Raw genomic sequence first — 57,671 nt, 5'->3', positions numbered from 1 at the left:
TCCTGCGCGGCTCGTCGAGGAGGGCGCCCGCGAGGGTCTCCTGGGCATGCAGGGAGACCAGGGCCCGGCGGGTCCAGCGGAGCTCCGCGGCCAGGGTGGGGGCGGAGAGCCCGGCGGGCGACGGGATCTCGGCGAGGTGGCGGTCGACGTCGGCGGCGAGGTCGGCGGCCAGCCCGGACAGGGCGGAGGCGAGGCGGCCCATCCGCCAGGCCGCGCTGAGCCGACGCGCTCCGGGCGCCGGGTTGAGCAGGGCGAGCCACCGGTGCCGGGGCCGGACGGTGCCGAGAAGGCGCAGGTCGGCGGCCGCACGCCCGCCCACCGTGGTGACCACCGGCACCGACTTCAGCAGCCGGCGCGGCGCCGTGCCTCCGATGTCGAGCGCGGCGGCGAGCCCGCGGGCCATCGGCGCCACCCACAGGTCTTCCTCCAGCGGCGCCAACTGCTCCGGCAGCGTCTCCGCCACCGGACCGGGCCCGAGCAGCCGTGCCCCGCGCGTCGGCCGCGCCGCCATCGCGGTGATCGGCCGGCTCTGGAACAGCCACAGCCGCCCGTCCTCGTCGAACCCGAACTCGACGTCCTGCGGCCCGCCGAAGACCCGCCGGACCCGCCGCGCGAGCCTGGCCAGCCGGAACAGCTCGTGGCGGGTCAGCGGCGAGTCGCCCTGAGTGGACCCGGTCCATGGATTCCGCGAGGACTCACTCCACGAAGTCTGCGCAGACTCGGTCCGCAGGAGACGTCCGCGCCCGCTCAGCCAGTAGTCGGTGCCGGCCTGCGCGCCGCTGACCAGGCTGTCCGGGCCGCCGCGTACCGCGCTGACCAGGACCCGGTCGGTCCGCCCCGCCATCGGGTCGGCACCGAACATCACGCCGCCGACCCGAGCCGCGACCATGGGCTGCACCAGCACCGCCATCGGCGCCGTGGCCCCGTCGGGCAGGTGCGCCGAGTCGAGGACGGTCTCCACGGCCGTACGGAAGTCCCGCCAGCTGCGTACGTCGAGCACCGAGGCGAACCGGCCGGCCAGGGACGACTCCGCCGTGTCCTCCTGCGGCGAGGACGACCGTACGACGAGCGGGCGGGCGCCGCCCTCGGAGAGCTCGTCCCAGGCGCGCCGCAGGGCGACCGTGTCGCCGCCGCCACGGTGCGGGATCACGAAACCGGGCAGTACGGGCAGCCCGGCGCGGGCCGCGCGGGCGAGGTTCGCGGCCTTGGAACCCATCGTCGGGGGGAGTGCGGTGCCGGGCTGGTCCAGCGGGACGACGGTCGGGCCGGATGCCTCGACCTCGCCGAGGGGGACGTCGTCCCGGTGCCCTTCCCCGTCGCGCGCACCTTCTCCGTGACGTTCATCGAGCGTCGTCATCGAACACCCTCCAGGACCGACCGCCAACAGGGGGGACGCGCTGGGGTGGCCCTGCGCCTGACGACGGAACGAAGGATGGGGGCGAGCCGCTACCGGCCCGAATCCGGGTGCGACGACAGCACGCCTCCTGCTCCGATGGTCCCACTCCTGTTCGCATCCATGTAGCCCAGAAGCCACTTTTCGGACATGTAGGGAACAAATCGGAATGCTGCTGTATGCCGGGACGGGACGACTCGTCCAAGGGTGGCCGGGCGCCCCGTCACTCACCCGGCGGCGGCAGCACCCCGCACAGCGCCTCCAGCGCCGCCCCGTACGCATGTTCCGAGGGCGTGGCGTAGCCGACGACGATGCCGTCGCGGACCGGCATGTCCGGCTCCGTCGCCGCCGGGTGCCGGAACTCGGCGAGGCCGTCCAGGGCGATGCCCTGCCAGGTGGCCGCCTTGACCGTGGACCGCTCGGTGCCGGGCGGCAGCCGCAGCACCGCGTGGAGTCCGGCGGCCACGCCGGTGACCTCGATGTGCGGCGCGTGCGTGGCGAGCGCGGCCACCAGGCGGTCGCGGCGGCTCCGGTACCGCTGCCGCATCCGCCGTACGTGACGGTCGTACGCCCCGGAGGCGATGAAGTCGGCGAGGCACAGCTGATCGAGGACGCTCGCCCACGCCTCGCGCTCGCCCTTGGCCGCGAGTGCGTCGTCGACGTACCGCTCCGGAAGCACCATCCACCCGAGCCGCACCGCCGGCGACAGGCTCTTGCTGACCGAGCCGATGAAGATCACCCGCTCGGGGTCGAGGCCCTGGACGGCGCCGACGGGCTTGCGGTCGTAGCGGAACTCCCCGTCGTAGTCGTCCTCCAGGATCACGCCCCCACGCGCGCGTGCCCAGTCGAGCACGGCGGCGCGGCGCTCGGGGTGCAGCGGGCCGCCGGTCGGGAACTGGTGCGCCGGCGTGAGCAGCGCGGCCCGCTCGCGTCCCAGCCGGTCGACGCGGGCGCCGTCCTCGTCGAGGGGGAGCGGTACGGTCCGCACGCCCGCGGCGGCGAGCAGTTCCCGGTGGAAGCCCAGCCCGTACGCCTCCACGGCCAGCGGACCGCGCAGCACGGCGCAGCCTCCGCCCTTGTCCTGGCTCCTGTCCTGGCCGAACAGCAGCCGCAGGGCGTGCCCGAAGCCGGAACAGATCACGATCCGGCCCGGCTCGGTGCGCACCCCACGCGCGCGTGCCAGGTACTCGGTGAGCGCCTCCCGCAGTTCCACGCGCCCGGCGGGATCACCGGGCCCGAAGACCTCGTTCGGCGCCTGCTGGAGGGCTCGCCGATAGGAGGCCAGCCAGGCCGCACGCGGGAACGCCGACGCGTCCGGCGTGCCCTGCCGCAGGTCGTGGCGAGGTCCACGCGTGCGTGGCGGCACCTGGGCTGTCCTGCGAGGCACCCGCTCGGCGCGTCGCAGGGGCTCGGCGCGCTCGGCCACCCTCGTCCCCGAGCCCTGGCGGGCGGTGAGCCAGCCCTCGGCGACCAGCTCCGCGTACGCGTCGGCCACGGTGTTGCGGGCGACCCCGAGGTCGGCGGCGAGCGAGCGGTACGGCGGCAGCCGGGTGCCGGGCGCGAGCCGCCCCTCGCGCACCGCGTCCCGCAGTGCGCGGGTCAACGCGGCCCGCCGCCCGCCCGACCCGGACGCCCCCGACGGCTCGGAGAGGTCCAGATGCAGGTCGGCGCCGATCCGTTCCGCTGAGTCGGTCCAGGAATTGACCCACGATTTCGCCATGGAAATGCACCCTACAGTCGGTCTTTTCGGTCCGTAAGTTGATGCACATGACGACGAACACGATCGACACCAAGCGCGCCGGATCCATCACCGAGTCCATCAACGAGGCCGAGGCCGCCCGCACCCGCCTGGACTTCGCGAAGTCCGCCCCGAAGGTCTTCCGGGCCATCGTCGGCTTCGACGCCGCCGCCCGCGAGGGCCTGGACCCCGCGCTCGTCGAGCTGATCCAGATCCGCGCCTCGCACCTCAACCACTGCGCCTACTGCCTTCACATGCACACCAACGACGCCCGCAAGGCCGGCGAGAACGAGGACCGGCTCCACATGGTCGCCGTCTGGCGCGAGGCCCGGCACTTCTTCACCGACAAGGAACAGGCGGCCCTGGCCCTGACGGAGGCGGTGACCCTGGTGTCCGACGGCGGGGTCCCCGACGAGGTCTACGCCCAGGCCGCGGCCCACTTCGACGACCAGGAGCTGGCCCACGTACTGGCCCTGATCCTCACGATCAACACCTGGAACAGGGTGGCGCTGGCGACCGGCAAGGTGGCGGGCACGGACGAGCGGCGATAATCGACGCGGCCCTGCGGCGCCGCTCCCGCCGCGTCCACCGCCACCGTCAAACGGTCATTGGCCGGTCGAACGGCGATATCGGTGCCGGCAACCGCGAACTCCCCGTCAGGTAACCGTCGACGGCGGCCGCCACCGCCCGCCCCTCGGCGATCGCCCACACGATGAGTGACTGCCCCCGGGCGGCATCCCCGGCTGCGAACACGCCCGGGACGTTGGTGGCGAAGCCGGCGTCGCGCGTGATCGTGCCGCGAGGCTCCATCGCCAGCCCCAGTTGGTCTATCAGCCCGTCTCCACGGTCGGGCCCGGAGAACCCGAGGGCGAGCAGCACCAGGTCGGCGGGCAGCTCCCTCCCGGTGCCCGGCAGCGGGCGGCGCCCCGCGTCCACCTCGGTCAGGTGCAGCGACCGTACGTGCCCGTCGGCGTCGCCCGTGAAGCGGAGCGTGGACGCCGCGAACAACCGCGCGTCCGCGTCCGCCGCGGGCGCCGTCTCCAGCTCGCGCGCCTCCTCGTGCGCGGCTGACAGCCGGTAGATCTTCGGGTACGTCGGCCAGGGCTCGGCGTCCTCGTCCCGCGCGGCGCCCGGCTGGGCGTAGATGTCCAGTTGGGTCACGGACGCCGCACCCTCCCGGACGGCGGTGCCCAGACAGTCCGCCCCCGTGTCCCCGCCGCCGACGATCACGACATGCTTCCCGGCGGCGGACATGGGGGACGTCTCCAGGTCCCCCTCGCACACCCGGTTGGCCAGCGGAAGGTACTCCATCGCCTGCTGGATTCCGGTCAACTCACGTCCGGCAACCGGTAGTTCACGCCAGGCCGTCGCCCCGGTGGCGATCACGATCGCGTCGTGGCGCGAGCGCAGCTCGGCTGCCCCGATGTCCCGCCCGACCGCCGTCGACGTACGGAACTTGGTCCCCTCGGCCCGCATCTGCTCGATCCGGCGCTCCAGATGGTGCTTCTCCATCTTGAACTCGGGGATGCCGTACCGCATCAGCCCGCCGATCCGGTCGTCCTTCTCGTACACGGCCACCGTGTGCCCCGCCCGGGTCAACTGCTGCGCCGCGGCGAGCCCCGTGGGCCCCGACCCGATCACCGCGACCGTCCGCCCGGAGAGCCGGTCCGGCGGCCGCGGCGGTGTGAAGCCGTCCTCCCAGGCGCGGTCGGCGATGGCGCACTCGACGTTCTTGATGGTGACGGCGGGCTGATTGATCGCCAGCACGCACCCCGCCTCGCACGGCGCCGGGCACAACCGCCCCGTGAACTCGGGGAAGTTGTTCGTCGCGTGCAACCGGTCCGCGGCCGCCCGCCAGTCCTCCCGCGACACGAGGTCGTTCCACTCGGGGATCAGATTGCCCAGTGGACAGGCGTCGTGGCAGAACGGTATGCCGCAGTCCATACAGCGGTCCGCCTGCTTGCTGATGATGGGCAGCAGCGCCCCGGGGACGTACACCTCGTCCCAGTCCCCGACCCGCTCCTCGACGGGCCGGCGCGGCCAGTCCTGGCGGGGGGTGGTCATGAAACCCTTGGGATCGGCCATGGCCGTCTTCCTCGCGTGCGCGTGTGACGTGCTGGAGCCGTGCGTCAGCGGGCGGCACTCTTGCGGCCACGATACGTCCCGACGGCCGCCTGCGCAGAGTGGCGGACGACGCTTTGGGACAGCGCTTTCCCCGCGGCTCGCCCCATGACGGACGGGTCAGCACAGGGCCAGCACATACGACACCGTCGCGGCGGCCGAGGCGACCGTGCGGACGTGGTTCCACGCCGTCCACTCGCGCACGTACGTCGGCCAGTAGGCGGCTGCCTCCCGCGTGCCCGGTTCCAGCTTGGCCAGCGCCTCGTTGCGGGGCACGTTCGCCACCATGGTCACCCCGAACGAGCCGAACAGATACAGCGCGCTGCCCAGCAGAAGCTCCACCGTGCCCTCGTCCGGCCAGAGCACGAACGTCACCACGGCGATCACCGCGCACAGCACCGCCGACCCGATGAACACCAGCATGAACGCCGGCATCAGAGCGGTCACATTGATCGCCTTCATCGCGGCGACGCCCTGCGCGGGCGGCAGCGCGGCGAGCCCGCGCATCACGAAGGTCGAGAAGGCGCAGAAGACCCCGGCCACCAGACCGGTCCCGACCACACCGATCACGACCAGTACGAAGTACGGCCCATCGATCATGTCAACGTCAACTCCCGCATCCCGCCGAGCCCCTGCCCGGCCCCCAACCGTCACCACAAGTCAAACCCTGTACGAGAACCGCGACCATGGCCGAGCGACGCGAGCCCATACGTGAGCGTCCACCGGGGCGCAGGAGGCCTGCGCCGGGCCCAGGCCGACCGACCTGGGTCGGACCTACGTCTCACGTCGGACCCCAGCCGCACTGCCGACGGCCGCGGTCCCTTGACCACCGCCAAGGCCACCGCCGGCCGTCGTTCGTCAGCCGACCGCCGATACCTCCGCCTGCCACGCCCGCAACGTCGCCTCCACGGCCGCCGCGATCCGCCGCCGCGCCTCGTGTCGCGGCACGCCGCTCATCAGTAACTGGTCGTACGGCGTGTCCACGTGCCGTACGGACGCCACCACCGCCGAGGTCACCGCCCCCTCGGACAGGGCCCGCCCCGCCGCACTGCGCCCCACCCGCCCGCTGCCCCGCACCGACGCATGCGCGGCGATGTTCCGCGCCCGGTCCACCGGACACCCCGGGAACAGCCGTCGTATCTCCGCCGCGAACGCCTCCGCGAACCGCACGTCCTCCCGGGCCCGCCGCCGGGCGTCCCGCACTCTGCGCCGCCGCCGGGCCTCCGCGTCCGCCAGGCACCGCTGCTCCGCCCGGGTCAGCCCCGGCTCCTCCACCAGGACGCCCTGCCGCTCGTAACGGCCCCGGCGCCGGTTGAACCGCACGACCACCGCCGACAGCGCACTCTCCTCCCGCGACCGCCGCGTCAACGCCGTGTCCCCGCGCGGCAGGAACACCAGATGCCCGAGGTCGGCACAGTCGAGACACCGCGGCGCGCCCTCCTCCAGCACAAGCATCCGCAACGGTCCCGCATGGCACCCCGCGCAGTGCCGCCGCCGGAGCGGCTGGACCACCAGAAGGCCGGTACGGGGCGGGGGAGTTGCGAGAGGTGCCATAGGGGATTCATTCCCCTCTGGACGGGTCCGAGGAACTACCCGGCAGGGGCGGGGACGCCGTCTGACCAGGCTCGGTGCAGGGAGTTCCGCGGCGCGCGGGCGCCCGCATACCCTGCGCCTGACGTCCGTGGCAGATCCTCCTGCCCTCGGCGGGCGACGCTCCCGATCGTGTCCTGTCGCATCATGGGCCGTGTGCGACTCGAAGCGATCACCTGGGAACGGCTCGCCGACCAGCTGGCGGAGCGACTGCTCGACCTGAAGCCGGCCGAGGGCGGCCCCTGGCCCCGCATCGCCTTCGACGGTGCCCCGGCGGCCCGCCCGGGAGACCTCGCGGAGCGGGTCGGGGAGGCGCTGCGCATACGCGGCCGCCCCTCGCTCACCGTCGGCACCCAGGGCTTCCTGCGCCCGGCCTCGGTCCGCCTGGAGTACGGCCACCGGGACGTGGAGGCCTACTACGACGGCTGGTTCGACACCGGCGCCCTGTGGCGCGAGGTCTTCGGTCCCCTCGAACCCGACGGCGACGGCCGCGTCCTGCCGGACCTGTGGGACCCGGTCACCGACCGAGCCACCCGCACCCCCTACGTACAACTCCCGCCCGGTGGCGTCCTGTTGCTGCACGGCCCTCTCCTTCTGCGTCACTGGTTCCCCTTCGACCTCACCGTCCACGTCCTCCTCTCACCCGGCGCACTGCGCCGCCGTACCCCCGAGGCCGAGCACTGGACCCTCCCCGCCTTCGAGCGCTACGACCACGAGACCGACCCGGCCGCCACGGCGGACGTACTGGTGCGCGCCGACGACCCACGGCACCCGGCGTGGAGCGGATGACCCTGGTCCGGCAAACCACTTTTATATGCGCATGCATTTAATTACTCTGGTGCCATGACGACCTCCACGAGTGATCCGATCTCCTTCGACGACTCCGTCCGCTCGCTGCTCGACGGCAGGAACTTCGCCAGCGTCGCCACCCTCGGCCCCGACGGCGCCCCACAGAACTCGGTCGTCTGGATCAAACGCGAGGGGGACACCGTGCTCTTCTCCTCCGTCGACACCCGCCAGAAGGTGCGCAACCTCCGCCGCGACCCCCGCATCAGCGTCTCTGTCTACGACCTCGCCAACCCCTACACCTCCGTCGAGATCCGCGGCACCGCCGAGATCGTCCCGGACGAGGCCAAACGGTTGCCGTTCGAGCTCGCCCACAAGTACCTCGGCATCGACCCGCCCGCCGAGAAGGAGGACGAGACCCGAGTGATCATCCGTGTCGTCCCACAGAAGATCGTGGGCTTCTCGGCCTGATCGCCGCCCGCCGCGGGTGGGTGGCCGGGTGCGGTTACGCCCACAACCTGTGGCCGTCGCGCCCGCAGCCGGTGGCCGTCCCACCCGCAGCTGTGGCCGCCACCGCTCGGTTCCGGGTGCGTCGGCCTGGTGGCGCGGCGAGAATGAAGGGCGCCGGGACTAGCGGTGCTTCCCGCGCCGCGCCGGCCGTCCGGCACCGGGAGGTACTTCATGACCACTGCCGGAGACATCATGCACCGTGGTGCCCAGTGGATCCCCGCCCACGAGACCCTGGACCGAGCCGCTCAGCTGATGCGTGAACTGGGCGTCGGAGCCCTGCCCATCAGCGACGAGAACGAGCGGCTCTGCGGCATCCTCACCGATCGCGACATCGTCATCGGCTGCGTGGCCGTGGGCCGCGACCCGAGCAAGGTCACCGCCGGCGAGATGGCCCAGGGCACCCCGCGCTGGATCGACGCGAACGCCGACATCAGTGACGTGCTCCGGGAGATGAAGGAGCACCAGATCCGCCGGCTCCCCGTGATCGAGAACAAGCGCCTGGTCGGCATGATCAGTGAGGCCGACCTGGCCCTGAACCTGAGGGAGAACGAGATCGGCCAGTGGGCCGAGAGCGTCTACGCCAGGACCGGGGCGCCGACGACGCACTGACCCCGGCGACCGGCCCCACCGCTCGGCCCCACCACTCCTTCCACTCCTCTCGGACGTCCTCGTCCGGCTCGTCATGCCGGGCGGGGACGCACCGACGTCGGCAGGCCAGGCCGCGTCAGAGCCATCCGCTGCGCCGGAAGCCGCGGTACAGCACCACACACGCGACGGATATCACGCCCAGGACCAACGGATACCCGAAGGTCCAACGCAGCTCCGGCATGTGCTCGAAGTTCATCCCGTACACCCCGCACACCATCGTCGGCACCGCGATGATCGCGGCCCAGGCGGTGATCTTCCGCATGTCCTCGTTCTGCGAGACGGTCACCTGTGCCAGGTGCGCCTGAAGGATCGAGTTCAGCAGTTCGTCGAAGGCCGATATCTGCTCCTTGGCTCGCAGCAGATGGTCGGAGACGTCGCGGAAGTAGGCCTGTATCTCCGGCTCGACGACCCGGATGGGCAGCGAGGCCAGCTCCTCGAGCGGACGGCTCAGCGGAACCACGGCCCGCTTCAGCTCCAGCAGTTCCCGCTTGAGCTGATAGATCCGGCCGGGGTCGGCCCGCGCGCCATTCTCCGCGAACACGTCCGTCTCGACCTCGTCGATGTCCTCCTGCACCGAGTCGATGACGTTCAGATAGTCGTCGACGACGTGGTCCGCGATCGCGTGCAGCACCGCCGCGGGCCCCTTGCAGAGCTGCTCGGGGCTCGACTCCAGCTCCTCGCGCAACGGGCCCAGCGAGCCATGCCGACCGTGCCGGACCGTGATCACGAAGTCCTGGCCGACGAACACCATGATCTCGCCGGTGTTCACGACCTCGCTCGTCGCCGTGAGCTCCTCGTGCTCGACGTAGCAGACGGTCTTGAACACCGCGAACAGGGTCTCGTCGTAGCGCTCCAGCTTCGGCCGCTGATGCGCTTCGACCGCGTCCTCGACCGCCAGCGGATGCAGGGCGAACAGATCGGCGATGCCCGCGAACTCCTGGTCCGTCGGTTCATGGAGGCCGAGCCAGACGAATCCGCCACCGCGTTTGCGTACCCGCTGCACCACGTCGACCAGATCGCCGGCCTCCGGGACCCGCACGCCGTCGCGGTAGGTCACGCAGTTCACCACCGAGGAGCCCAGCGGGGACCGGGCGGGATGGCTGAGGTCGACGCGGGGGCGCCGTCGAGCCAGCCGTGCCACCTTGCGCAGGCCGCCGACCCTGCCGAGGCCCGTGACCTTCCGCAGATTCCCTGCCATGGACATCTGGATCTCCTTGCGTGGATCACCCCTGGACGCGCGGCTCACCTCCGGGTGTTCAGCCCCTTCGGCTCGCTCACGGTGCGTCGCTTTCTGTGCCGTGGCCGCCAGTTTGCCAGGTGGGCGTGAGAGCCGGGTAAGCCTGTGGGAGCAGGAGGTTCCGCTTGGTTCCCGCCTGTGGATGAAGGGCTGCGGTTACGTCGCCGCGCCGAGTAGGGCGGCTGTAGGAGCGCGTCGCGGTGCGGAGGGGGATGGTTGTGCGAGGGCGTCGCGGCGCGGAGGGGAGGACGGTGGTGCGAGGGCGTCGCGCGGCGCGGAGGCCCGTTTGCACGAGGGCGTCACGGTGCCCAGCAGGTCGGCCGTACAAGGTGCGGACCGAGCTGGACCGCCGTACGAGTTTCAGGGCCGCCCCGCCGAGCGTCGCCCCGTCCGGACACGGCGGGCAACTGGGAGGATCGCCTCATGACGCGAACCCACGGCTATCTCCTCGACAACCGGCAGGCCGAGGCGGGCGAGCGCTTCGACGCCTTCGCCGCACTCTTCGACCCCACGACGTTCCGGCACTTCGAACGGTTCGGCATCGGACCCGGCTGGCGCTGCTGGGAGGTGGGCGCCGGCGGCACCTCGGTGGTGTCCTGGCTGGCCAAGAAGGTCGGCCCGACGGGACGGGTCGTCGCGACCGACATCGACACCTCACTGCTTTCCCCGGCCGCCCGCCCGCCGGTCGAGGTACGCGTCCACGACGTGGGTGCGGACGAGCCGCCGGGGGAGGGGTTCGACCTGGTGCACGCCCGGCTCGTGCTCGTACATGTGCCGGACCGCGAACGGGCGTTGCGGTCGATGATCGAGGCCCTGCGCCCCGGCGGCCGACTGCTGATCGAGGACGCCGACCCCGCTCTGCAACCCCTGCTCTGCCCCGACGAGCACGGTCCCGAACAGCAGCTCGCGAACCGCCTTCGCCACGGCTTCCGCAAACTGCTCGCCGACCGCGGCGCCGACCTCTCCTACGGCCGCAAACTGCCACGTCTGCTCCGGGAGGCGGGGCTGTGCCGGGTGGAGGCCGACGCGTACTTCCCGCTCGCCTCGCCCGCCTGCGACGCCCTGGAGTCCGCCACCGTGCGCCAGATCCGCGATCAGCTCGTCGCCGAGGGCATCGCCACCGACCAGGAGATCGACCGCCACCTGGCCGACGTCGCCGCCGGTGGCATGGATCTGGCCACCGCCCCGATGATCTCCGCGTGGGGCCGCAAGGCGCCGGAAGTGCCGGAAGTGCCGGAAGTGCCGGAAGTGCGGGAAGTACCGGAAGTGCGGGATGCGCCGGAGGCGACTGAGGAGCTGGAGGAGAACGGGAGCTGACGTTGAATCAGCCGACGTCGGATCAGCTGGCGTTCGCGCCGCCTTGCCGTGCTGTCCGGAGTCCCGCGCTGCCACGTCACTCCAGTGCGGGCGGCCTTCCACCCACCCGCTCCACCGCCAGCGCACCTGCCCGGCACCCCTCCCGCGCCGCGTCCTCGGGCCGGGCGCCCGCGAGCAGGGCCGCGAGAAAGGCGCCACTGAAGGCGTCACCGGCTCCGGTCGTGTCCCTCGGTGTGGTCGGCACGGCGGGGACATGGGCGCTCACCGTGCCCGACCGGGCCACCAGCGCACCGTCCGCGCCCTGCTTGGCGACCACCAGCGGAACATGGCGGCTCAACTTGGCTGCGGCGTCCGCCGCATCGGGCAACCCCGTCAGCAGGCACGCCTCGGCGCGGCTCGGCAGCAGGACGTCCAAGCCCTCCACCAGCGCCAGGAAACGGTCCACGCCCAGCTCCACCAGGAAGCCCGCTGACGCCGGATCCAGGCTCACCGGCACTCCACGCGCGCGTGCGGACGCGAGAGCTCTCGCCACCAGCGCCCGGCTCGGCTCGGAGAACAGCAGGTAGCCCGACAGGTGCAGCCACACGACGCCGTCGAGCAGCGCGTCCGACCAGTCGCCAGGGTCGAGCCGCAGGGACGCCCCGCTGTCGGTGAGGAACGTCCGCTCGGCGTTGGCGCCCGTGTCGACCAGGCAGATCACCGTCCCGGTCGCCGCCTGCGGATCGACGACGAGCAGAGGCTGTACTCCGCTCGCGGTCAGCTCAAGCTCGTGCCACGTGGCCGCGTCCGCACCCACGCGCCCCAGCAGCCGCACCTCCGCGGCACCCCAACGTGCCGCCCAGCACGCCACATTGGCGCCCGCGCCACCCGGCACCGTCCGGATGGCCGCGGCCGTGTCCGTACCCGAGGCGAGCGGCCCCCGGTGGCGGGCGATGACGTCCGTGACCACGTCCCCGACGACCAGCAGCGCTCCGGGGCGCGCGGCGGCCGGGGCGGGCCCCTTCCCGTCCTTGTCGCGCCCCGTCCCGTTCCCGGGCTCGCTCACGCTCCGGCCCATGCCGCCGCGATCTGCCCCGCCAGCCGTACGTTGCCGCGCACCGCCGCGAGATTGGCGCTCAGTGAGGCACCGTCCGTGTGCCGTACCAGATAGTCCAGCAGGAAGGGTGTGACGGCCTGACCGGTGATGCCCTGTTCCTCGCATGCGTGCAGTGCGTCGGCGAGCACACGCGCGTGCAGCTCGGGATCCAGCTGCTCCGCCTCCGGCACCGGATTGGCGACGATCAGCGCGGACTCGGGCCCGTCCAGCGCGTCCTGGGCGCGCATCACTTCGGCCGCCTCCTGCGGCGACCGAAGCGTCCAGTCCACCGGGTGCCCGGAGTCGGACAGGTAGAAGCCGGGGAAGCGTTCCGTCCGATAGCCGGCGACGGCGACGCCGAGCGTCTCCAGCCGTTGCAGGGTGGCCGGGACGTCCAGGATCGACTTCACACCGGCGCACACCACCGTGATCCGTGTGCGGGCCAGCAGCCCCAGGTCGGCCGACTCGTCCTGCGTGACCGTCCACTCCCGGTGCACACCCCCGAGCCCACCCGTCGCGAACACCCGTACGCCACCGAGGCTCGCCAGCAGAGCCGTCGCCGACACCGTGGTCGCTCCGCTCGCCCCGGAGGCCACGGCGAGCGGCAGATCCCGGTGCCCCAGCTTGCGGATCCCGTCCTCGTTCGCGATCCGCTCCAGCTGCTCCTTGTCCAGCCCGACATGGGGCCGCCCGTCGAGCACGGCGATCGTCGCCGGAACGGCGCCCTCCTGCCGTACGACATCCTCCAGCTCCAGTGCCACCTGCAGATTGCGCGGGCGCGGCAACCCGTGCGCGATGATCGTGGACTCCAGGGCCACCACGGGTTGACGCGCGTTGATCGCCTCCCGCACCTCTTCCGACACCACCAGCACCACGCGCCTGCCTCCTGTCGCTCGGTCTTCCCTCATCTCTGGCGGGCGGCGCACCGGGTCAAACCCTTGCGGCCTGTGGGAGAGGACACCAGCCTTGGATGCATGACCGACAACTCGACCCGTCTTGACCACATAGTCCTCTGGGTGCGCGATCCGGCCGCATCGGCCGCGTTCTACCAGGAGACACTCGGCCTGGCGCCCGTCAGGCTCACCGAGTTCATCGCGGGCGAGGCGCCTTTCCCCTCGGTGCGCGTCAACGACGAAACCATCCTCGACCTCATGCCGATGACCATGGCGGAGCGCATGAAGATGCTCCCGGGTGCCGCCGAGAGCGCGGGACACCCGGTCAATCACGTCTGTCTGTCTCTGCCGGACGCCGACTTCCACGGGCTGCGCACCCACCTGGAGGAGCAGGACGTGCCCGTGTCGGACTACTCGTACGACTCCTTCGGCGCCCGCGGCAAGGCCAAACGCAGCTTCTACTTCCGCGACCCCGACGGCAACGTCTTCGAGGCCCGGCACTACGACTAGCCCGCCGCGGAGGGGGCCACGCGTGCGTGGCCCCCTCCGCCGGACACGTCAGACCGGCCGTGCGCCGTCCCGCGCCCCATGCGTGGAGGCGATGCCGCCGGCGTCGGTGGTCTCGACGTCCGGACCTCGTTCGACGAGCTCTCCGGTGATCTCGTGGCCGAGGACCAACCCCTCCGGCGCCGTGATCCGCCCACGCACCAGGTGCTGGTCGCTGCCACAGATGTTGGTTGCGAGGGCTTGAGGATCACCCCGTGCCGGCACTCGCGGCCCACGTTGTCGGGGGCGACCCCCGGTCCGTCCTGGAGTTCGGGGGTCGGATGCCAGCGGCTGCGCGCACGGTCGAGCCTGCTGTCGCCTCCGCGGTCCGGCCAGTCCTCGCGCGGCCACCGAGAACACCCCGCCTCCTCCATCCCGGGCGGGCCGGAGCAGGGCGGCATACGGTACGTCAGCTGTCCGCCGGAACGTCCTTCGCCCGCCCGCGTCGCGTGAACAGCGCCAGTGCGGCCAACGGGATCAGCAGGCAGGCGGCGGTGAAGTTCAGCCAGGCGTAGCTCGCCTGGGCGACCACGAGCCCGGCCACCGCTCCGCCGATGCCGGCACAGGCGTTCATGACCAGGTCCGACAGCCCCTGCGCGGCGGCCCGCGCCGGCTGCGGCACGGAGTCCGTGAGCAGCGCGGAACCGGACACGAGCCCGGCCGACCAGCCGAGCCCCAGTACGAAGAGCCCGATGGCCGTCTGCCCGTGGCTGCCGCCCGCGGTACCGGCGACGAACACCGCGCACGCAAGCAGCCCGACGGCGAGCCCGATCCCGGACAGCCGACCCAGCCGGTCCGACAACCGCCCCATGAGCGGCGCGAACGCGTACATGCCGGCGATGTGCCCGCTGATGACCAGGCCGATCAGATCGATGCCCGCGCCGTGGTGTGCCAGGTCGACGGGAGTCATCGACATCACCGAGACCATCGCCGTGTGTGCCACGGCGACGGTCACCACCGCGAGCCGCGCCCGCGGTGAGGCGGCCACGGCGGCCACGCCGGCGCGCAGCGAACGGGCCGCGGGTGACTGCTCCTCTGCCGGTGCGAGCGCACGCGCCGTCAGCAGCGGGTCCGGCCGCAGCAGGGCGGCCACCACGACCGCGGATATCAGGAAGATCCCCGCCGCCCACAGGAACGGACCCGCGGCGGCGGGTATCCCGAGGCCCGTGACACTGCGACCGGCGGGCGCGGCGATGTTCGGGCCGAGGACCGCGCCGATGGTGGTCGCCCATACGACGAGCGAGATGGCCCGGGCCCGCCGCTCCGGCTCGGCCAGATCCGCGGCCGCGAACCGGGCCTGGAGATTCGCCGACGAGGCCGCGCCGAACGCGGCCATTCCGCACAGCAGCAGCGGAAAGCTCCCGACGCTTGCCGCGACCACCGTGACACCGGCGCCCACGGCCCCGATGAGATAGGCGAGGACGAGCCCCGGCCGACGCCCTCGCGCGGTCATCAGCGCGGCCAGCGGCATCGACAGCACGGCTGTACCGGTGACGGTCGCGGTGGGCGCGAGCCCGGACAGCGACTCGGTGCCGCTGACCTCCGTGGCCAGGACGGCCGCGAGCGCGATGCCGGTGGCGACGCCGAGGCCGCCCAGGATCTGCGTCGTGATCAGCACGGCCGAGATGCGTCGCCGCAGAGCCGGCAGTCGGTCGGGCAGGACGGACAAGGCGGCCTGCCGCTCCACGGCGGTCACGACGCGCACCCGGCTGTACGGCGCGTCCGACCTGCGAAGAGAGGACAACACACTGGACCGGCCGCGTACAGGTGGGTGAAAAGTGTCGTCACAGGCGCAGTCTCCCCCTCATCTCTTGCCTGCCCAACCCCGTGAAAGGCCAAGAAGCCCTCAGAACAGCGGCTCCGGCAGGACCCCTTCCAGCGCGAGCAGCTTCCGCTTGGTCTCCAGCCCGCCCCCGAACCCACCGATGCCACCGTCGCTCGCCACGACCCGATGGCAGGGCACGACGACCGGAAGCGGATTGGCGCCCATCGCCGTCCCCACCGCCTGGGCCGCGCCCGGCTGCCCCACCCGCCCGGCCAGATCGCCGTATCCCACGACCGCGCCGTACGGGACACCCGACGCCAGTTCGCGCAGCACCTGCCGGTTGAAGCCGGAGATCAGGGACCAGTCCAGCGGCAGCTCGAAGTCGTGCCGCGCACCCGCGAAGTACTCCTCCATCTGACGAATCGCCTCGGCCAGCAGCGGGGAGTCGGGCGCCTCGACCGGCTCGGTGCCCAGCCGGGACGCCAGTCGGTCGAGCGTCGTCTCGCGCACCTTCTCCGTGGCGTGGAACACGACGCTGACCAGGCCGTCGCGGGTCGCGGCCAGCATCAGCGGACCGATGTCGGTCCCGATGACGGCCCACACCACCTGCTGCTCGTACTGCCCATGGCTGTCCATGCGCCCACCGTACGACCCACCACTGACAGCGCCCGTGAGTGTGCAACGGGGGCCGGAGGCCGGAGCGGGCCTCAGTCCTCGGGCAGGGCGTCCTGCACCACGTCGGGACTGTTGGTGATGATGCCGTCGACGCCGTAGCCGGCGACCAGCCGGGCGGTGTCCGCGTCGTTCACGGTCCAGGTGAAGACCTCCATCGGCCTGCCGTGCGGCCCCTCCATCTCGTGGACGGCGTCGACATAGTCCGTGGAGATGGAGCTGTACGAGGGGTTGATCTGGTCGGCGAAATCCGCGTATCCGGACAGGTCCGCCGTGGGCGGCGTGCCCAGGAAACCGGTCTTCACGGCCGGCCTCAGCTCGTGGACGGTCCGCACACTGGCGGCGCTGAAGCTCTGCACGATCAGTCGGCTCGCCACGTGGTCCGGATCGAGCCAGCCCTCGTTGGCCAGGGCCTTGAGGGTCTGCCCCTCGATGCCCGGGTACAGGTCGGGGTTCTTGATCTCCAGGAGCAGCTTCTGGTGGTGCAGCTCCACGCGGTCCATGTACTGCTCCAGCGTCGGCACGCGCGCGCCCGCGTACGAGGGACTGAACCAACTGCCCGCGTCCAGGAGGGCGATCTCGGCGGCGGTGAAGTCCTTCACCTTCCAGGGCGCCCGGCCGGGGAAGACCTCCTCCACGTCGGTCGTCCGCTTCAGGTTGTCGTCGTGCAGGACGACGAGCTCGCCGTCCTTGGTGCGCTGGACGTCGTTCTCGACCCAGCTGATGCCCAGTTCGGCGGCCTTGTCGACGGCGGCCAGCGTGTTCTCGGGGGCGTAGGTGGAGGCCCCTCGGTGAGCGATGACCGTGGGCCGCTCGGCGCCGGCCCGGGCCTGGGGGGCGGGCAGCAGAAGAGCGGCGGTTCCCAGGAGCGCGGTCGTCGTGGCGGCTACGGCGCGCGCGTGCATGCGTACTCCTCGCGTCGAACGATCACAGACAGATCAACTGTGACAGCAGAGGGTCAACGGCGGGGGAGTACAGAATGGCCACAGATTGAATGGAGTTGCCCGGGCCCGCTCACTCGTGCCGCACAACTGGGGCAAGGCCGTGTTTCTTTGCCGGAGAATCGTTCGACCATTCCGGTGGGAGTTACTCTCTGCCTCAACCCTGACCGCTCGGGCGGTGCTGGGAGGGGGCGCATTCACAGCATTCCGGGACGTAAGAGGGCGGGAAGGGCGGTCGCGTATGCAGGGCACGATCGACGGATTCAGCTATGGACTCGTCACACCGCTGGTGGCCTACCTCATGGCCTGCCTCGGAGGTGCGCTGGGCCTGCGCTGCACCACAAGATCGATGCTCGTCTCGCAGTCCTGGCGCCCCGGCTGGCTCGCCCTGGGATCGGCGGCCATCGGCTCCGGCATATGGACCATGCACTTCGTCGCGATGATGGGGTTCACGGTCGCGGAGACGCCGATCCACTACGACAAACCGATGACGTTCGCGAGCCTGGCCGTCGCCATCGTCATGGTGGGCGTGGGGATCTTCATCGTCGGCTACAAGGGCGCCAGCGGGACGGCCCTGTTCACCGGCGGCACCATCACCGGTCTGGGCATCGCGTCGATGCACTACCTGGGCATGGCCGGTCTGCGGCTCAACGGCAAGCTGGAGTACAACACGTTCACGGTCGCCGCCTCCGTCGCCATAGCCATGGTTGCGGCCACCGCGGCCCTGTGGGCCGCCGGACAGGTCAGAGGGCTCATGTGGAGCGTGGGCGCGAGCCTCGTCATGGGCCTCGCCGTCAGCGGCATGCACTACACCGGCATGGCCGCCCTCAGCGTCCATCTCCACGGCACGGAGGCCCCCTCCGCGGGTGACTCACCCGCCACCCTGCTCGCGCCGATGCTGATCGGCCCGCTCGTCTTCCTGCTCCTCGCCGGTGCCGTCGTGCTGTTCGACCCGCACATGGTCATGGGGCAACCCGCGACCGCCCCCGTCGAGCACAAGCCGGGCGTTCCGGCCCACACCTCCGTCCCGCACCAGGCCCGCCGCCCCCAGCTGCGTGCGCGCCGCAACCAGGACCAGAGGGCCTCCCGCGCCCCGCAGAACCACTGATCGGACCGCGTTGTCAGTGGGGGGTCGTACGGTGGATCCATGCGGCCCGTTTCCAGCATCGAACGCACGGTGGCGCCCTTCGAGGTCGTCAGCCCGTACCAGCCCAACGGCGATCAGCCCCAGGCCATCGCCGAGCTCGCCCGGCGCATCGAGGCCGGCGAGAAGGACGTTGTCCTGCTCGGCGCGACCGGCACAGGAAAGTCCGCCACCACCGCGTGGATGATCGAGAAGCTCCAGCGTCCCACCCTGGTGATGGCGCCGAACAAGACTCTGGCCGCCCAGCTGGCGAACGAATTCCGCGAGCTCCTGCCGAACAACGCGGTCGAGTACTTCGTCTCGTACTACGACTACTACCAGCCCGAGGCCTACGTCCCGCAGTCGGACACCTACATCGAGAAGGACTCCTCGATCAACGAGGAGGTCGAGCGGTTGCGCCACTCCGCGACGAACTCGCTGCTCACCCGCCGTGACGTCGTCGTGGTCGCCTCGGTCTCCTGCATCTACGGCCTCGGTACGCCGCAGGAGTACGTGGACCGCATGGTCCCCCTCAAGGTCGGGGACGAGATCGACCGGGACCAGCTGCTGCGCCGATTCGTCGACATCCAGTACACGCGCAACGACCTGGCCTTCACCCGTGGCACCTTCCGGGTGCGCGGGGACACCATCGAGATCTTCCCGGTCTACGAGGAGCTCGCCGTCCGCATCGAGATGTTCGGTGACGAGATCGAGGCGCTGTCCACCCTGCACCCGCTCACCGGCGAGATCATCAGCGACGACCAGCAGCTGTACGTGTTCCCGGCCTCCCACTACGTCGCGGGCCCGGAGCGCATGGAGCGCGCCGTCAACGACATCGAGAAGGAGCTGGGCGAGCGCCTCGCCGAGCTGGAGAAGCAGGGCAAGCTTCTGGAAGCCCAGCGCCTGCGGATGCGCACGACCTACGACCTCGAGATGCTCCGTCAGATCGGCAGCTGCTCCGGTGTCGAGAACTACTCGATGCACTTCGACGGCCGCTCGCCCGGCTCCGCGCCGAACACACTGCTCGACTACTTCCCTGAGGACTTCCTGCTCGTCATCGACGAGTCGCACGTCACGGTGCCGCAGATCGGGGCCATGTACGAGGGCGACGCCTCCCGCAAGCGGACCCTCGTCGATCACGGCTTCCGCCTGCCCTCGGCCCTCGACAACCGGCCCCTGAAGTGGGAGGAGTTCCAGGGCCGCATCGGGCAGACCGTCTACCTGTCGGCGACCCCCGGGAAATACGAGCTCTCCCGGGGGGACGGCCAGGTCGAGCAGATCATCCGCCCCACCGGCCTCGTCGACCCGGAGGTCGTCGTCAAGCCGACCGAGGGCCAGATCGACGACCTGGTGTACGAGATCCGGGAGCGCGTCGAGAAGGACGAACGCGTCCTGGTCACCACCCTCACCAAGAAGATGGCCGAGGACCTCACGGACTACTTCCTGGAGCTCGGCATCCAGGTGCGCTATCTGCACAGCGATGTCGACACCCTGCGCCGAGTCGAGCTGCTGCGAGAACTGCGTGCCGGTGAGTTCGACGTCCTCGTCGGCATCAACCTCCTCCGCGAGGGTCTCGACCTGCCCGAGGTGTCCCTGGTGGCGATCCTCGACGCCGACAAGGAAGGCTTCCTGCGCTCCGGCACCTCCCTCATCCAGACCATCGGCCGTGCGGCGCGCAATGTCTCCGGCCAGGTCCACATGTACGCCGACAAGATCACCCCGGCCATGGAGAAGGCCATCGACGAGACCAATCGTCGCCGGGAGAAGCAGGTCGCGTACAACAAGGCCAACGGCATCGACCCCCAGCCGCTGCGCAAGAAGATCAACGACATCGTCGCGCAGATCGCCCGCGAGGACGTCGACACGGAGCAGCTGCTCGGGACCGGCTACCGCGCCAAGAAGGACGGCCGGGGCACCAAGGCTCCCGTGCCCTCCCTCGGCGACAAGGCGGCCAAGGGCGCGAAGGCGGCCAAGGCGGCCAAGGGCAAGGCCAAGGAGACGGTGCCGACCGACCGTCCGGCGGCCGATCTCGCCGAGCAGATCGAGGAGTTGACGGAGCGTATGCGCGCCGCTGCCGCCGATCTGCAGTTCGAGATCGCGGCCCGGTTGCGTGACGAGGTGTCCGAGATGAAGAAGGAACTGCGGCAGATGAAGGAGGCGGGCCTGGCCTGACGGGCACTCGCTGTGTTGCAAGACCGACACAAAGTGCGGACCGGGGTACGGCCCTGTCAGTGCCCCTGCGTAGGGTTCTGGTCATCCGCGGAGCCCGCGGCCAACAGGGGACAGCTCGAGAGGGGAAACAGCACGTGACCGTCAACATGACCAAGGGTCAGGCCATCAGTCTGCAGAAGGACGACGGCGGCAGCCTGACCGCGGTGCGCATGGGTCTCGGCTGGCAGGCGGCTCCCCGGCGGGGCCTGTTCGGCACGCGCACGCGGGAGGTCGACCTCGACGCCTCCGCCGTCCTGTTCGCGGACAAGCAGCCGGTCGACGTCGTCTTCTTCCGCCACCTGGTGAGCGACGACGGCTCGGTGCGCCACACCGGTGACAACCTCGTCGGCGGTGTCGGCCAGGGCGGCGACGACGAGGCGATCCTCGTCGACCTCGCGCGCATCCCGGTCCACATCGACCAGATCGTCTTCACCGTGAACTCCTTCACGGGCCAGACGTTCCAGGAGGTGCAGAACGCGTTCTGCCGCCTGGTCGACGAGACCAACGGCCAGGAACTCGCCCGCTACACGCTCGCGGGCGGCGGCGCCTACACCGCCCAGATCATGGCGAAGGTGCACCGCACGGGTGCGAGCTGGACCATGACGGCCCTCGGCACGCCGACCAACGGCCGTACGTTCCAGGACCTGATGCCGGCGATCCTGCCGCACCTGTAGGACCGACAGGGGGGCCGGGTGAGCGGCGCCCGACACGACACGCGACACAGGGGGACGAAGGCATGACGGCCGAGCTGGTGCGGGGGCAGAATCACCCGCTCTCCCAGGCCCGTCTGGAGATCCGGGTCTCGGCCGGCACACCGGTCGTGGCCGCAGCCACGCTCGGCGACGAGCAGGGGAGGATCCATGGCGTCGAATGGGTGGCTCACCCCGGCGCCCCCACTCTGCCCGGCCTTGAGGTCTCCCGGCAGGCGGCCGCCGAGCACCGCCTCGCGGTGGACCTGGACGCGATGCCGGAGGCCGTCCACCGTGTCAGCGTGCTGCTCGCCCTGCCGACCGGGGGCGGCCCCACCCGGTTCGGCGCCGTCGCCACCGCCTTCGTCGCGGTCACCGGCCTCGACGGCACCGAGGTCGCCAGCTACACCATCACCGGGTTGGAGGCCGAGTCGGCGGTCGTCGCCCTGGAGCTCTACCGCCGCCAGGGCGCCTGGAAGGTGCGTGCCATCGGCCAGGGGTATGCCGGCGGTCTCGCCGACCTCTTCACAGACCAGGGCCTGCCCCAGGCCCACCAACTCGCCGGCGGCATCAACGAAGCGGTGGCCCAGGGCATGGCCCGCTCCGTGCCGGCGCCCCCGACACGGACGGACGGCGACCGCTCACGGCAGACGGCCGCGCCGGCACTCGGCCCGGACCAGGGCGGCTCCGCACCGCAGGGCTCTTCAGCACCGCAGGGCGGCTCCGGCTCCGTACCACCGCAGCAGCCCACGTCGCCCTACGGCACCCAGACGCCGGACCTGCCGGGTCAGTCCGCGCCGCAGCCCTCGTATCAAGGCGGAAGCGGCGCCACGGATCCCGCTCAGCCGTCCGCCCCCACGCCCGGCGGCCCGATCAACTACAGTCACCCGGGCCGGCAGAACGCGGCTCCGCCGCCGCCCCCGCCGACCGCGCCCCCGGCGCAGCCCGGACAGCCCGCTCAGCCCGTCGCGGGCGATGCCACCGGCTGGTCCATGGACGAGCGGCTCTACAACCAGGTGTGGGGCATGTTCGAGGACCTGGCCCGCACGACAGCCGCGTACCGCAGCGCGGTCGACTTCGCCGACTCCCGCATGGAGAAGGAACTCGACCAGGTCCTGTCGGACCCGCGCAGCCGGATCGGCGGACAGGGCGACGCCGCACGCGAAGCCGCCCAGACCAAGCGCGCCCAGCTCGTCAACCAGGCCAGGGCGACGCTCGATCGCGACCTCGCCCAGCTCACCGCCGAAGTCGAGGTCGTCGAGCCCGCGCTGCCGCCCGCCTACGCGGGTTGGGACAACCCCGTCTGGCACGGCTACCGCGTACCGATGGAGATCCCCATGGCCCTGCGCCTGGGCGACCTCCACCTGCCCGAGAGCGCCGAGGTGCGCATCCCGATGCTGGTCCGGCTGCCGCTGGAGCGCGGCCTGTGGATCGACAGCGGAAGCGGCGGATCGATCGACGGCTCGTTCACGGACTCCCATGACCTGCGGCGCCTCGCGGTGGATACGGCGGTGGCGCACGCGGCCCGGCTGCTCGCCGTCTATCCGGCGGGCGAGTTCACCGTGCACGTCATCGATTCGGCCGGTTCCGGCGCACAGACCCTCGTACCGCTGGTGCAGACCGGCGTGCTCGCGGCCCCGCCCGCGGTGGGCGCGGCCGGTGTCGCGGACGTCCTCGCACGGCTCACTCAGCGCGTCGACCTGGTGCAGATGGCGCTGCGCGCCGGTGCGCCCGATTCCCTGCCGCCCGGTTTCGACACCTCGCAGCAACTGCTGATCGTCAACGACTTCCCGCACGGCTTCGACGATCGTGCCGTGAACCAGCTGCGCTATCTGGCGGACGAGGGGCCGGCCGTCGGCGTCCACCTGATGATGGTCGCCGACCGCGAGGAAGCGGCCGCCTACGGCCCGTTGCTCGATCCGCTGTGGCGTTCGCTTTTGCGACTCACTCCGGTGCCGGACGATCACCTGGCCGACCCGTGGGTAGGGCACGCCTGGACCTATGAGCCCGCTCTCGTGCCGCCCGGCAGCGAGGTCCTCCAGCAGGTGCTGGCGCAGGTCGCGGCGGCCCGGGCCAAGCACAGGTAAAGCCCCTCTGGCCAGCGAACTTGGCGTTCACTTTGCCAAGTACTTTACCTTTCCTTGGTGATTGAGGTACTGTTTGTCCCACGGAGGGGAGTACTCCCTGTCTGCTGCGGCGTACCCGTCAATACGGATCAGGCCAGATCCCGGGGCGTCGGCCCATCGTGGGTGGAAGAGACCTCCGGCGCGCGACGACGCTGACATTTGCCGTTACGACTGCCGGAGGCGCAGTGGAAGTTTCTACGACCCTATGGGTCCTGACCATCGTGGGCCTGGCCGCGCTGATCGCGGTCGATTTCTTCATCGGCCGCAAGCCGCATGACGTATCGATCAAGGAAGCCGGAATCTGGACGGTCGTCTGGATCGTTCTGGCCGGCCTCTTCGGGCTCGGTCTGCTGATCTTCGGCGGCGGACAGGCCGGCGGCGAGTTCTTCGCGGGCTTCATCACCGAGAAGTCGCTGAGCGTCGACAACCTCTTCGTCTTCGTCCTGATCATGGCGAAGTTCGCGGTGCCGACCCAGTACCAGCAGCGAGTGCTCCTCGTCGGTGTCCTCATAGCCCTTGTCCTGCGGGCCATCTTCATCGCCGCGGGTGCCGCCATCCTCGCCAGCTTCGCCTGGGTGTTCTACCTCTTCGGCGCCTTCCTGATCTGGACCGCCTGGAAGCTCATCCAGGAGGCCCGGGCCGGCGACGAGGACGAGGAGTTCGAGGAGAACAAGCTGCTGAAGGCGGCCGAGCGCAGGTTCGGTGTCGCCGACCGCTATCACGGCACCAAGCTGTGGATCCAGGAGAACGGCAAGCGGGTCATGACCCCGATGCTGGTCGTGATGCTGGCCATCGGTACCACCGACGTGCTGTTCGCGCTCGACTCCATCCCGGCGATCTTCGGTCTGACGCAGGACCCGTACATCGTGTTCACGGCGAACGCCTTCGCCCTGATGGGTCTCCGGCAGCTGTACTTCCTCATCGGTGGCCTGCTGAAGAAGCTGGTCCACCTGAGCTACGGCCTGTCGATCATCCTGGGCTTCATCGGCGTCAAGCTGGTGCTGCACGCGCTGCACGAGTCCGGCGTCCATGTCCCCGAGATCAGCATCCCGGTCTCGCTCGGCGTGATCTGCTCGGTCCTGATCATCACCACGATCACCAGCCTGAGGGCCTCCAAGAAGCAGGCGGCGGCCGAGGCGGCGCAGGAGAAGAGCGAAGGCGCTCCGAAGGACAGCATCGACGTCTGACCACGTCGGACGTAGGAAGAACCAACACCGGGAGTGGTGCCCAGCGAATTGCCGAGCACCGCTCCCGGTGCTTCGTTGGGTGCTGGGTGTTCCCGGCCGGGGACACCACGGCCGGGGGTGGAGGCACCAGTGGACGCACCCATGAAGTTCGTGCAGATCATCGACTTCGAGACCGAGCGCATCGCCGAGATGCGCGAGCTGGCCCACGAGACGGAACAACGACTGGCAGGCCACAGCGGCGGCCCCACGCGCCGTCTCGTCCTCAAGGACCGCGGCCTGCCAAACCGCTACCTCGTAGTGATCGAGTTCGACTCCTACGAGGACGCCATGCGCAACAGCGACGACCCCGAGACCACCAAGTTCGCGGAGCAGATGGCCGCACTGTGCACCAGGCCGCCGTCCTTCACGGACTGCGACGTACAGGAGACGACCGATTTCGCGTAGCGACATACGACCCACAGGGGCCCCGCATCCCGGGGGCGCGGGGCCACCTGACCACCACACCGACCGGAATGCGAACCCTCGACCCCTCTGCGACGATCGCTCCATGATCGCTAGGATCAGGGCGCTCACGACCCGGTGGACGTACGGCGTGCCGGTGCTCGCGGTCGTCCTGCTGGTCTTCACCTGGGGACGAGACCTGCCCGGCGCGGTCGTCGCGCTGGTGACGCTGGTCCTCGCAGGCGCCGTCCTGGCGGCCGTACACCACGCCGAAGTGGTCGCCCACCGGGTCGGAGAACCCTTCGGCTCGCTCGTCCTCGCGGTCGCAGTCACCATCATCGAGGTCGCCCTGATCGTGACCCTGATGGCCGACGGCGGCGACAAGAGCTCCACTCTCGCGCGGGACACGGTCTTCGCGGCCGTGATGATCACCTGCAACGGCATAGTCGGCCTGTGCCTGCTGGTCGCCTCACTGCGGCACCGTACGGCCGTCTTCAATCCCGAGGGCACCGGAGCCGCGCTCGCGACCGTCGCCACCCTGGCCACGCTCAGCCTGGTGCTGCCGACGTTCACCACGAGCAAGCCCGGCCCGGAGTTCTCCACCGTGCAGCTGACGTTCGCCGCGCTCTCCTCGCTGGTCCTGTACGGCCTGTTCGTGACGACCCAGACCGTGCGGCACCGCGACTACTTCCTCCCCATCACCCGGCAGGGCGAGGTGATCACTGTGGACGACCACGCCCACGCGCCCTCCGCCCGGACCGCGATGATCAGCCTGGGGCTGCTGGGCCTGGCCCTGATCGGCGTGGTCGGCCTGGCCAAGGGGGTGTCGCCCACCATCGAGTCCGGAGTGGCGGCCGCCGACCTGCCCCACGCCGTCGTCGGCGTGATCATCGCTCTGCTGGTACTGCTTCCCGAGACGATCGCCGCACTGCGCTCCGCGCGCCGTGACCGCGTGCAGACCAGTCTGAACCTCGCGCTCGGCTCGGCGATGGCCAGCATCGGGCTGACCATCCCCGCGGTGGCCCTGGCCTCCCTCTGGCTATCGGGCCCGCTCGTCCTCGGTCTGGGCCCCACCCACATGGTGCTGCTCGCCCTGACGGTGGTGGTGAGTTCGCTGACGGTGGTGCCGGGGCGGGCGACGCCGCTCCAGGGAGGCGTCCACCTGGTGCTGTTCGCGGCATACCTGGAGCTCGCGATCAATCCGTAGCCGATCAATCCGTAGAAGACCGATACGCAGGCGACCGATTTATGCGACCGATCGGTAGCCGCCCCCCGCGTGTTCCGGAGCCCGTCACCCGGTGGCGGGCTCCGCCGCCGCGGCGGGTACCGGACGCGTCTCGGGGAGCAGCGCGAAACACCCCAGGCTGAGCAGGGCGACCCCGGTCAGATACGCCCCAACACCCCAGGGCACCCGACCACCACCCTGCTCGACGAGCGCCGTCGCCACGATCGGCGTGAGTGCGCCCCCGAGGACGCCGCCGAGGTTGTAGCCCACCGCGGCACCAGTGCAGCGCACCCGGGGCTCGTACAGCTCCGGCAGATACGCGGCGATCACCGCGAACATCGTGATGAACGCGAGCATCGCCCCCAGGAAGCCGAGGAACATCAGCAGCGGCTCACCCGTGGCGAGGAGCGCGACCATCGGGAACATCCACAGGGCGGTGGCAGCGCACCCGATCAGGCACAGTGGCCGCCGCCCGTACCGGTCGCCGAACAGCGCCGCCACCGGGGTGAGCGAGCCCTTCACGAGCACCGCGCCCATGATGCAGGTCAGCATGACGCTGCGCCCGACACCGAGCCGCTCCGTGGCGTACGCGAGGGACCAGGTGGTCACGGCGTAGAAGACCGCGTACCCGATCGACAGCGCCCCGGCCGTCAACAGCACGAGCCGCCAGTGGTCGCGGACGACCTCGGCGAGCGGCACGCGCGCGTGGTCGTCGATTTTGAGGAAGCTGGGGCTCTCGGCGAGCGACGACCGCAGCCACAGCCCCACCACGGCGAGCACCCCCGCCGCCCAGAACGGCACCCGCCATCCCCACGCGGCGAACTGCGCCTCGGACAGCGTCGCCGACAGCCCCAGCACCACACCGTTGGCGAGCAGGAACCCCAGCGCGGGCCCGACCTGAGGGAAGCTCGACCACAGAGCGCGCCGCCCGGCGGGTGCGTGCTCCACGGTCAGCAGGACGGCCCCGCCCCACTCGCCGCCGAGCCCGAGCCCCTGGAGGAAACGCAGCGCGAGCAGCAGCAGGGGAGCGGTCACACCGATCGTGTCGTACGTCGGTACACAGCCGACCGCGACCGTGGAGGCGCCGGTCAGCAGCAGCGAGGCGACGAGGACCGGCCGACGTCCGTGCCGGTCGCCGATGTGACCGAACAGCACCGACCCCAGGGGGCGCGCCACAAATCCCACGCCGAACGTCGCGAAGGCGGCCAGGGTTCCCGCCACCGGCGAGAACGTCGGGAAGAACAGCGGTCCCAGGATCAGCGCAGCCGCGGTCCCGTAGACGAAGAAGTCGTAGAACTCGATGGCCGTGCCGGCGAGCGAGGCGGCCGCGAGCCGCAGCATGGAGGGCGTCCTTACGGTGCGTACGTCGTGCATGCCGCGTCAACTACCCACGGTGATCGGGGGTTACGGGGGCGCGCGGGAGCGGTCGGCCCCTGTCAGTACGTGACGGTGATGCGCCGGGCGGGACCGTCGACGCGCACGATGCCGCCGTAAGGGATCACCAGTTGCGGGTCGGTGTGCCCGAGGTCCACATCGAAGACGATCGTGGTGTCGGGGGCGTAAGCACGCATGGCGCGCAGGACGGCCTCGCGCTGCTCGGCGGCGTAACGAGCGGCCTCCTCCGGGCCGTTGGGGCGCTCGAAGGACCACGTCCGCGCACGGCCCATCAGCAGCGCCGAGAAGCGCTGGAGCAGCCCGCGCTCGCCCATGTTCCGGAGGGTCCAGAAGACCTCGTTGGCGCTCGGCAGCTCCTCCGACGTCTCCAGGAGCAGCACTCCGCCGTCGTACTCCGCCGGGTCGCGCGCGATCTCGCGGTCGGCCATCAGGAGCCAGCCGACGATCTCCAGACAACCGCCCCAACTGCGGCCTTCCACCACCCGATCGGCGTTCACCCACGTCCAACCCTCGGCGGGTCGCATCGCGGGCTCCTCGTCGAAGGTCGCCGGGTCGGCCCAGTCGCGGCTGATGTCGTTCCAGCGCTCGGCCGGCCTGAGCTCGTACTCGCCGGAGGTGAACAGAGCGGCTCGCAGCGATTCGGCGGTCTGCGGGTTCATGGCACCGGGGCGGCCCAGCTCGCACATCACGGTCGCGCCGTGGTAGGCGACGATTCCGGTATTACGCAGAAACATGAGCAGGTTCGTGTTGTCGCTCATCCCGAAGAACGGCTTCGGGTTCGCCCGGATCAACTCGCGGTCCAGCAGCGGCAGCACGGTGATCTGATCGTCGCCGCCGATGGACGCCATGACCGCCTTGATGTCCGGATCGGCGAACGCGGCGTGGATGTCGTCGGCTCGTTCCTGCGGTGTCGAGCCCATCTTGCGGGTCGCCGGATACTCGACCGGTTCGAGCTCGAAGTCCTTGCGCAGCCGCTCCAGGCCCAGTTCGAAGGGGCGCGGGAAGAGCCCCGGCAGGCCCGAGCCGGGCGAGATGACGGCGACGCGGTCGCCCGGGGAGGGCTTGGGAGGGTACGAGATCATGGTCATGCCGGGAGGGTATGACGCACGGTGCGACTCACGCACCGTGATAAACCGGGGCTGAGCAGCGGTCATCGACGGACCGCCCGACCCCCGAACGGACCGGAGGAACCGTGCCCCGCACCCTGGCCAACGCCCCGATCATGATCCTCAACGGCCCCAACCTGAACCTGCTCGGCCAGCGCCAGCCGGAGATCTACGGCTCCGAGACGCTGGCCGACGTGGAGGCCCTGTGCGCCAAGGCGGCGGCCGCGCACGGCGGCACGATCGACTTCCGGCAGTCCAACCACGAGGGTGAATTGGTCGACTGGATCCACGAGGCACGGCTGAACCACTGCGGGATCGTGATCAATCCCGGCGCCTACTCGCACACCTCGGTGGCGATCCTGGATGCGCTCAACACCTGTGACGGACTTCCTGTGTTGGAGGTCCACATCTCCAACATCCACAAGCGTGAGTCGTTCCGGCACCACTCGTACGTCTCCCTGCGCGCCGACGGGGTCATCGCGGGGTGCGGTGTGCAGGGGTACGCGTTCGGAGTGGAGCGGGTCGCGGCGCTGGCGGGGACGGGACAGGCGGACACCTGACCTGGTTGTGAGGGACTGACCTGTAAGGACCGCCCCACCATGGCGGGCGGTCCTTACAGGCGCCCCGCCTCCACGATCCGCCGCAGGAAGCGCCGTGTGCGTTCCTGCTGCGGATCCCCGAAGATCCGCTCGGCCGTACCGCGCTCCAGCACCACCCCTCCGTCCAGAAAACAAACCTGATCGGCGACCTCGCGCGCGAACTCCATCTCGTGGGTCGCCAGAACCATCGTCAGTCCGTCCGACTTCAAGTCGCGGACGACGGTGAGGACTTCGCCCACGAGTTCCGGGTCGAGGGCGGCGGTGACCTCGTCGAGCAGCAGCAGCCGGGGACGTACGGCCAGGGCGCGCACGATCGCGACCCGCTGCTGCTGGCCTCCGCTCAGCCGGTCGGGGTACTCGCCCGCCTTCTCGGCCAGCCCGAGCCGCTCCAGCAGCTCACGCGCGCGTGCCTCGGCCTCCGACCGGGACACGCCGTGCACGCGGCGCGGGGCCAGGGTGATGTTCTCCAGGACCGTCATGTGCGGGAAGAGGTTGTACGCCTGGAAAACCACGCCGATGCGGCGCCGTACGGCGTCCTGGTCGACGCGCGGATCGGTGATCTCCTCGCCGTCCAGCCAGATGGCGCCGTCGTCGATGTCCTCCAGGAGGTTCGCGCACCGCAGCAGCGTGGACTTGCCGGAGCCGGAGGCGCCGATCAGCGCGGTCACCGTGTGCGGTGCGACCTCCAGGTCCACGTCCCGCAGTACGACCGAGCCGCCGAAGGTCTTGCGGACGGACTCCATCCGCAGCACCGGTGCGTCGTTCACAGCTGCCTCGCTCACAGGGCTCCTCCTTGGGCGCGCCGACGGTCCATCCGGGCCGTCACCCAGTCCGTGAAGCGGGTCATCGGGATGGTCAGCGCCACGAAGACCAGGCCCGCCACGATGTACGGCGTGTAGTTGAGGCTGCGGCCCACGATGATGTCCGCCGCCCGTACGGCGTCCACCGCACCGCCGATGGAGACCAGACCGGTGTCCTTCTGCAGCGACACCAGGTCGTTCAGGAGGGGCGGCACCTGACGGCGAACCGCCTGGGGCAGGACGACGTGCCGCAGGGCCTGCCGGTTGGTGAGGCCGAGGGAGCGGGCCGCGGCGCGCTGCGAGGGGTGGACGGACTCGATGCCCGCGCGGAACACCTCGGCGACGTACGCCGAGTACGTCAACGTGAGCGCCGTCCCGCCCAGCAGTACCGGGTCGACGGTCACGCCCTGCAGCCGCAGCGCGGGAACGCCGAGGACGACGATCATGAGGTTAATGATGAGCGGAAGTCCCCGGAAGAAGTCCGTGTAGGCCGCCGCCAGCGCCCGTAGCGGGAAGAACACCGGGCCGCGCAGCGTACGCGCGATGGCGATCAGCATCCCGAGGACCAGCACGGCCGCACCGCAGATCAGCAGCAGCCGGACGTTGAGCCAGAGCCCTTCGAGGACCTTGGGGAACGCCTCGCGCGCATACTCCCCGTTGAAGAACGTCTCCTTGGTGCGCGGCCAGCCCGGTGCGTTGACCACGACCAGGTAGAGGACGACGACCGTGACCAGGGTGGAGAGGGCCGCGATCGCCGTGGCGCGGCGCGCGCGTGCCCGCTTGTGGCGCTCGCGGTCGAGACGTCGCTGCGAGGGGACGTATCCGTCACCCTCACCGGACATGCCTCCGTGGTCGTCCGCGCCCTCGTGGCCGGACTCCTCCTTGGTGACCGTCACTTGAGCACCGGTGCGTCGACGGCGTCCGACAGCCACTGCTGCTCGAGCTCGGCGAGGGTGCCGTCCTCGCGCAGGGTGTCCACGGCGTCCGTCACGCACGTGGTGAGCGCGCTGCCCTTGTCCAGTACGAGCCCGAACTGCTCCGCGGCGCCGCCCTGGTTCTCGAACTGCCCGACGATCGTCGCGTCCGTCACCTCGGCCGCGGTGATGTAGAAGGCGGTCGGCAGGTCGACGACGATGGCGTCGACCTGGCCGTTCTTCAGCGCGGACTTGGCCTGGTCGTTCTTGGCGTACGCGGCGGCCTCCTGCGTCGGCTTCACCACGTCGTCGATGTAACCGAGGCTGGTGGTGCCGACCTGGGCGCCGAGCTTGAGGCCCCTCAGGTCCGCGATGCTCTTCGCCTTGGCCGCCTTGCTGTCCTTCAGCGCGATGACGGCCTGGCGGACGTCGTAGTAGCCGGAGGAGAAGTCCACGGCCTTCTTGCGCTCGTCGCTGATCGACACCTGGTTGATGTCGAAGTCGAAGGTCTTCTCACCGGGTGCGAAGGCCTTGTTGAACGGCACGCTCTGCCAGACGACGGCGCTCTTGTCATAGCCGAGCTGCTTCGCCACGGCGTACGCGACCGCCGACTCGAAGCCCTTGCCGTTGGCCGGTTCGTCGTCCTTGAACCAGGGCTCGTACGCCGGTTCGTCGGTGGCGATGGTCAGCTTGCCGGGGGTCTCGGTGGCCAACTCGCCCTTGGCGCAGGTGTTCCCGGCCGACCCCGACGGTGTGTCGGCGGCCTTCTGCTCCGGCTGTGGAGCACAGCCGAGAGCGGTGGTGAGCAGGGCTGTCGTGGCGAAGGCGACGGCGTGGCGCAGCGCGCGGGGGGCAAGAGGCATGGCGGGAGATTGACAGGACGCCGTCGTGTTTGTCGAGGTCACGACGGTCTTTTTCCGCATAGTGGGAACGAGCGTTGCGTTCTTGTGAACACTTGCCCCGGCAGCCGCCGGGGCCGCCGGCCGAGGGCGGGGATGAAGAGGCCGGCGGCCCGTACCGCTCAGGAGCCGTCATCCTGTGCGGGGCTGCTTCCAGTTGACTGCGCAACTACGCACGCGGGGAGCGCGCGCATGGCACCGGCGCGTGTGAAGGGTTCACACGGGGTGCGTACCGGGGTGCGTGCGCGGGGCGCGCATGGCGCGCATGGTCGCCGGTCCCGCAATTCACCGGCTCCGCCTGAACGGCCCCGCGGTTCAGGGCTGTGGTCACCAGCCCCGCGGTTCAGGGCTGTGGTCACCAGCCCCGCGGTCACCAGCCCCGCGCGTGCCACTCCGGCAGATGCGGCCGCTCCGCGCCCAGCGACGTGTCGTTGCCGTGTCCCGGGTAGACCCATGTCTCGTCCGGCAGGGCGTCGAAGATCTTCGTCTCGACGTCGTGGATCAGACTGGCGAACGCCTTCGGGTCCTTGCGGGTGTTGCCCACGCCGCCCGGGAACAGACAGTCCCCGGTGAACACATGGGGATGCCCGTGCGGGTCGTCGTAGACGAGGGCGATGGAGCCGGGCGTGTGCCCGACCAGATGGCGCGCGGTCAGCTCCACGTGTCCCACCCGGATGGTGTCGCCATCGTCGACCAGGACGTCGGTCGGCACCGGGATGCCGTCGGCGTCGTCCCGGCCGGCGTACGTGCGCGCGCCAGTGGCCTCGACGACCGCGGCGAGGGCCTGCCAGTGGTCGCCGTGCTGGTGCGTGGTGACGACGGACGCGATGCCGTCGTCACCGATCATGCCGATCAGCGTGTCCGCGTCGTTGGCGGCGTCGATCAGCAGTTGCTCGTCCGTGGCCCGGCAGCGCAGCAGGTAGGCGTTGTTGTTCATCGGGCCGACCGCGATCTTGGTGATCATCAGGTCCTTGAGCTCGTGCACGTCGGCGGGGCCACCGACCGTCACCTGTCCGCTGTACGTCATGTCGGCAGCCTATAGCGGCAGAGCGCCCCAGGTGCCGTCCAGGCGCTGCCGCGGCCGGAACGACCCAGGCGACGGTCCGGTGACTACAACGGGGGAAGTGACGGCAGCGTGCCGTCTTCCACGGTCAGCCCTGCCCCGTCGCGGCGCCCGGCGAGCCAGCCGAGCAGGTCGGGTGCGGAACCTTGGACGGTGACCTCGGGGGCACCCGCCTTCCGGCCCGTGCTCCACGCGCGCGTGCCGTCCGTCAGACGGGACGACGGCACATCCGGGTGTCCGGTGAACCGATCCGTGAGGAAGTCGATCTCCCGCTCCACGAACTCCGCCGGCACGTCCTCCAGCTCGTATCCGATTCCGAGATCCACATGGTGCAGCTCCAACTCGACCCACCGTCGGAACGGCACCCGGGCCGCAGCGTCGGTGACGCCGTTGCGCAGCTCCACGGTGCGGGACCAGTCCGCGGGCGTCGCTCCCGCCTCCTGGAAACGGGCCGCGCTCTCGCGCACGTCCGTGAGGTGGACGTCGAGGGGGCGTGGGGCGTCCCGCTCGATGTCGGCGTCCCGGGCCTTGGCGGAGACGTACATCGGGCGTCCTTCGAGGACGTTGACCAGAGCGTCCGCGTTGCGGGCAAGATGGGCGAGCACGTGGCCGCGGCTCCAGCCGGGAAGCCGTGACGGCTCGGTCACCGACGCGTTGTCCAGCTTGGCTGCTGCGGTGAGCAGCCGATCGGTAGCTTCACGTACAGACACCAGGTCACGAGCGTGATCAATCATGGTGCTGACATTAGCCCCGCCACACCTTTGGGTGAAGGTGGTGAACGAGTGCCGTAAATCGAATGCGCGTGCTATAGGGTCGTTCGTGGCGTCGGGCATGCTGGATGGCCGCGGATTGTTATGCATCGCGGAATCCGACCGGCGTTGTCAGTGGCTCCCCCTAGTCTGAGAAAGCACGGGGGCCTCGAATCCGAGAACACACGGGGGCCTCGCCCCCTGTCACTTCTCTCAAGAAAGGTGCGGACCGGCGTGGCCGACCGTCTCATCGTCCGTGGCGCGCGCGAGCACAACCTGAAGAATGTCTCGCTCGACCTGCCGCGCGACTCGCTCATCGTCTTCACGGGCCTGTCGGGGTCGGGCAAGTCCTCGCTGGCCTTCGACACCATCTTCGCCGAGGGGCAGCGGCGCTACGTGGAGTCGCTGTCGTCGTACGCCCGCCAGTTCCTCGGCCAGATGGACAAGCCGGACGTCGACTTCATCGAGGGACTGTCCCCGGCGGTCTCCATCGACCAGAAGTCGACCTCGCGCAACCCGCGCTCGACGGTCGGCACCATCACCGAGGTCTACGACTACCTGCGTCTGCTCTTCGCGCGCATCGGCAAGCCGCACTGCCCCCAGTGCAGCCGCCCGATCTCGCGGCAGTCGCCGCAGGCCATCGTCGACAGGGTCCTGGAGCTGCCGGAGGGGAGCCGCTTCCAGGTGCTGTCGCCGCTGGTGCGCGAGCGTAAAGGCGAGTTCGTCGATCTCTTCGCCGACCTCCAGACCAAGGGCTACTCCCGCGCGCGTGTGGACGGCGAGACGATCCAGCTGTCCGACCCGCCCACGCTGAAGAAGCAGGAGAAGCACACCATCGAGGTGGTCGTCGACCGCCTCACGGTGAAGGACTCCGCCAAGCGCCGGCTCACCGACTCCGTGGAGACCGCCCTCGGCCTGTCCGGCGGCATGGTCGTGCTCGACTTCGTCGACCTCCCCGAGGGCGACCCCGAGCGCGAGCGCATGTACTCGGAGCACCTGTACTGCCCGTACGACGACCTCTCCTTCGAGGAGCTGGAGCCGCGCTCCTTCTCCTTCAACTCGCCCTTCGGCGCCTGCCCCGAGTGCACCGGTATCGGCACGCGCATGGAGGTCGACCCCGAGCTGATCGTCCCCGACGAGGACAAGTCCCTCGACGAGGGCGCCATCCATCCCTGGTCGCACGGCCACACCAAGGACTACTTCGGCCGTCTGATCGGCGCTCTCGCCGACGCGCTCGGCTTCCGGACGGACATCCCCTTCGCGGGTCTGCCCCAGCGCGCCAAGAAGGCCCTCCTCCACGGCCACAAGACCCAGATCGAGGTCCGCTACCGCAACCGGTACGGCCGCGAGCGTGTCTACACGACGCCGTTCGAAGGGGCCGTCCCCTTCGTGAAGCGTCGGCACAGCGAGGCCGAGAGCGACGCCAGCCGCGAGCGCTTCGAGGGCTATATGCGCGAGGTGCCCTGCCCCACCTGTGAGGGCACCCGCCTGAAGCCGATCGTTCTCGCGGTCACGATCATGGAGAAGTCGATCGCCGAGGTCTCGGCGATGTCCATCAGTGACTGCGCGGACTTCCTGGGCAAGCTGAAGCTCAACGCACGCGACAAGAAGATCGCCGAGCGCGTGCTGAAGGAGGTCAACGAGCGGCTGCGGTTCCTGGTCGACGTCGGCCTGGACTACCTCTCGCTGAACCGCGCGGCGGGCACGCTCTCCGGCGGCGAGGCCCAGCGCATCCGCCTGGCCACCCAGATCGGCTCCGGACTCGTCGGCGTGCTCTACGTCCTCGACGAGCCGTCCATCGGTCTGCACCAGCGCGACAACCACCGGCTGATCGAGACCCTCGTCCGGCTGCGCGACATGGGCAACACGCTCATCGTCGTCGAGCACGACGAGGACACCATCAAGACCGCCGACTGGGTCGTCGACATCGGCCCCGGCGCCGGTGAGCACGGCGGCAAGGTCGTGCACAGCGGCTCCCTGAAGGAACTGCTCGTCAACGCCGAGTCGCAGACCGGTCAGTACCTGGCAGGCAAGAAGTTCATCCCGCTGCCCGACATCCGTCGCCCGCAGGACCCGTCCCGCCGGCTCACGGTGCACGGGGCACGCGAGAACAACCTCCAGGACATCGACGTCTCCTTCCCGCTGGGTGTGTTCACCGCGGTCACCGGCGTCTCCGGCTCCGGCAAGTCGACGCTGGTCAACGACATCCTGTACACGCACCTGGCCCGCGAGCTCAACGGTGCCCGCAGCGTCCCCGGGCGGCACACGCGCGTGGACGGCGACGACCTCGTCGACAAGGTCGTGCACGTCGACCAGTCGCCCATCGGCCGTACACCGCGATCGAACCCGGCGACCTACACCGGAGTCTTCGACCACATCCGCAAGCTGTTCGCCGAGACGACCGAGGCGAAGGTCCGCGGCTACATGCCGGGCCGCTTCTCCTTCAACGTCAAGGGCGGCCGCTGCGAGAACTGTGCGGGCGACGGCACGATCAAGATCGAGATGAACTTCCTCCCGGACGTCTACGTCCCGTGCGAGGTCTGCCACGGCGCCCGGTACAACCGGGAGACCCTGGAGGTCCACTACAAGGGCAAGTCCATCTCCGAGGTCCTGAACATGCCGATCGAGGAAGCCATGGACTTCTTCGAGGCCGTTCCGGCGATCAACCGTCACCTCAAGACGCTGAACGACGTCGGCCTCGGCTATGTCCGGCTCGGCCAGTCCGCGACCACCCTGTCCGGCGGTGAGGCGCAGCGGGTGAAGCTCGCCAGCGAGCTTCAGAAGCGCTCCACCGGCCGCACGGTCTACGTCCTCGACGAGCCGACCACCGGTCTGCACTTCGAGGACATCAGCAAGCTGCTGACGGTCCTCTCCGGCCTGGTCGACAAGGGCAACACGGTCATCGTCATCGAGCACAACCTCGACGTGATCAAGACCGCCGACTGGGTCGTGGACATGGGCCCCGAAGGCGGCGCCGGCGGTGGCCTCGTCATCGCCGAGGGCACTCCCGAGGAGGTCGCCGCGGTCCCCGCCAGCCACACCGGCAAGTTCCTGCGGGAGATCCTCGGCGCCGACCGGATCAGCGACGCGGCCTCGGTGAAGGCCCCGCGCAGGACAGCGGCCAAGAAGACGGTCGCGGCAGGGTCGACGGCGAAGAAGACGGCGACGGCCAGGACCACGAAGACGGCCAACAACAAGGCCACCGACAAGACGGCCGGAGTCACCAAGAAGGCGGCCGCCGCGAAGAAGGCGACACCCGCGAAGAAGACGACGCGGGCCCGCAAGGCCTGAGGCCCGCGAGCCCTGCGGGCTACTAGTCCGAACAGATCCAGAAACGTGCGGCGCCCCGCGGGAACTCACCGCGGGGCGCCGCACGTTGGATCATCAGCTGCCCGATTGCTGCGGCAGTGACGAACCTTGACTGCTCAAGAGTGGAATGGAACGGAACGCCTCCTAGAAGTCCCCCAGTTCGGAGGCGTACGGCGGCTCGGCGCCCGCCCGGGAACAGGTGATCGCGGCAGCCCGCGCCGCGAACCGCAGGAGCCGTGTCCAGCCGTCGGCGCCCAGTCCCACGAGCGCCTCGGCGGACAGGCCGTCCTGGGCGGCCAGCCCGTGCAACAGGGCCGCGTTCACGGTGTCGCCCGCACCGATCGTGTCCACGACGGCCACCTGCTCGCCCGGCACGGAGTGCACGGCACCGTCCCGAGTGAAGGCCGTCAGCCCGTCACCGCCGTGAGTGATCACCACGGCCGCAGGTCCCGCGGCCAGCCACTCACGCGGCGTGCCGCCCAGCCACAGAGCGTCCTCCTCGGAGAGCTTGAGCAGCGACACCGACGGAAGCCAGCTCTTGAACCGGGCCCGGTACCCGTCTGGGTCGGGAATCAGCCCGGCTCGGATGTTCGGGTCGAGCGCGGTGAACACCCCTGCCGCCGCCGCGCTCCGCATCAGCTCTTCATACGCGCTCGCCCCCGGTTCCAGGACGAGTGAGCAGGTACCGAAGGAAATCGCGCGGGCTGCCGAGGGCAGCTGCGAAGGTGCCGCGAAGAGCCGGTCGGCGGTGCCCTCGACATAGAAGGAGTAGGCGGCCGAGCCGTTCGCGTCGATGGTGGCGACCGCGAGGGTGGTCGGCTCCGCACCGCGCTGCACGGCCGATACGTCCACCCCGGCCTCCCGCAGCCCGTCGAGCAGGGCCTCGCCGAAGGCGTCGTAGGAGGTGCGGGAGCAGAAGGCGGTGGGGGAGCCGAGCCGACCGAGGGCCACCGCGGTGTTGTAGGGGCCACCGCCGAGCGCCGGCTTCAGGCCCGCGAGGGCGCCCGTGCCCTGTGGTACCAGGTCGATCAGGGCCTCACCGGCGACGACGATCACGAGACGGTTCCTTTCACGGACGTCAGGGGCTGTTCGGGGCATCCACATGAGGTGCGATGCACGAAGGTGCAGGGGAGCCGCTTGGTCCGGGCGGGCCGGTCCGGTGCGCCGAGGCGATCCAGGAGTATCCGGACCGCCTCGGCGCCGATGTCCCTGCTGGGCTGGGCTATCGCGGTGAGCCTCGGCGAGAACAGGTCGGCCCATGCGAAGTCGTCGAAGCAGCACAACGCGATGTCGTCGGGCACGGACGCGCCGCAGCCGCGCAGGGCGCGCAGGGCCCCGATGGTCATCGCGTTGTTGGCGGTGACGAGAGCAGTGGGTGGCGAAGCGAGCGACAGCAGCGCGGCGGTGGCCTGTTCGGCACCGGCCGACTCGGAGTCGCCGTGTACGACGAGGCGCTCGTCGTACACGAGCCCGGCCGTCGCCAGGCCGTCCCGGTATCCGGTGAGTCGCTCGCTGGTGGTGCTGAGTCCCGGCAGGCCGGCGACGAGGGCGATCCGACGGTGGCCGAGGCCGGCGAGATGGGTGACCAGCTGGGCCATGGGCCCGGCACTTTCGGCGCAGACCTGGTCGAACCGCATCGAGCCGTCCGCCGGAAGGTCGACCAAGCGGTCCAGGAGGACGGTGGGCACCTTGTGACGTCCGAGGTAGGCGATGAGTTCGCGCGGGTCGGCGGAGGGGGCGACGATCATGCCGTCCACGCGGCGCTCGTGCAGAAGCTGGACGACCTTGCGTTCATGCTCCGGATCGTCGTGCGGATCGGCGATGAGCAGGCTGTAGCCGTGCTCCAGGGCCCCGGCCTCGACACCTTGGAGTATCTCCGTGAAGTACGGGTTGCTGATCGCCGAGACCGCGAGCCCGATGGACCGGGTGCGGGATGTCACCAGGGAACGGGCGAGGGTGTTGGGCGTGTAGCCCAGCTCGTCCATGGCGTCCAGGACCGCCTGGCGGGTGTGCGGCAGCACCGGCCGGGTTCCGTTCAGCACATGGGAGACGGTCGCCACAGACACGCCCGCGTTCCGCGCGACGTCGGCCATGGTTGCCATCGCGATCCCCTCCCTGTGCCGCGCCCTCCCTGGGCGCGCCGCGGTCCTTCTGGCCGGGAAGGTATCCCATTCGGCGCCGGACGTAAACGCTTGCGCAATCGTTTACGTGACCCCGACTGCCTTCGGGACCGACTGTCGAGGGGGGAGTGCCAACCCGACTGTCAAGGGGAGTGCCAAGGGGGGCAGGCGGTGCGCGGGTCAGAACCTGAGGGCCGACCGGGCCGAGGGCGGGCCGGGGCGGGCCGGGCGGGCGGCGACGCGGCGTCGGCTCACCCCCACTCCCACTCGATGCCCACGATTCCCGTCCGCACCCGAGGCTCCACCAGGTGGACGGAACGGTGCAGCCCGCTGAGGGCCAGTCCCTGGCGGCCGCTGCGGGGGGCTGCCGCGGAGTGCTGGGAGAAACGGTGGCAGCGGACCGGGAGGGTGTTCTCGGCGAAGCGGACCTGGAGGGCGTACTGGCCGCCCGCGAGAGGGAAGCCACGGGCGTACTCGCGGGACACGTCGGCCGTCCCGTCCTCGACGCCGTGACGGAAGAGGTAGGTGTCACCCGCCCGCAGCCGCGTGCCGAAGAGCAGCTCGGCCACGAGTACCCCCGTGGCGTGGTGCCAACGGACCCGTCCCGTGCGGCAGTTCTCCAGTGCGTGCACCGCCATGCGCTCCGGCACGCACCCGGGGTCGCCGTGGTGGACGGCGACGAAGCGGTCCACGCCGTCCTTATGGGCGCGCACGACGTGGTGCGACTCGCGCCCCGCCAGCTCACGGCGTGCCCCGATCCGTACCCGCTCGTGGTGGGCGAGGGTGTGCAGGCCGCCGTCGATCGGGCAGTCCAGGTCGGCCAGCAGCTGCTCCAGGACGCCCGAGGCTTCCACCAGGGATCGGTAGGAACGGGCCGCCGGCCGCTGGAGGACGGAGTGGTCGTCGGCCTCGGCGAGCAGCCGGATCAGGGACTCCTCCGGCAGCTGGAGGATCTCCTCCAGCGCCCGCACCGCACGCAGTGACTCGGGGCGCTGCGGCCGGCGGGCGCCCTGCTGCCAGTAGCTCAGGCTGGTGACGCCGACCTTCACACCACGACGGGACAGGTGGTGCTGCACGCGCTGCAACGGCAGTCCCCGGGCGGCTATCGCGGCGCGCAGAGCGACATGGAAGGGGCCCCCTCGCAGGGCCGTGTCCAGTTCCGCGGTGGAGATGGCGGGGATGTCCGCGTGCTGTGTGGCGTGCGGCATGCAGGGGCCTTTCTGTGGGGTTCACAACGGCTGGTCAGACCGGGTCGCGCGGTTGATCGGGGCCACTACGTCGGCGCGGCGGGGTTCTTCACATCCGAACGCCGATCGTTCAGGGCCCTGAGTTCCCCCGCATTGAAGCGTGTTGACCAAGTCCCGACAACACCTGATGCCCAACAGCACCGCACCCTGGCCGAGTCGCGACGTGTCATTCTCAAGTCACCTTGTTCGTACTGGTGTTGTCCGTCGCCGGCCCGCCACCTGCGTGATTGCCTCGGCGGAGCCGCAGCCGTGGTCCTGATGGGCGTGGGGCGATCGCGCTCATGGGGGAGATTCCGGCGTGCGGCGACGACGCTCGGCCACTGACGGCCGACGTCGCGGTGTGTCTGCTGCGGGAACGGATCTCCGGCAGCCTGCTCGAAACGTGGCTGACCGGTTCCTCGGGGCGCCGTCTGGCGGTGGTGAGCAACACCGAACACGCGATGGTGATGCTGCTCGACGGCGAGGACGACCGACGGCGAGGACGACCCCGGCGCGCACGCCGCCGACCCCGGGGCGAGGGTCGAAGAGGGGCTACGTGTTCGTGAACGGGCAGTGTGACGAGTACCCGGATGTGGACACCGCGCCGCTCGCGGAGGCGCTGCGGATCGCCCGCCACCTGCTGGAATCCGGGGCGCGGCCGGCAGACGTGTCGTGGGTCGCGGACCGCTGAGCCCGACGGCCGGGCCGTTGTCCACGGCCTCGCCGGTCTGTCACTGCTCGCCAGTAGGGTGTGAGACATGGCCGACCCCTCCAGCTACCGCCCCAAGCCGGGACAGATCCCCGACTCTCCCGGGGTGTACAGGTTCCGTGACGAGCACCGCCGGGTGATCTACGTCGGAAAGGCGAAGAGCCTGCGCCAGCGCCTGGCGAACTACTTCCAGGACCTGGCGGGCCTCCACCCGCGCACCCGGTCCATGGTCACCACGGCCGCGTCCGTGGAGTGGACCGTGGTGTCCACGGAGGTCGAGGCGCTCCAGCTGGAGTACTCCTGGATCAAGGAGTACGACCCCCGGTTCAACGTCAAGTACCGCGACGACAAGAGCTACCCGTACCTCGCGGTGACGATGAACGAGCAGTTCCCGCGGGTGCAGGTGATGCGCGGTCACAAGAAGAAGGGCGTCAGGTACTTCGGTCCGTACGCGCACGCGTGGGCGATCCGGGACACCGTCGACCTCCTCCTGCGGGTCTTCCCCGTCCGCACCTGCTCGGCCGGCGTCTTCAAGAACGCCTCCCGCACCGGCCGCCCCTGCCTGCTCGGCTACATCGGCAAGTGCTCCGCCCCGTGCGTGGGGCGCGTCTCCGACGAGGAGCACCGCGAACTGGCCGAGGAGTTCTGCGACTTCATGACCGGCCGCACGGGCACCTATCTGCGCCGCCTGGAGAAGCAGATGATGGAGGCGGCCGACGAGATGGAGTACGAGCGGGCCGCCCGCCTGCGCGACGACATCGAGGCGCTGAAGAAGGCCATGGAGAAGAACGCGGTCGTGCTCGCCGACGCGACCGACGCCGACCTCATTGCGGTCGCCGAGGACGAGCTCGAAGCGGCTGTGCAGATCTTCCACGTCCGCGGCGGCCGGGTGCGCGGCCAGCGCGGCTGGGTCACCGACAAGGTGGAGGAGATCACCACCGGCGCCCTCGTCGAGCACGCCCTCCAGCAGCTCTACGGCGAGGAGACCGGGGACGCCGTGCCCAAGGAGGTCCTCGTCCCGGCCCTGCCCGACCCGCTGGAGCCGGTGCAGGAATGGCTGACCGGGCGCCGCGGCTCCAACGTCTCCCTGCGCATCCCCCAGCGCGGCGACAAACGCGCCCTCATGGAGACCGTCGAGCGCAATGCCCAGCAGGCCCTCGTCCTGCACAAGACCAAGCGCGCCTCCGACCTGACCACGCGCTCGCGTGCCCTGGAGGAGATCGCCGACGCCCTCGACCTGGACAGCGCCCCGCTCAGGATCGAGTGCTACGACATCTCCCACCTCCAGGGCGACGACGTCGTGGCCTCCATGGTCGTCTTCGAGGACGGGCTGCAGCGCAAGAGCGAGTACCGCCGTTTCCAGATCAAGGGCTTCGAAGGCCAGGACGACGTCCGCTCCATGCACGAGGTGATCACCCGCCGCTTCAAGCGCTACCTCGCCGAGAAGGAGAGGACGGGCGAGTGGGCCGATGGCGAGAACCCTCTCGCGGCCACCGACGCCGACGGCCCCCTCACCTCCTCCGGTGGTCCCCTCACCGACACCGCCGCCGCTCCCCTGGCCGACGGCCTCAAGGACGACGAGGGCCGCCCCAAGCGCTTCGCCTACCCTCCGCAGCTGGTCGTCGTCGACGGTGGACAGCCGCAGGTCGCGGCCGCCCAGCGGGCCCTTGACGAGCTCGGTATCGATGACATCGCCGTGTGTGGCCTGGCCAAGCGCCTGGAGGAGGTCTGGCTGCCCGGCGACGACGACCCGGTCGTCCTGCCCCGCACCAGCGAGGGCCTCTATCTGCTCCAGCGCGTCCGGGACGAGGCCCACCGCTTCGCGATCACCTACCAGCGCACCAAGCGCGCCAAGCGTTTCCGGTCGAGCCCGCTGGACGACGTCCCCGGCCTCGGTGAGACTCGCAAGCAGGCGCTGATCAAGCACTTCGGTTCGGTGAAGAAGCTGCGATCCGCGACAATCGACCAGATCTGCGAGGTTCCGGGCATAGGTCGCAAGACGGCCGAGACGATCGCCGCGGCCCTCGCCCAGGCGGCCCCGGCCGCACCCGCCGTCAACACGGCGACTGGAGAGATCATGGAAGACGAGGAATCCGATACGACGGCGGAGACCTCGGGGGAGCCCGTGTCCGCGGGCGCCCCGGACGAACGACGGGGGCAGGAGCGATGAGCGAGCACGAGACACAGCCCACAGCCGAGCGAGATCGACAAGCTCAGGAAACACAGAGGAAGGGCGGCGAGGATCTCACCCAGCAGGACGCACGCCAGGAAGACGGAGCACAGGTGAGTACGGGCATCGATGCAGCCGGGGCCCCCGAAGCGGCCATCCCCGAGCTGGTGATCATCTCCGGTATGTCCGGAGCCGGCCGCTCGACGGCCGCCAAGTGTCTGGAGGACCTCGGCTGGTTCGTCGTCGACAACCTTCCGCCCGCGCTGATCCCCACCATGGTGGAGCTCGGAGCCCGCTCCCAGGGCAACGTGGCGCGGATCGCGGTGGTCGTCGACGTCCGCGGCCGTCGCTTCTTCGACAACCTCCGCGAGTCCCTCTCCGACCTCGACACCCGGGGTGTGACGCGCCGGATCGTCTTCCTGGAGTCCTCCGACGACGCCCTGGTGCGCCGCTTCGAGTCGGTGCGCCGCCCGCACCCCCTCCAGGGCGACGGCCGTATCGTCGACGGGATCGCCGCCGAGCGTGAGCTGCTGCGTGAGCTGCGCGGAGACGCCGACCTGGTGATCGACACCTCCAGCCTCAACGTGCACGAGCTGCGGGCCAAGATGGACGCCCAGTTCGCCGGCGAGGAGGAGCCCGAGCTGCGGGCGACGGTCATGTCCTTCGGCTTCAAGTACGGCCTCCCGGTCGACGCCGACCTGGTCGTGGACATGCGCTTCCTGCCCAACCCGCACTGGGTCCCGGAGCTGCGCCCCTTCACCGGCCTCAACGAGGAGGTGTCGGCGTACGTCTTCAACCAGCCCGGCGCGAAGGAGTTCATCGACCGCTACTCCGAGCTGCTCCAGCTCATCGCGGCCGGATACCGGCGCGAGGGCAAGCGGTATGTGACCATCGCGGTCGGCTGCACCGGCGGTAAGCACCGCTCGGTCGCCACCTCCGAGAAGCTCGCCGCCCGCCTCGCCTCCCAGGGCGTTGAGACGGTGGTCGTACACCGGGACATGGGACGGGAATGACGGGACGTACTCCGCGGCTGAGCAGGCTGCGCCGGGCGGTGCCCGAGTCACGCGCCGGCCGGCCCGCCGAGGCCCGCGGTGGCAGACCACGCCGCCGGGGCACCCAGCCCAAGGTCGTCGCCCTCGGCGGCGGCATGGGGCTGTCCGCCTCGCTCGCCGCGCTGCGCCGGATCACCGGCGACCTCACCGCCGTCGTCACCGTGGCCGACGACGGCGGCTCCAGCGGGCGCCTGCGCGACGAGCTGGGCGTGCTGCCGCCCGGTGATCTGCGCAAGGCGCTGGCCGCGCTGTGCGGCGACGACGACTGGGGTCAGACCTGGGCCCGCGTCATCCAGCACCGCTTCCACTCCCAGGGCGACCTGCACGACCACGCGGTCGGCAACCTGCTGATCGTCGCCCTGTGGGAGCAGCTCGGCGACCACGTCCAGGCCCTCGACCTGGTCGGCAAGCTGCTCGGCGCGCACGGGCGCGTACTGCCCATGTCGGCCGTGCCGCTGGAACTCCAGGCCCTGGTCAAGGGGCACGATCCGGACCATCCCGAGGCCGTCGACACCATCCGCGGCCAGGCCAACGTCGCCCTCACCCCCGGTGAGGTCCAGTCGGTGCACGTCGTACCGTCCGACCCGCCCGCCGTTCCGGAGGCCGTCGCCGCCGTCCGGGACGCGGACTGGGTGGTGCTCGGCCCCGGGTCCTGGTTCTCCTCCGTCATCCCGCACCTGCTCGTGCCCGAACTCCTGGACGCCCTCACCGAGACGAAGGCGCGCCGGGTACTCTCCCTGAACCTCGCCCCGCAGCCGGGAGAAACCGAAGGCTTCTCACCGCAGCGTCATTTGGAGGTTTTGGGACGACACGCCCCTAAACTCGCCCTGGACGTGGTGCTGGCCGACGAGGCCGCCGTGCCGGACCGGGATGTGCTCACCGAGGCCGCCAAGCGGCTCGGTGCCGCGGTCGAGCTGGCCCCGGTGGCCCGGACGGACGGGACGCCCCGGCACGACCCGGAGCTGCTCGCCGCCGCGTACGACCGTATTTTTCGGATGCATGGAAGGATCGGCCCATGGCGATGACGGCAGCGGTGAAGGATGAGATCTCCCGGCTCCCCGTCACCCGGACCTGCTGCAGGAAGGCGGAGGTCTCCGCCATTCTGCGGTTCGCCGGCGGCCTCCACCTGGTCAGCGGGCGCATCGTGATCGAGGCGGAGTTGGACACCGCGATGGCGGCCCGTCGTCTCAAGCGGGACATCCTGGAGATCTTCGGCCACAGCTCCGAGCTGATCGTGATGGCGCCGGGCGGGCTGCGTCGCGGCTCGCGTTACGTCGTGCGTGTGGTCGCGGGCGGTGACCAGCTGGCTCGCCAGACCGGTCTGGTCGACGGGCGCGGGCGCCCGATCCGCGGTCTGCCCCCGCAGGTGGTCTCCGGAGCCACCTGTGACGCCGAGGCCGCCTGGCGCGGTGCCTTCCTGGCGCACGGCTCGCTCACCGAGCCCGGCCGCTCCTCCTCCCTCGAAGTGACCTGCCCGGGCCCCGAGGCCGCGCTCGCCCTGGTCGGCGCGGCCCGTCGGCTGTCGATCGCCGCCAAGGCCCGCGAGGTGCGCGGCGTGGACCGCGTGGTCGTCCGGGACGGCGACGCGATCGGGGCGCTGCTGACCCGGCTCGGCGCGCACGAGTCCGTGCTGGCCTGGGAGGAGCGCCGGATGCGCCGCGAGGTCCGCGCCACGGCGAACCGCCTCGCCAACTTCGACGACGCCAACCTCCGCCGCTCCGCGCGCGCCGCTGTCGCCGCCGGTGCGCGGGTCCAGCGCGCCCTGGAGATCCTCGGCGAGGAGGTTCCCGAGCACCTCGCCGCCGCCGGGCGCCTGCGCATGGAGCACAAGCAGGCATCCCTCGAAGAGCTGGGCGCGCTCGCCGACCCGCCGCTGACCAAGGACGCCGTCGCCGGCCGGATCCGCCGGCTGTTGGCCATGGCCGACAAGCGGGCCCAGGACCTCGGCATTCCGGGCACGGAGGCCAACCTCGGCGAGGAGCTGGCGGACAACCTCGTCGGCTGACATCAGAGATCGTCAACCTGCCGGTGCCGACGTCGATTTGGGACGTCGGCACCGGTCTTTGGCAGTCTTCGCGGCACTCTTGACTGCGCCGTGAAGTGGCATGAGCCTGGCAGTCATTCGCCGCTGTGGCGAAACACTGCTAGGGGGGTTCATGAGACATAGAGCGAGATCGATCCTCGCTGTCGGCGCGCTCCTGATCGGCGGAGCGAGCATCGCACCCATCGCCCAGGCCCAGCAAGAAAGTTCGCGGGACACCGACCCGAACGAGGTCAAGGTCTTCCGCGCCGAGGTCACCAAGAAGCAGATACCCCTGCTGTTGGCGGCCGGCCAGGACGGACACGAACTCAGTGAGCAGGCGCCCGAGAAGGGCACGGCCACCGTCGAGGTCTACCTCACCGACGACCAGGCCAAGAAGCTGGAGAAGAAGGGCGTCGAACTCACCGAGCACAACCTCTCCGCCAAGGCCGAGGCCCGCACCGACAAGGCCGCCGAGGGCGTGTACCGCCCGTACAGCGGAAGCGGGGGCCTCAAGGAGGAGATCCTCCGGACCGGACAGGAGAACCCCGGCCTCACCAAGGTCGTCTCCATCGGCAAGACGGTCAACGGGCAGGACATCCTGGCGCTCAAGCTCACCAAGAACGCCAGGAAGACGAAGGACGGCTCCAAGCCCTCCGTCCTCTACCTCTCCAACCAGCACGCGCGTGAGTGGATCACGCCGGAGATGACCCGGCGCCTGATGCACCACTACCTGGACAACTACAGGACGGACAAGCGCGTCAAGAAGGTCGTCGACTCGACCGAGCTGTGGTTCGTCCTCTCGGCCAACCCCGACGGCTACGACCACACGTTCAAGGACTCCAGTACCCGCCTGTGGCGCAAGAACCTGCGCGACATCAACGGCGACGGCGCCATCAGCACCGGTGACGGCGTCGACCTCAACCGCAACTTCCCCTACAAGTGGGGCTACGACGACGAGGGTTCGTCCCCCAGTTCCACCAGCGAGACCTACCGCGGCGCGTCCCCGGGCTCCGAGCCGGAGACCAAGGCGCTGGACGCCTTTGAGCGCCGTATCGGCTTCGACTACGGCATCAACTACCACTCCGCGGCCGAGCTCATCCTCTACGGCGTCGGCTGGCAGGTCGCCACGAACAGCCCGGACGACGTCCTCTACAAGGCGCTCGCCGGCACGCCGGACAACCCCGCGGTCCCCGGCTACCACCCGCAGGTCTCCTCGGAGCTGTACACCACCAACGGCGAGGCCGACGGACACGCCTCGAACGTCAACGGCATCGCGATGTTCACGCCCGAGATGTCGACCTGCCAGACCGCGTCGAACATCGACCCGAACGACCAGTGGAACGCGCGGGACTGCCAGTCGGTCTTCAACTTCCCCGACGACGAGAAGCTGATCCAGCAGGAGTTCGCCAAGAACGTCCCGTTCGCGCTCTCCGTCGCCGAGTCCGCAGCCAAGCCCGACCAGCCGAAGTCAGCGGTCGGCCTGAGCGCCGCCGACTTCACCCCGGCACCCTTCACCACGTCGTACTCCCGCGGCGCCGACCAGGAGGTCTCCGTCGTCGTACGCAAGTCCGTGCGCGACAAGGAGCTCAAGTACCGCGTCAACGGCGGCCGTACGGAGGACATGGCGCTGCGGCCCTGGAAGGGCGGCGAGACGTACGGCGGTGAGGACAACCTCTACTTCGACGAGTACCGGGCCAAGGTCGCGGACGGCGACCCGGGTGACAAGGTCGAGGTGTGGTACACCGGCGAGACGAAGAGCGGAAAACCCGTCTCCAGCGAGCACTTCACCTACACCGTGGCCGAACGGCCGCGCGCGGACGTCCTCGTGGTCGCCGAGGAAGGCGCCACCGCGGCGCACGCGCAGAAGTACGTCGACGCGCTCAAGGCCAACGGCCGCAGGGCGATCGTCTGGGACGTCGCCACTCAGGGCGCGCCCGACGCGCTCGGCGTGCTGGGCCACTTCGACACCGTCGTCCACTACACGGGCGCGAACGTCCCGGGCAACGCCACCCAACTCCAGCTGCGCGCCTACCTCAACGAGGGCGGCAAGCTGATGGAGGCCGGCGAGCAGGCCGGCGGCAGCGTCGACCTCGGTGGCGGCACCCCGTCGGACGACTTCAGCCAGTACTACCTGGGCGCCTACTCCCGTACGTCGATTCCCGGGGTCACCGGCTTCACCGGCTCCGGCAAACTCGGCGGCTTCACCGGCCCGCTCGGCGAGGCGACCGGCAACCCGCTCGACAAGGCCGGGGCGTACAGCGTCACCTCGGACGAGCTCCCCGCCGAGACGTACCCGCAGTTCGCCGGCTCGGGCGCGGGCCAGTTCGCCGGGACCGTCAACCCGTACGGCCCGTACGCGGGTTCCTCCATGGCGGCCGCCGTCCACACCGACGACGCCTACAAGCGGCTGACCAGGACCGTCGACCTCACCGGAGTGAGTGCGGCGCAGAAGCCGACCCTGCGCACCCAGTTGCTGTGGGACGTCGAGCCCGGCTACGACAACGTCCTGATCGAGGCCCACACCACCGGGGCCGAGGACTGGACGACACTCCCCGAGACGGGCGGTGCCACCAGCGCCACCGTGCCCGCGGACTGCGAGGCCGGGTTCTACGCGGAAGTGCACCCCTGGCTGAACCACTACCTCACCGTGGCGACGAGCGGGTGCACCGCCAGCGGCAGCAGCGGCCAGTGGAACGCGCTCACCGGCGCCTCCGACGGCTGGGAGCAGGTCGGGTTCGACCTGAGCGCCTACGCCGGAAAGTCGGTCGAGCTCTCGATCAGCTATGTCACCGACCCGAGCACCGGAGGCCACGGCGTCCTCGCCGACGAGACCTCGCTCGTCGTCGGCGGCACGGCCACCGAGACCGAGGGCTACGAGACATCGCTCGGCGCCTGGAAGGTGAGCGGCCCGCCCGCGGGCAGCCCTGCCGTCCTCAAGGACTGGGCGCGCACCGGGGCGCTCTTCCAGACGTACGGTGCGGTCACCACGGACGACACGGTGCTGCTGGGCTTCGGTCTGGAACACGTCACCTCGGCGGCCGACCGCAAGGCGCTCATCGGAAAGGCCCTCACCTCACTTGAGGACTGACACGCCGAGGTCAACCGTGCGCAACACACCGTGACCGAAACGAGTGCTCCGGGCTTCCCGGGCAGGGCGGTCCGTACCCCTACTGGCGGGTACGGGCCGCCCTGCCGTGTATGAGGCATCTGGATGTCACCACGGCGGCTTCAGAGAGGTAGGGTCGTAGGCGGTCGGGGACATCCCAAATAGAGCTCGCCGGCACCGCATGGCCGGCGTACCAACGAGGAGATCGGTTCGTGACGATCCGCGTAGGCATCAACGGCTTCGGTCGTATCGGTCGCAACTACTTCCGCGCGCTGCTGGAGCAGGGCGCTGACATCGAGATCGTGGCTGTCAACGACCTGGGTGACACTGCGACCACGGCTCACCTGCTGAAGTACGACACCATCCTGGGCCGCCTCAAGGCAGAGGTGTCGCACACCGCCGACACGATCACCGTCGACGGCCACACCATCAAGGTCCTGTCCGAGCGCAACCCCGCCGACATCCCGTGGGGCGAGCTGGGCGTCGACATCGTCATCGAGTCGACGGGCATCTTCACGAAGAAGGCCGACGCCGCGAAGCACCTCGCCGGCGGCGCCAAGAAGGTCCTCATCTCGGCTCCGGCCAAGGACGAGGACATCACCATCGTGATGGGCGTCAACCAGGACAAGTACGACGCGGCGAACCACCACGTCATCTCCAACGCCTCCTGCACCACCAACTGTGTGGCGCCGATGGCCAAGGTTCTCGACGAGAACTTCGGCATCGTCAAGGGCCTGATGACGACGGTCCACGCGTACACCAACGACCAGCGCATCCTGGACTTCCCGCACTCGGACCTGCGTCGCGCCCGCGCCGCCGCCGAGAACATCATCCCGACCACCACCGGTGCCGCCAAGGCCACCGCCCTGGTCCTCCCGCAGCTCAAGGGCAAGCTGGACGGCATCGCCATGCGCGTCCCGGTCCCGACCGGTTCGGCCACCGACCTGGTCGTGACGCTGCAGCGCGAGGTCACCAAGGACGAGGTCAACGCCGCGTTCAAGAAGGCCTCCGAGGACGGCGACCTGGCGGGCTACCTGGCGTACACCGAGGACCCGATCGTCTCCTCGGACATCGTCAGCGACCCGGCCTCCTGCACCTTCGACTCCTCCCTGACCATGGTCCAGGAGGGCAACTCGGTGAAGATCCTCGGCTGGTACGACAACGAGTGGGGCTACTCCAACCGCCTCGTCGACCTCACGGTCTTCGTCGGCAACCAGCTCTGATATATCCAGAGCAGGCGCATTGATGTGAGAACAGGGCTCGGGCGGCGCAGGGACGCGCCGCCCGAGCCCTGACTCACGTGCAGATCAGACCTGTTGGATCACGAGCGCTTCCGAGCGATCACGAGAGATCACGAGCCCTCCTCAGGAGTTCCCTTCATGAAGACGATCGACGAACTTCTCGCCGAAGGCGTCGCCGGCAAGCGGGTCTTCGTCCGCGCCGACCTGAACGTGCCGCTGGACGGCACCACGATCACCGACGACGGCCGTATCCGCGCCGTCCTGCCCACCGTCAAGGCGCTGGCCGAGGCGGGTGCCCGCGTGGTCGTCGCCTCGCACCTGGGCCGGCCCAAGGGCGCCCCGGACCCCGCCTTCTCCCTCGCTCCGGCCGCCGCGCGCCTCGGTGAACTCCTCGGCGCCGACGTGGCGTTCGCGACCGACACGGTCGGCGAGTCCGCCCAGGCCGCGGTCGCGGGCCTCGCCGACGGTCAGGTCGCGGTCGTCGAGAACCTCCGGTTCAACGCCGGCGAGACCAGCAAGGACGACGCCGAGCGCGCCGCCTTCGCCGACCAGCTCGCCGCCCTCGCCGACGTCTACGTTGGTGACGGCTTCGGCGCCGTGCACCGCAAGCACGCGTCCGTGTACGACCTCCCGGGCAAGCTTCCGCACTACGCCGGCTACCTCATCGCGAACGAGGTCGCCGTCCTGAAGAAGCTCACCGATGACGTCAAGCGGCCGTACGTCGTCGCGCTCGGCGGCGCCAAGGTGTCCGACAAGCTCGCCGTCATCGACCAGCTGCTCGCCAAGGCCGACCGGCTGCTCATCGGCGGCGGCATGGCGTACACCTTCCTCAAGGCCAAGGGCCACGAAGTCGGCATCTCCCTCCTCCAGGCGGACCAGATCCCGGCCGTCACCGAGTACATGGAGCGCGCCGAGAAGAACGGCGTCGAGATCGTCCTGCCGGTCGACGTCCTGGTCGCCACCGAGTTCCCGGACCTGAAGACCAAGGCCCCGGCCAACCCCACGACCGTAGCCGCGGACGCCATCCCCGCCGACCAGGAGGGCCTGGACATCGGTCCGGAGACCCGCAAGCTGTACGCCTCGAAGCTCGCCGACGCCGCCACCGTCTTCTGGAACGGTCCCATGGGCGTCTTCGAGCACCCCGACTACGCCGAGGGCACCAAGGCGGTCGCCCAGGCCCTCGTCGACTCCAAGGGCTTCACCGTGGTCGGCGGTGGCGACTCCGCCGCGGCCGTCCGCACCCTGGGCTTCGACGAGACCGCATTCGGCCACATCTCGACCGGTGGCGGCGCCTCCCTCGAATACCTCGAGGGCAAGACGCTCCCCGGCCTCGCCGCACTGGAGGACTGACCTTTATGAGCACGCGCACGCCGCTGATGGCGGGCAACTGGAAGATGAACCTCAACCACCTCGAGGCCATCGCCCACGTCCAGAAGCTCGCCTTCGCCCTGGCCGACAAGGACTACGACGCCGTAGAGGTCGCCGTCCTGCCGCCCTTCACCGACCTGCGCTCCGTGCAGACCCTGGTCGACGGCGACAAGCTGAAGATCAAGTACGGCGCCCAGGACATCTCGGCCCAGGACTCCGGTGCCTACACCGGCGAGATCTCCGGCCCGATGCTGGCCAAGCTGAAGTGCACGTATGTGGCGATCGGCCACTCCGAGCGCCGCCAGTACCACGCCGAGACCGACGAGATCGTCAACGCCAAGGTCAAGGCCGCCTACAAGCACGGCCTCACCCCGATCATGTGCGTCGGCGAGGAGCTGGACGTCCGCGAGGCCGGCAACGCCGTCCCGCACACGCTCGCCCAGGTCGAGGGCGGTCTGAAGGACCTCCCGGCCGAGCAGGCCGAGACCATCGTGATCGCCTACGAGCCCGTCTGGGCCATCGGCACCGGCAAGGTCTGCGGCGCCGAGGACGCCCAGGAGGTCTGCGCCGCCATCCGTGGCAAGGTCGCCGAGCTGTACTCGCAGGAGCTGGCCGACAAGGTCCGCATCCAGTACGGCGGCTCGGTGAAGTCGGGCAACGTCGCCGAGATCATGGCCCAGGCCGACATCGACGGCGCCCTGGTCGGCGGCGCCTCGCTGGACGCCGACGAGTTCGTCAAGATCGTTCGGTTCCGCGACCAGTGAGTATGCGGTAACGGCGATCCGTCGTACCCTTGCGGGGGCCGGAGGCTTTCACAAAGAGCTTCGGCCCCCGTCGTCTATCCAGATCCGAGGAAGTTGGTCCAGCCGTGGTTATGGGGTTCTCGATCGCCCTGATCGTCTTCAGCCTGCTGCTGATGCTGCTGGTGCTGATGCACAAGGGGAAGGGCGGCGGCCTCTCCGACATGTTCGGTGGCGGCATGCAGTCGTCCGTCGGTGGCTCCTCGGTCGCCGAGCGCAACCTCGACCGGATCACCGTTGTGGTCGGTCTGCTGTGGTTCGCGTGCATCGTCGTGCTCGGCATCCTGATGAAGGTGAACAACTGACCGGCACGCACAATCCGCACGTAAGGCCCCATGTTCGGTACGCGCAGCTGAGCGCGGCCTATCATGGGGCTTGCGTCTAGGTGTGAGGGCTCTGTAACTCCAATCACTGGACGCGCGTTGGGCCTTACGTAGACTGAGGCGCTCGCAGCGAAGCGAAACGCCGACTCGCTTTGCGGCACCATCACGCAGGGAGTTACGACCGTGGCAAGTGGCAACGCGATCCGAGGAAGCCGGGTCGGGGCGGGGCCGATGGGCGAGGCCGAGCGCGGCGAGTCCGCGCCGCGTCTCCGCATCTCCTTCTGGTGCTCCAATGGGCACGAGACGCAGCCCAGCTTCGCCAGCGACGCGCAGGTGCCCGATACCTGGGACTGCCCGCGCTGCGGCTTCCCCGCCGGACAGGACCGGGACAACCCGCCGGACCCGCCGCGCACCGAGCCCTACAAGACGCACCTGGCGTATGTACGGGAACGGCGCAGTGACGCGGACGGCGAGGCGATCCTCGCCGAGGCACTCGCCAAACTGCGGGGCGAAATCTAGGAGTTGAGGACCGGCCGGGCGCCCGTGGGTGCCTGGCCGGACCTGTATGACGCACCGGCGCCGAGCCGCTCGCGGACCGATTGTCAGTGGTGCCCTCTACGGTTTGTGTATCGATCTTCTGCATCGATGGACCGAGGGGGAGTTGTGACGACGACTGCGACGGCGGGAGTGCGTGCGCCCGCGTGGCGCGGGGGATTCGGGCGGTTGTGGACTGCCGCCGTGGTCTCGCGGTTCGGAGACGCGCTGCGTACGACAGCCCTGCTGCTGCTCGCCGTGCAGCTCACGGACGATCCCCTGATCATCGCCTCGGTCACCGCCTGCGGCTATCTGCCCTGGCTGCTGTTCGGGCTGCTCGGCGGGGCCCTGGCGGACCGGGTGGACCAGCGGCGCGCGATGTGGGCGGTCGATCTCGTACGAGGGATTCTCGTCGCCGGATTCGCGCTCGCCGTCGGACTCGGACACGCGTCGATCCCACTGCTGCTGATGCTCGCCTTCTCGCTGACGACGCTCCAGACGCTGTTCGACAACGCGTCCACGGCCCTGCTGCCGTCTCTGGTGGACCGCGAATCCCTGGGCAGTGCCAACGCGCGGCTGATGACCGGCCAACAGTTCGCGGGCGGTCTGCTGGCAGGCCCGTTCGTGCCGCTGCTGCTCACGGCCGGGGCCGCCATGCCGTTCCTGGCCGACGCGGGCACCTATGTGCTGGCCGCCGCCCTGGTGGCGTCCCTGCGGGTACGGCCACCCGAGCGGGGGCGCCGACCCGCGGGCAGCACACTGCGGGCCGAGATCGGTGACGGGCTGCGCACCCTCTGGCGCGACCGGGCGCTGCGGTCGGTCTGCGTGGCCACGCTGCTGTGCAACATCGGCATGGGTGCTCTGATCGCCACCCTGGTGCTGCACGTGACGCGCTGGCTGCACGGGGGCCACGCGGCGTACGCGGCGGCGATGACCGCGTACGCGGCCGGCAGCCTGGCCGGCGGATTCGTGGCCCAGCGGATCGCGCGCAGGACCGGAAGGGTGTGGGCGCTGCTGCTGGCCGGCACCGTCCAGACGTCGTCGCTGCTGTTCGCGGGGACCGTCCGCCACCTGGCGGCCCTCCTGGCGGCCATGGCGCTGCTCGGTGCCATGGGCATGGTGTGGAACGTCAACCAGGTCACGCTGATGCAGCAGCGCAGCCCCGAGTCCATGGTGGGTCGCATCGCTTCGGCCTTCCGCACGGCTTCGACGTCCGGCGCCCCGATCGGTGCCCTGCTCGGCGGTGCCGTGGCCGGGGCGTTCGGGCTCAACGGAACCGCCCTGCTGGCCGCCGTGCTCTTCGCCCTCGCCGTCACCTCGTTGATACCGGCGCGCAAGGCGGACGTACCTGTTGTTGCGCCGGACGACGACGCCACGACGGCTCACGCGCCGCGCTGATCAATTAGGTTGGAACCGCTGGGACAGGCACGAAAGAAGGCTGAAGTCGGACATGAACGCAGACGGCCGTACCAGGCTCAACCAGACGCCCGAGTGGGCCGCCCTGGCCAAGCACCGCGAGGAGCTCGGCGAAGTGCGGCTGCGGGAGCTGTTCGCCGCCGAACCGGGCCGCGGTGCGGGGTACACGCTCCAGGTCGGCGACCTGCACATCGACTACTCCAAGCACCTCGTCACCGACGAGACGCTGCGGCTGCTGCGGGAGCTCGCCGCCGCGACGGACGTGTTCGGGCTGCGGGACGCCATGTTCCGCGGCGAGAAGATCAACACCACCGAGGACCGCGCCGTGCTGCACACCGCGCTGCGCGCGTCGCGTGACGCGGTGATCGAGGTCGATGGGGAGAACGTCGTCCCGGGGGTGCACGCCGTCCTCGACAAGATGGCCGACTTCGCCGAACGGGTCCGCTCCGGAGCCTGGACCGGCCACACCGGCAAGCGCATCAAGAACGTCGTCAACATCGGCATCGGCGGCTCGGACCTCGGCCCGGCGATGGCGTACGAGGTGCTGCGCAGCTATACGGACCGCGGCCTCACCGTCCGCTTCGTGTCGAACGTCGACGGGGCCGACCTGCACGAGGCCACGCACGACCTGGACGCGGCGGAGACGCTGTTCGTCATCGCCTCGAAGACCTTCACCACCATCGAGACGATCACCAACGCCACCTCGGCCCGCAACTGGCTCCTCACCGAGGTGAAGGCCGGCCCTGAGGCCGTCGCCAAGCACTTCGTCGCTTTGTCGACGAACTCCGGGAAGGTCGCCGACTTCGGCATCGACACGGCCAACATGTTCGAGTTCTGGGACTGGGTGGGCGGGCGCTACTCGTACGACTCGGCGATCGGCCTGTCCCTGATGATCGCCATCGGACCGGACAACTTCCGGGAGATGCTCGACGGCTTCCGGACCGTCGACGAGCACTTCCGCACCGCGCCCGCGGAGTCCAATGTGCCGCTGCTGCTCGGCCTGTTGGGCATCTGGTACGGCAACTTCCACGACGCCCAGTCGCACGCGGTGCTTCCGTACAGCCACTACCTGTCGAAGTTCACCGCGTATCTGCAGCAGTTGGACATGGAGTCCAACGGCAAGTACGTCGGCCGGGACGGGCGGGAGGTCGACTGGCAGACCGGGCCGATCGTGTGGGGCACGCCGGGCACCAACGGGCAGCATGCGTACTACCAGTTGATTCACCAGGGCACCAAGCTGATCCCGGCGGACTTCATCGGCTTCGCCGAGCCGGTCGCCGAGATGAGCGACGAACTCAAGGCGCAGCACGACCTGTTGATGGCGAACTTCTTCGCGCAGACGCAGGCGCTGGCCTTCGGCAAGACTCCGGAGGAGGTGCGCGCCGAGGGGGTGCCGGAGGAGCTGGTGACCCACAAGACGTTCAAGGGCGACCACCCGACGACCACGATCCTCGCGCGCGAGCTGACCCCGTCGGTGCTCGGTCAGCTGATCGCCCTGTACGAGCACAAGGTGTTCGTGCAGGGCGCGGTGTGGAACATCGACTCCTTCGACCAGTGGGGTGTCGAGCTCGGGAAGGTCCTCGCCAAGCGCGTCGAGCCCGCGCTGACCGAAGGCGCGGACGTGCCGGGCCTGGACGCGTCGACGAAGGCGCTCGTCGCCAAGTACCGGGAGCTGCGGGGCCGGTAGTGACCGCGAACGCCTGTGACCGCTGACACGGGAAGCGGGCGGCGCGTGGTCGTCCGCTTCCCGTGAACTCCCTCGTCGATCACGGCAACGATCACTCGGGGGGGCAAGTCGACGTACTCACAAGGGAGTTGGGCCGGTGGCACCCTGACGGCCCGACCTGGATCCCGGAGCCGCCGGATCCGTGGGTGGACGCGCTCAAGAAGGCACGCGTCATCGCCGGCGCGGTCGCGGCGTTCGGTGTCTACACCTTCGTCGAGGGCGGCTTCGCCTTCGACGAGATGATGAACGACGCGGCGACCGCTTTGCCGTCCTGCTGTTCAGCACGCCGCTCACGGTCGGCGTGATGCTCTACCTCTGGCGGCGTTCCGGCGCCGGCACGGTGGCGCAGTTGCGGGGGGCCGCTCGTCAGGTCGCTGAAGTTGCTGCTGCTGTTCATCGGCTCGGCGCTCGGGACGGTGCCGATCTTCCGGCTGGGGGATGCCTTCGGGACCCTCGGGGGCCTGCTGGTCAGCCTCGTGGGGCTCTGGCTGGCCTTCTTCGTGATCGCCGGCGCCTGCCGGATCTCGGGCAACTTCTTCGGTACCGCGGTCGTGCACCGCTGTCTGCCGCTGCTGCTCGCCACGGTGACGACCTGGCTCATGGCCATTCCCGATCTCGTCACGGGGGACCTGCACGGCCTTGGCCTCGCCATGGGCGTCGTCTTCATCCTGGGCGCCCCGCTGACGGTCACGGGCATCGCCCTGTTGGAGATGGGCCGGCTCAAGAGCCGGTACGGCGTACGGCTGGCGGCCCACCCGGCCACCCTGCCGCCCCCGCCCCCGCGGGCCC

At 70.1% G+C, this 57,671-nt stretch carries 49 protein-coding genes and 2 pseudogenes (1 of these 51 running past the window's edge); 29 read left to right on the top strand and 22 right to left on the bottom strand.

The genetic code is table 11. The features are described 5' to 3' along the window. Together ADK36_RS32435 and ADK36_RS32430 are read right to left on the bottom strand one after the other, a co-directional pair. On the bottom strand, positions 1 to 1,357 hold the 5' portion of the coding sequence (locus ADK36_RS32435; protein ID WP_048585190.1) for a PEP/pyruvate-binding domain-containing protein. It extends 803 nt beyond the left edge of the window; 1,357 of the gene's 2,160 nt are visible here — the first part of the coding sequence; it begins with the start codon at positions 1,355 to 1,357; its stop codon lies off the left edge, out of view. A gap of 259 nt (positions 1,358 to 1,616) precedes the next feature. Further along, entirely contained in the window at positions 1,617 to 3,113 is a 1,497-nt protein-coding gene (locus ADK36_RS32430; RefSeq protein ID WP_048585191.1) for a PLP-dependent aminotransferase family protein, read from the bottom strand. A 47-nt stretch (positions 3,114 to 3,160) separates the two neighbouring features. On the opposite strand from ADK36_RS32430, the gene ADK36_RS32425 reads away from it, so the two are divergent. Then, complete coding sequence (locus ADK36_RS32425; RefSeq protein ID WP_234329956.1) at positions 3,161 to 3,682, top strand: carboxymuconolactone decarboxylase family protein; 522 nt, start codon at positions 3,161 to 3,163, stop codon at positions 3,680 to 3,682. Between the two features lie 46 nt (positions 3,683 to 3,728). Here ADK36_RS32425 and ADK36_RS32420 read toward each other — a convergent pair whose 3' ends face one another. The 3 genes from ADK36_RS32420 to ADK36_RS32410 all read right to left on the bottom strand — a co-directional run bounded on the left by ADK36_RS32420 (position 3,729) and on the right by ADK36_RS32410 (position 6,806). Beyond that, entirely contained in the window at positions 3,729 to 5,216 is a 1,488-nt protein-coding gene (locus tag ADK36_RS32420) for a glutamate synthase subunit beta (RefSeq protein WP_048585192.1), read from the bottom strand. A gap of 156 nt (positions 5,217 to 5,372) precedes the next feature. Next, the gene (locus tag ADK36_RS32415) at positions 5,373 to 5,852 is read right to left on the bottom strand and encodes a DUF1772 domain-containing protein (protein WP_048585193.1); all 480 of its coding nucleotides are present in this window, start codon (positions 5,850 to 5,852) and stop codon (positions 5,373 to 5,375) included. Between the two features lie 258 nt (positions 5,853 to 6,110). Then, the gene (locus ADK36_RS32410) at positions 6,111 to 6,806 is read right to left on the bottom strand and encodes a DUF2293 domain-containing protein (RefSeq protein WP_078942735.1); all 696 of its coding nucleotides are present in this window, start codon (positions 6,804 to 6,806) and stop codon (positions 6,111 to 6,113) included. Positions 6,807 to 6,989: 183 nt separating this feature from the next. On the opposite strand from ADK36_RS32410, the gene ADK36_RS32405 reads away from it, so the two are divergent. From ADK36_RS32405 to ADK36_RS32395, 3 genes are all read left to right on the top strand, one after another. Continuing rightward, positions 6,990 to 7,631 carry a uridine kinase gene (locus ADK36_RS32405; RefSeq protein ID WP_199830293.1) on the top strand — a complete coding sequence of 214 codons (642 nt, stop codon included), beginning with the start codon at positions 6,990 to 6,992 and terminating at the stop codon, positions 7,629 to 7,631. Positions 7,632 to 7,685: 54 nt separating this feature from the next. Continuing rightward, positions 7,686 to 8,099 carry a PPOX class F420-dependent oxidoreductase gene (locus ADK36_RS32400; RefSeq protein WP_048585195.1) on the top strand — a complete coding sequence of 138 codons (414 nt, stop codon included), beginning with the start codon at positions 7,686 to 7,688 and terminating at the stop codon, positions 8,097 to 8,099. Between the two features lie 210 nt (positions 8,100 to 8,309). Further along, positions 8,310 to 8,747, top strand: coding sequence for a CBS domain-containing protein (locus ADK36_RS32395; protein ID WP_053200025.1), 438 nt, complete (start codon positions 8,310 to 8,312; stop codon positions 8,745 to 8,747). A 115-nt stretch (positions 8,748 to 8,862) separates the two neighbouring features. Here the strand turns inward: ADK36_RS32395 and corA are convergent, their stop codons facing one another. Beyond that, positions 8,863 to 9,990: a magnesium/cobalt transporter CorA gene (gene corA / locus ADK36_RS32390; RefSeq protein ID WP_048585197.1), complete on the bottom strand. Its 1,128-nt coding sequence runs from the start codon at positions 9,988 to 9,990 to the stop codon at positions 8,863 to 8,865. A 456-nt stretch (positions 9,991 to 10,446) separates the two neighbouring features. Here corA and ADK36_RS32385 point away from each other — a divergent pair. Beyond that, positions 10,447 to 11,235: pseudogene (locus tag ADK36_RS32385) on the top strand (methyltransferase); the annotation flags it as partial. A gap of 181 nt (positions 11,236 to 11,416) precedes the next feature. On the opposite strand, the gene ADK36_RS32380 reads toward ADK36_RS32385, so the two are convergent. Next, entirely contained in the window at positions 11,417 to 12,397 is a 981-nt protein-coding gene (locus ADK36_RS32380; RefSeq protein ID WP_078916565.1) for a sugar kinase, read from the bottom strand. Next, on the bottom strand, positions 12,382 to 13,290 hold the full coding sequence (locus tag ADK36_RS32375; RefSeq protein WP_199830291.1) for a pseudouridine-5'-phosphate glycosidase: 909 nt from the start codon (positions 13,288 to 13,290) through the stop codon (positions 12,382 to 12,384). Before ADK36_RS32375 ends, ADK36_RS32380 begins: the two co-directional genes overlap by 16 nt. 99 nt (positions 13,291 to 13,389) lie before the next feature. On the opposite strand from ADK36_RS32375, the gene ADK36_RS32370 reads away from it, so the two are divergent. Continuing rightward, positions 13,390 to 13,818 carry a VOC family protein gene (locus ADK36_RS32370; RefSeq protein ID WP_048585199.1) on the top strand — a complete coding sequence of 143 codons (429 nt, stop codon included), beginning with the start codon at positions 13,390 to 13,392 and terminating at the stop codon, positions 13,816 to 13,818. A 48-nt stretch (positions 13,819 to 13,866) separates the two neighbouring features. On the opposite strand, the gene ADK36_RS51615 is transcribed toward ADK36_RS32370, so the two are convergent. From ADK36_RS51615 to ADK36_RS32355, 4 genes are all read right to left on the bottom strand, one after another. Then, positions 13,867 to 14,016: a hypothetical protein gene (locus tag ADK36_RS51615; RefSeq protein WP_425315346.1), complete on the bottom strand. Its 150-nt coding sequence runs from the start codon at positions 14,014 to 14,016 to the stop codon at positions 13,867 to 13,869. A 247-nt stretch (positions 14,017 to 14,263) separates the two neighbouring features. Then, entirely contained in the window at positions 14,264 to 15,550 is a 1,287-nt protein-coding gene (locus ADK36_RS32365; protein WP_048585232.1) for an MFS transporter, read from the bottom strand. 150 nt (positions 15,551 to 15,700) lie between these two features. Further along, positions 15,701 to 16,255, bottom strand: coding sequence for a methylated-DNA--[protein]-cysteine S-methyltransferase (locus ADK36_RS32360; RefSeq protein ID WP_053200023.1), 555 nt, complete (start codon positions 16,253 to 16,255; stop codon positions 15,701 to 15,703). Between the two features lie 71 nt (positions 16,256 to 16,326). Beyond that, positions 16,327 to 17,196, bottom strand: coding sequence for a glycerophosphodiester phosphodiesterase (locus ADK36_RS32355; protein WP_048585201.1), 870 nt, complete (start codon positions 17,194 to 17,196; stop codon positions 16,327 to 16,329). 277 nt (positions 17,197 to 17,473) lie between these two features. Between ADK36_RS32355 and ADK36_RS32350 the strand changes: the two genes are divergently transcribed. The 7 genes from ADK36_RS32350 to ADK36_RS32320 all read left to right on the top strand — a co-directional run bounded on the left by ADK36_RS32350 (position 17,474) and on the right by ADK36_RS32320 (position 26,216). Next, positions 17,474 to 18,340, top strand: a complete 867-nt coding sequence (locus ADK36_RS32350; RefSeq protein ID WP_048585202.1) for an MHYT domain-containing protein — start codon at positions 17,474 to 17,476, stop codon at positions 18,338 to 18,340. 39 nt (positions 18,341 to 18,379) lie between these two features. Next, positions 18,380 to 20,527: an excinuclease ABC subunit UvrB gene (gene uvrB, locus ADK36_RS32345; RefSeq protein WP_048585203.1), complete on the top strand. Its 2,148-nt coding sequence runs from the start codon at positions 18,380 to 18,382 to the stop codon at positions 20,525 to 20,527. A 134-nt stretch (positions 20,528 to 20,661) separates the two neighbouring features. Continuing rightward, entirely contained in the window at positions 20,662 to 21,240 is a 579-nt protein-coding gene (locus ADK36_RS32340; protein WP_048585204.1) for a TerD family protein, read from the top strand. A gap of 62 nt (positions 21,241 to 21,302) precedes the next feature. Next, positions 21,303 to 23,342: a TerD family protein gene (locus ADK36_RS32335; RefSeq protein WP_053200021.1), complete on the top strand. Its 2,040-nt coding sequence runs from the start codon at positions 21,303 to 21,305 to the stop codon at positions 23,340 to 23,342. A 224-nt stretch (positions 23,343 to 23,566) separates the two neighbouring features. After that, entirely contained in the window at positions 23,567 to 24,568 is a 1,002-nt protein-coding gene (locus ADK36_RS32330) for a TerC family protein (RefSeq protein WP_048585206.1), read from the top strand. Between the two features lie 141 nt (positions 24,569 to 24,709). Beyond that, positions 24,710 to 25,012, top strand: a complete 303-nt coding sequence (locus ADK36_RS32325) for a hypothetical protein (RefSeq protein WP_048585233.1) — start codon at positions 24,710 to 24,712, stop codon at positions 25,010 to 25,012. Between the two features lie 103 nt (positions 25,013 to 25,115). Then, on the top strand, positions 25,116 to 26,216 hold the full coding sequence (locus ADK36_RS32320) for a calcium:proton antiporter (protein ID WP_048585207.1): 1,101 nt from the start codon (positions 25,116 to 25,118) through the stop codon (positions 26,214 to 26,216). An 84-nt stretch (positions 26,217 to 26,300) separates the two neighbouring features. Here ADK36_RS32320 and ADK36_RS32315 read toward each other — a convergent pair whose 3' ends face one another. Continuing rightward, a complete protein-coding gene (locus ADK36_RS32315; RefSeq protein WP_048585208.1) occupies positions 26,301 to 27,575 on the bottom strand; it encodes an MFS transporter in 1,275 nt (424 codons plus the stop codon). 95 nt (positions 27,576 to 27,670) lie between these two features. Next, the gene (locus tag ADK36_RS32310) at positions 27,671 to 28,717 is read right to left on the bottom strand and encodes a S66 family peptidase (protein WP_048585209.1); all 1,047 of its coding nucleotides are present in this window, start codon (positions 28,715 to 28,717) and stop codon (positions 27,671 to 27,673) included. Between the two features lie 104 nt (positions 28,718 to 28,821). On the opposite strand from ADK36_RS32310, the gene aroQ reads away from it, so the two are divergent. Continuing rightward, complete coding sequence (gene aroQ, locus ADK36_RS32305; RefSeq protein WP_048585210.1) at positions 28,822 to 29,295, top strand: type II 3-dehydroquinate dehydratase; 474 nt, start codon at positions 28,822 to 28,824, stop codon at positions 29,293 to 29,295. Positions 29,296 to 29,348: 53 nt separating this feature from the next. Here the strand turns inward: aroQ and ADK36_RS32300 are convergent, their stop codons facing one another. From ADK36_RS32300 to ADK36_RS32280, 5 genes are all read right to left on the bottom strand, one after another. Then, entirely contained in the window at positions 29,349 to 30,077 is a 729-nt protein-coding gene (locus ADK36_RS32300) for an amino acid ABC transporter ATP-binding protein (RefSeq protein WP_053200028.1), read from the bottom strand. A gap of 35 nt (positions 30,078 to 30,112) precedes the next feature. Beyond that, entirely contained in the window at positions 30,113 to 31,030 is a 918-nt protein-coding gene (locus ADK36_RS32295; RefSeq protein ID WP_053200018.1) for an amino acid ABC transporter permease, read from the bottom strand. After that, positions 31,027 to 31,911 (bottom strand): ABC transporter substrate-binding protein, encoded by an 885-nt coding sequence (locus ADK36_RS32290; protein WP_048585212.1) that lies wholly within the window; start codon positions 31,909 to 31,911, stop codon positions 31,027 to 31,029. Before ADK36_RS32290 ends, ADK36_RS32295 begins: the two co-directional genes overlap by 4 nt. A 406-nt stretch (positions 31,912 to 32,317) precedes the next feature. Further along, positions 32,318 to 32,974 carry an MBL fold metallo-hydrolase gene (locus tag ADK36_RS32285; RefSeq protein WP_048585213.1) on the bottom strand — a complete coding sequence of 219 codons (657 nt, stop codon included), beginning with the start codon at positions 32,972 to 32,974 and terminating at the stop codon, positions 32,318 to 32,320. An 83-nt stretch (positions 32,975 to 33,057) separates the two neighbouring features. After that, positions 33,058 to 33,744: a maleylpyruvate isomerase family mycothiol-dependent enzyme gene (locus ADK36_RS32280; RefSeq protein ID WP_053200016.1), complete on the bottom strand. Its 687-nt coding sequence runs from the start codon at positions 33,742 to 33,744 to the stop codon at positions 33,058 to 33,060. Between the two features lie 249 nt (positions 33,745 to 33,993). Here ADK36_RS32280 and uvrA point away from each other — a divergent pair, with 249 nt between their 5' ends. Then, positions 33,994 to 37,050 (top strand): excinuclease ABC subunit UvrA, encoded by a 3,057-nt coding sequence (gene uvrA / locus ADK36_RS32275; RefSeq protein ID WP_048585215.1) that lies wholly within the window; start codon positions 33,994 to 33,996, stop codon positions 37,048 to 37,050. A gap of 162 nt (positions 37,051 to 37,212) precedes the next feature. Here uvrA and ADK36_RS32270 read toward each other — a convergent pair whose 3' ends face one another. The 3 genes from ADK36_RS32270 to ADK36_RS32260 form a co-directional block, all read right to left on the bottom strand. Continuing rightward, on the bottom strand, positions 37,213 to 38,124 hold the full coding sequence (locus ADK36_RS32270; RefSeq protein WP_053200014.1) for a carbohydrate kinase family protein: 912 nt from the start codon (positions 38,122 to 38,124) through the stop codon (positions 37,213 to 37,215). Beyond that, the gene (locus tag ADK36_RS32265) at positions 38,121 to 39,170 is read right to left on the bottom strand and encodes a LacI family DNA-binding transcriptional regulator (protein WP_048585217.1); all 1,050 of its coding nucleotides are present in this window, start codon (positions 39,168 to 39,170) and stop codon (positions 38,121 to 38,123) included. Before ADK36_RS32265 ends, ADK36_RS32270 begins: the two co-directional genes overlap by 4 nt. 269 nt (positions 39,171 to 39,439) lie before the next feature. Beyond that, on the bottom strand, positions 39,440 to 40,396 hold the full coding sequence (locus ADK36_RS32260; RefSeq protein ID WP_048585218.1) for a hypothetical protein: 957 nt from the start codon (positions 40,394 to 40,396) through the stop codon (positions 39,440 to 39,442). 580 nt (positions 40,397 to 40,976) lie between these two features. Here ADK36_RS32260 and ADK36_RS51065 point away from each other — a divergent pair. The 14 genes and pseudogenes from ADK36_RS51065 to ADK36_RS51610 all read left to right on the top strand — a co-directional run. Further along, positions 40,977 to 41,105 carry a hypothetical protein gene (locus tag ADK36_RS51065; RefSeq protein ID WP_267887431.1) on the top strand — a complete coding sequence of 43 codons (129 nt, stop codon included), beginning with the start codon at positions 40,977 to 40,979 and terminating at the stop codon, positions 41,103 to 41,105. Positions 41,106 to 41,172: 67 nt separating this feature from the next. Next, on the top strand, positions 41,173 to 43,293 hold the full coding sequence (gene uvrC, locus ADK36_RS32250) for an excinuclease ABC subunit UvrC (protein ID WP_048585219.1): 2,121 nt from the start codon (positions 41,173 to 41,175) through the stop codon (positions 43,291 to 43,293). After that, positions 43,290 to 44,306 (top strand): RNase adapter RapZ, encoded by a 1,017-nt coding sequence (gene rapZ / locus ADK36_RS32245; RefSeq protein ID WP_048585220.1) that lies wholly within the window; start codon positions 43,290 to 43,292, stop codon positions 44,304 to 44,306. Before uvrC ends, rapZ begins: the two co-directional genes overlap by 4 nt. After that, positions 44,303 to 45,370 carry a gluconeogenesis factor YvcK family protein gene (locus ADK36_RS32240; protein WP_048585221.1) on the top strand — a complete coding sequence of 356 codons (1,068 nt, stop codon included), beginning with the start codon at positions 44,303 to 44,305 and terminating at the stop codon, positions 45,368 to 45,370. The genes rapZ and ADK36_RS32240 overlap by 4 nt, the downstream gene beginning before the upstream one ends. Beyond that, the gene (whiA, locus tag ADK36_RS32235; protein WP_048585222.1) at positions 45,361 to 46,350 is read left to right on the top strand and encodes a DNA-binding protein WhiA; all 990 of its coding nucleotides are present in this window, start codon (positions 45,361 to 45,363) and stop codon (positions 46,348 to 46,350) included. The genes ADK36_RS32240 and whiA overlap by 10 nt, the downstream gene beginning before the upstream one ends. Positions 46,351 to 46,501: 151 nt before the next feature. Then, a complete protein-coding gene (locus ADK36_RS32230) occupies positions 46,502 to 49,456 on the top strand; it encodes a M14 family metallopeptidase (RefSeq protein WP_048585223.1) in 2,955 nt (984 codons plus the stop codon). 230 nt (positions 49,457 to 49,686) lie between these two features. Continuing rightward, complete coding sequence (gene gap, locus ADK36_RS32225; RefSeq protein WP_048585224.1) at positions 49,687 to 50,697, top strand: type I glyceraldehyde-3-phosphate dehydrogenase; 1,011 nt, start codon at positions 49,687 to 49,689, stop codon at positions 50,695 to 50,697. 156 nt (positions 50,698 to 50,853) lie between these two features. Then, complete coding sequence (locus ADK36_RS32220; protein WP_048585225.1) at positions 50,854 to 52,065, top strand: phosphoglycerate kinase; 1,212 nt, start codon at positions 50,854 to 50,856, stop codon at positions 52,063 to 52,065. Between the two features lie 5 nt (positions 52,066 to 52,070). Next, a complete protein-coding gene (gene tpiA, locus ADK36_RS32215) occupies positions 52,071 to 52,847 on the top strand; it encodes a triose-phosphate isomerase (RefSeq protein WP_030049111.1) in 777 nt (258 codons plus the stop codon). A gap of 110 nt (positions 52,848 to 52,957) precedes the next feature. Then, complete coding sequence (gene secG, locus ADK36_RS32210; RefSeq protein WP_009300451.1) at positions 52,958 to 53,188, top strand: preprotein translocase subunit SecG; 231 nt, start codon at positions 52,958 to 52,960, stop codon at positions 53,186 to 53,188. 201 nt (positions 53,189 to 53,389) lie between these two features. After that, positions 53,390 to 53,725: an RNA polymerase-binding protein RbpA gene (locus tag ADK36_RS32205; RefSeq protein WP_003957010.1), complete on the top strand. Its 336-nt coding sequence runs from the start codon at positions 53,390 to 53,392 to the stop codon at positions 53,723 to 53,725. Positions 53,726 to 53,944: 219 nt separating this feature from the next. Next, positions 53,945 to 55,138: an MFS transporter gene (locus ADK36_RS32200; protein ID WP_053200012.1), complete on the top strand. Its 1,194-nt coding sequence runs from the start codon at positions 53,945 to 53,947 to the stop codon at positions 55,136 to 55,138. A 52-nt stretch (positions 55,139 to 55,190) separates the two neighbouring features. After that, positions 55,191 to 56,843, top strand: coding sequence for a glucose-6-phosphate isomerase (gene pgi / locus ADK36_RS32195; RefSeq protein WP_048585226.1), 1,653 nt, complete (start codon positions 55,191 to 55,193; stop codon positions 56,841 to 56,843). A gap of 128 nt (positions 56,844 to 56,971) precedes the next feature. Next, positions 56,972 to 57,671 (top strand): annotated as a pseudogene (locus tag ADK36_RS51610) (hypothetical protein); the annotation flags it as partial.

It is taken from the genome of Streptomyces viridochromogenes, assembly GCF_001270495.1.
Lineage (GTDB): Bacteria > Actinomycetota > Actinomycetes > Streptomycetales > Streptomycetaceae > Streptomyces > Streptomyces viridochromogenes_A.
This window is presented reverse-complemented; position numbering and strand designations above follow the sequence as displayed.

Bases quoted from the DNA above. Each gene is read 5' to 3' on its own strand.
- ADK36_RS32430 (WP_048585191.1), bottom strand. From the start codon at position 3,113: ATGGCGAAATCGTGGGTCAATTCCTGGACCGACTCAGCGGAACGGATC.
- ADK36_RS32425 (WP_234329956.1), top strand. From the start codon at position 3,161: ATGACGACGAACACGATCGACACCAAGCGCGCCGGATCCATCACCGAG.
- ADK36_RS32420 (WP_048585192.1), bottom strand. From the start codon at position 5,216: ATGGCCGATCCCAAGGGTTTCATGACCACCCCCCGCCAGGACTGGCCG.
- ADK36_RS32415 (WP_048585193.1), bottom strand. From the start codon at position 5,852: ATGATCGATGGGCCGTACTTCGTACTGGTCGTGATCGGTGTGGTCGGG.
- ADK36_RS32410 (WP_078942735.1), bottom strand. From the start codon at position 6,806: ATGGCACCTCTCGCAACTCCCCCGCCCCGTACCGGCCTTCTGGTGGTC.
- ADK36_RS32405 (WP_199830293.1), top strand. From the start codon at position 6,990: ATGGGCCGTGTGCGACTCGAAGCGATCACCTGGGAACGGCTCGCCGAC.
- ADK36_RS32400 (WP_048585195.1), top strand. From the start codon at position 7,686: ATGACGACCTCCACGAGTGATCCGATCTCCTTCGACGACTCCGTCCGC.
- ADK36_RS32395 (WP_053200025.1), top strand. From the start codon at position 8,310: ATGACCACTGCCGGAGACATCATGCACCGTGGTGCCCAGTGGATCCCC.
- corA (WP_048585197.1), bottom strand. From the start codon at position 9,990: ATGTCCATGGCAGGGAATCTGCGGAAGGTCACGGGCCTCGGCAGGGTC.
- ADK36_RS32380 (WP_078916565.1), bottom strand. From the start codon at position 12,397: ATGGGCCGGAGCGTGAGCGAGCCCGGGAACGGGACGGGGCGCGACAAG.
- ADK36_RS32370 (WP_048585199.1), top strand. From the start codon at position 13,390: ATGACCGACAACTCGACCCGTCTTGACCACATAGTCCTCTGGGTGCGC.
- ADK36_RS32360 (WP_053200023.1), bottom strand. From the start codon at position 16,255: ATGGACAGCCATGGGCAGTACGAGCAGCAGGTGGTGTGGGCCGTCATC.
- ADK36_RS32355 (WP_048585201.1), bottom strand. From the start codon at position 17,196: ATGCACGCGCGCGCCGTAGCCGCCACGACGACCGCGCTCCTGGGAACC.
- ADK36_RS32350 (WP_048585202.1), top strand. From the start codon at position 17,474: ATGCAGGGCACGATCGACGGATTCAGCTATGGACTCGTCACACCGCTG.
- uvrB (WP_048585203.1), top strand. From the start codon at position 18,380: ATGCGGCCCGTTTCCAGCATCGAACGCACGGTGGCGCCCTTCGAGGTC.
- ADK36_RS32335 (WP_053200021.1), top strand. From the start codon at position 21,303: ATGACGGCCGAGCTGGTGCGGGGGCAGAATCACCCGCTCTCCCAGGCC.
- ADK36_RS32325 (WP_048585233.1), top strand. From the start codon at position 24,710: ATGAAGTTCGTGCAGATCATCGACTTCGAGACCGAGCGCATCGCCGAG.
- ADK36_RS32320 (WP_048585207.1), top strand. From the start codon at position 25,116: ATGATCGCTAGGATCAGGGCGCTCACGACCCGGTGGACGTACGGCGTG.
- ADK36_RS32315 (WP_048585208.1), bottom strand. From the start codon at position 27,575: ATGCTGCGGCTCGCGGCCGCCTCGCTCGCCGGCACGGCCATCGAGTTC.
- ADK36_RS32310 (WP_048585209.1), bottom strand. From the start codon at position 28,717: ATGACCATGATCTCGTACCCTCCCAAGCCCTCCCCGGGCGACCGCGTC.
- ADK36_RS32300 (WP_053200028.1), bottom strand. From the start codon at position 30,077: ATGGAGTCCGTCCGCAAGACCTTCGGCGGCTCGGTCGTACTGCGGGAC.
- ADK36_RS32290 (WP_048585212.1), bottom strand. From the start codon at position 31,911: ATGCCTCTTGCCCCCCGCGCGCTGCGCCACGCCGTCGCCTTCGCCACG.
- ADK36_RS32285 (WP_048585213.1), bottom strand. From the start codon at position 32,974: ATGACGTACAGCGGACAGGTGACGGTCGGTGGCCCCGCCGACGTGCAC.
- ADK36_RS32280 (WP_053200016.1), bottom strand. From the start codon at position 33,744: ATGATTGATCACGCTCGTGACCTGGTGTCTGTACGTGAAGCTACCGAT.
- ADK36_RS32265 (WP_048585217.1), bottom strand. From the start codon at position 39,170: ATGGCAACCATGGCCGACGTCGCGCGGAACGCGGGCGTGTCTGTGGCG.
- ADK36_RS32260 (WP_048585218.1), bottom strand. From the start codon at position 40,396: ATGCCGCACGCCACACAGCACGCGGACATCCCCGCCATCTCCACCGCG.
- uvrC (WP_048585219.1), top strand. From the start codon at position 41,173: ATGGCCGACCCCTCCAGCTACCGCCCCAAGCCGGGACAGATCCCCGAC.
- rapZ (WP_048585220.1), top strand. From the start codon at position 43,290: ATGAGCGAGCACGAGACACAGCCCACAGCCGAGCGAGATCGACAAGCT.
- ADK36_RS32240 (WP_048585221.1), top strand. From the start codon at position 44,303: ATGACGGGACGTACTCCGCGGCTGAGCAGGCTGCGCCGGGCGGTGCCC.
- whiA (WP_048585222.1), top strand. From the start codon at position 45,361: ATGGCGATGACGGCAGCGGTGAAGGATGAGATCTCCCGGCTCCCCGTC.
- ADK36_RS32230 (WP_048585223.1), top strand. From the start codon at position 46,502: ATGAGACATAGAGCGAGATCGATCCTCGCTGTCGGCGCGCTCCTGATC.
- ADK36_RS32220 (WP_048585225.1), top strand. From the start codon at position 50,854: ATGAAGACGATCGACGAACTTCTCGCCGAAGGCGTCGCCGGCAAGCGG.
- tpiA (WP_030049111.1), top strand. From the start codon at position 52,071: ATGAGCACGCGCACGCCGCTGATGGCGGGCAACTGGAAGATGAACCTC.
- secG (WP_009300451.1), top strand. From the start codon at position 52,958: ATGGGGTTCTCGATCGCCCTGATCGTCTTCAGCCTGCTGCTGATGCTG.
- pgi (WP_048585226.1), top strand. From the start codon at position 55,191: ATGAACGCAGACGGCCGTACCAGGCTCAACCAGACGCCCGAGTGGGCC.